Source organism: Aestuariivivens sediminicola (assembly GCF_022662015.1).
GTDB lineage: Bacteria > Bacteroidota > Bacteroidia > Flavobacteriales > Flavobacteriaceae > Aestuariivivens > Aestuariivivens sediminicola.
Genome location: NZ_JAKMCM010000002.1, coordinates 115344 through 173014, shown reverse-complemented (window position 1 = coordinate 173014; position 57671 = coordinate 115344). Strand labels below are relative to the sequence as shown.

Genomic DNA, 57671 nt, shown 5'->3' with positions numbered 1-57671 from the left:
GGTATTAGTTTCTGACGATTAAAATCGAGATAGTCATCTTCTTCATGCACAAAATCAATCCCTAAATTATCTTCCCTTCTTTTGAAGAGCTGTTCTGATTTGTTCATACCCCCTGAACAATCAACCATTGCCCCCTCATCCGGCTCTATGATAAGGGTCTGATTCACGTCTAAATTGGTATAGGTCTGGCAGGTTCTATCCGGCCAAATTATCTTTAAGGAATCAATTTTTTCCAGGTGACCATATCCAAAATGCATGAGGGGTTCAGAGGAGGCCTGAAATCCCCTAACTGTATACAGTTCCTTATATTGTAGCTTCCCGTTCGTGTATGAAATGGCCTTAGTACCAATTCCAAATACATTAGGTGCCTTAAACTTCAATTTTAATTTTAGATAATTCGATTTTGAATTGGTATTGTTCTCATAAATCACAGCATGATCGTTGATATTATTCACGACTAAATCCAAATCGCCATCATTGTCTAAATCCCCCATGGCAGTCGCTCCTGAGACCAAGGTGTCAAAGCTGATCCATTCATTGGATTTATCCTCAAAGCTCAAGTCGCCATTCCCTTTAAAAATGTAATTATGCGTGTTACCTGAAGGCATTAAACTCAAAGCTTCCTGATCGACCAATTTGGTGTTTACAATCTTACTTTTAATCTTATCACTGGATACAAACTTTATAAAATCCATATCATTTGGTCTTTTTGGAATGCCATTCGATATGAACAAATCTTCCTCTCCATCCTGATTGTAGTCGGCAAACAACGCACTCCAACTCCAATCTGTAGCCGCTACACCACTTAGTAATGCGGTCTCCAAAAACTGATCGTCCGATTGGTTAACATAGAGCATGTTTCTCGAAAACTGATAGTTATAACCAAATTGTTTTATTCTCATTTCCTGAACTTGTATGTCTTCATCGCCCTGCGACGATTTCAATACGGTCTCATCCTCAGGCAGCATATCCAGGGATATCATATCCGGCAAGGCATCATGATTGATGTCGGCGAAATCGTTACCCATTGAAAAACGGCTGGTATGACCAAAATAGGTTTTCGCCTTTTCAGAAAATGTGCCGTCTCCATTGTTTAGATAATAGTAGTCATCTTCGTGAAAATCATTACCAATGTACATGTCGGGATAGCCGTCCTGATTGAAATCTGCCACCGATATACCCAATCCGTAGCCATTGGCGCCTCCAAAGATCCCGGCACTTTCACTGACATCAACGAAGACATTATTGTCATTTCTTAACAATTTATCTCCCGTTTGATCATTGCGTTTATAGCGTTGATCGGATTTTCCAAAAGATTCCTGAGTGTGAATGGCATGGTTTAAAAGATACATATCCAAATCCCCATCCAAATCATAATCGAGGAAAGCTGCTGTAGAACTGTAGTTTTCAAAATCCAATCCGTATTCAGCGGCTTTTTCCGTAAATGTAGTATCCCCATTATTTATAAAAAGCTCATTGGCACCATAGAATCCGTTAATTCCTACGACAGCACATACGTAAATATCTAAAAATCCATCGCCGTTAACATCTCCCATTACCGCTCCAGTATCCCAGGTACTGGTTCCGGCCACGCCTGCCTTTTCTGTTATATCTTCGAAGGTCAAATTCCCCTTGTTTAGATAAAGTTTGTTCGTAACCTGATTTCCCGAGAGGTAAATATCCGGCAATCCATCATTATTAATGTCTCCAATGGCAACACCTCCACCATTGTAGAAATATAGGTAATCCAGAATACTCAGATCTTTTGTTTCCGTAAGTTCATTTACAAAATCGACACCTGTGTTTTCCGGCGTCGGATTATTAAAAAGGAGCTCTGCTTTTTTATGACAGCTCATAATCACGAATAGAGATAATATGCATAAACCTGTTTTATTCATTAATCACAAATAGCTTTGGCGTATCATCGTTTACCGCCGCGATAAGATATTTTTTACCGCTTTTATCTTTTAGCTTATTTAAATGTTTTACTTCATTTCCAATAACAAAACCACTCGTGTCATAATCCTGCCAACTGAATTCGAAATTGCCATCATTTAAAAGAACGCTACCGTAATTGGCATCTAACCTCGAGAACTGGGGTTTAAATTCGAAATTATTACCGGCCATGATTAAATCCAGGTTGCCATCGTTATTCACATCCTCACAAATCACATCGCACACACAGGAAAATTGTACCCGATTCGGAAGGGCCTTAATCCTATATTGGCCATTTCCATTATTTATGGCAATAACAGTCTCTGAAATGTTGCAGGTTTTCACAATAGAATTGTCCAGAATATCCTGCGGAAACAAATCATCCAGCGCCTTACTGGCATATTCTGAAGCCTTTAGATTTTGCTTCTTTAGTTTAACCATTTGGGAGGTTAATTCTTTCTTCATGTGAACAGGATAGTCCTTGCCATTATAAAATTGTGTTGTAATTTGCTCTATAGTGCCATTATCATCGAAATCGTTTATCCAAAGTTTCATAGGATGTGCTTTGCTAGCCTTATACAGCGTATTGGTGCCCTGATTGCCGAGAATAAAATCCATATCACCATCCTGATCTAAGTCCTCAGCTTTTATCACATTCCACATGCCGGAATAGTGATCTAAATCCGAACTTAATTTTTGAAGTCTTTTACCATCGTTGATATAAATCTTTGGTGTATCCCACTCTGAAACGGTAATCAGATCCTTATTGCCATCGCTATTGGTATCCACCCAAATCGCATCTGTTACCATCCCGGCATTTCTAAGGTCATAGGCGCGCTTTTGCGTTACATCTGTAAAGTTCCCCTGACCATCATTTTCAAGAAATAGCTGATTGGGATTTACACCATAGGTTCCCACCACACTTCGCGATCCCACAAACACATCCAAATCGCCGTCATTATCGAAATCTGTAGGTGCAATAACCGAAATATTTACCTGATTCGTTGGAATGCTTTGTTCGGATACTTTTAATATCCCTTTACCATTATTGATATAAAGTCTGGGCCTGTAATTCTTTTTTTCACCAACCTCGTTTCCGCCGGAACCCACCATCAAATCCATGTCATTATCGCCATCGACATCAAAAAAAGCTGCGGCAGTGTCTTCGAATTTAGCATCATTAGCGAAGGATTCCTGATTCGAAATCTTAATATTCCCATTACCATAGTTGAAATACAAAACCCCTGCTTTACCTTTAGCACCGCCTACATAAAAATCGTCATTCCCATCGCCATTAACATCCCCAACTGCCAGAGCAGGTCCTTCCTGAGATAGCATTTTTGATATTAATCCTTCATAGTCAAAGTCGGAATAACTGTTTTCCTTATGTGGTAACAATGTTGTGTTTTGTAGTTCGGTAAGAAGTGTTTGCCCTTTAAAAGCAGTATTCGGTCTGTGCACCTCCTTAGCCTCCTTTTGTTCTAAGGTCAAAATTTGATTGGCATTGACACTTCTTAACATCTGCGTTTGATCATTTGGCCAAATGACCATCAAGGAATCTATTGATTGAGCCTGACCAATGCCCAGTGTCATGGTGTAATCCATTGAGGACTGAAACCCTCTGGTGGGTTGTAATTCCTGAAAAATCTGATGGTCCCCTACATACAATTTCACCTTGCTTCCAATACCAAAATTGTTTGGTTCGTTACCCTTAAACCTGAGTTTCAGGTAATTGTTCTCCGTCTGTTTCTCACTGTTATTCCTGTAAACGAAAGACGGCATGTTGACATTGTTCACAACCAGATCCAAATCGCCGTCATTATCCAGATCCCCATAGGCTGCCCCATTGGACATAGATGGTGTTTCGAAGCCCCAACCTGCATTCAGGTTGTTAAACGTCAGATCGCCCAAGTTTTTAAAAGCATAATTTGCCTGCGGCTTTACCGGCATTTTGTCTATGATGGAATCTATTGCTGTTTTATGTCCTGTTAATGCTAAATTTTGAATAATATCATTGGCAAAGAAATCCATGAAATCCAGGTCTGTTAAATCATGATTTATACCATTCGTCACAAAAATGTCCTTTAGGCCATCATTATCCATATCGAACAATAAAGCCGCCCAACTCCAGTCGGTTGCCGCTACACCACTAAAATTTGCAATTTCAGAAAAGGTATTGTTGCCATTGTTTAATTGCAGGGAATTTTGAATGTACTGCTGATGAAAATCCTTCGTTTGTTTTAGTTTGAATACATTATAGCCTTCAAACTCCATAACCGCCTTTAAGCGGATATCGTTCTCAGGAAGCATGTCCGTCACATAGACATCGGTATTTCCATCGTTGTTGATATCGGCGATATCCAGACCCATGGCCGACAGATTCATATGGCCCGTCCACTTCTTTATATCCTCACTAAACGTCCCATCCCCATTGTTAATGTAAAGGTAATCCCGTTCGTAAAAATCATTGGTCACATAAATATCGGGGTATGAATCCTTATTTATATCACTGATGGCAACGCCTAATCCAAATCCTATAAGACTGCCATATATACCCGATGCATCACTGACATCAACGAAAGTTCCATTATCATTCCGCAGCAGCATATCGCCCATACCACGAAATATATAAGGGACATTCTCCCAATCTTCCGCCCGTTTTTCTCTTTGGGCCGCATAGCCTAATGTATTCACCGGAATGTTGCTGTTATTCAGAATATAGGCGTCCAGATCCCCATCCTTATCATAATCAAAAAATGCTGCCTGAACTGAAAAACCCGATTGATCGAGGTTGTATTCATGGGCCCGCTCCGTAAAGGTCAGGTCCCCATTATTAATGTAAAGTTCATTGTTCTGATCATCCCCGTTCACATTCCCGGCGTGGCACACGTAGATATCTAAATAGCCATCCTGGTTGATATCCACCATAACGACGCCCGTGGACCAGGGTTTATTTCCCTCTATACCTGCTGAGGCGGAAATGTCCTCAAATTTAAATCCGCCCTTGTTGAGATAGAGCTTATTCCTACCCATATTGGCCGTTAGAAACACGTCGGGAAGACTGTCATTATTGATGTCACCAATAGCAACGCCTCCACCGTTATAAAAGTTTCGGTACTTAAAAATATTATAGTCCTTTTGATTTTCAATATGATTTGTAAAATCGATCCCCGTCGAATCAGGAGCCATGAGTGTAAACAAGGTTGTGTTCTGCTCTTGAGAAACAGAAGTTTTCTTCTTGTCCGATTCACAAGACACTATAGGAAAGGCCAACAGTATTACGGCCAACATATTCAACAATTTCCAGTGCACCATCACGTCACTCAATATTGAAAACCTAAAATTAGTTGTTTTCCGATTTGACATCATCATGAATTCTCTAATGATCTAAAATAATCATTTCGTTATATCTTTTGGGATACATTACATCATCAATCAAATTAAAAATGAATTTGAAGATACGGCATGTCCTTTTATGTGTTGATCGTTAAAAAGATATCAATTTAAAATAAACAAAGAGGGACTGATAGAACCCTCTTTGTTACACTCAAAACTAAACTAAACTTATCTAATTAATACCCTGGGTTTTGTTCTAAATTCGGGTTAGACAATATGGCGTTCGTTGGGATCGGGAATAGCCTCTTCGTATCATCGGTGCTATCCTTAAATTCCCAGGTATCGGCAAACTTATTAAATCGAATAAGATCCATTCTCCTGACATGTTCATCATAGAGTTCTCGCCCTCGTTCTGCCAGCATGTCGCTTTCAGAAACACTGCTTAGAGGTTGTGCATCTCGGAGTGCTCTCAAATCATTCACCATTTGCGTTGCGTCACCACCACTGCGCATCATGGCCTCTGCCTTCATCAAATAGGCATCTGCATATCTGAAAAGAATTAACCCACTATAAAATGAACCACCCGATGCAGGTGAATATTTCAAGACACGAATTCCAGTAACATCACTATTACCCACAAGACCCGGTAATTCTCTTGTAAACACCAGTGGGGCATTTTTTCTTGCAACAAGAGGCGTCCCTGTAGCGCTATATTGTTGTCCTATAAGGAATCCAACTCCAAAACCTTCGTTAGTTGCATTGGCAGTAGTGGCATCAGGCACCCAACCTCTGCGCTCTTCCTGGTCATCATTCATGTAATTCGAATTCGGATTTCCTTCAAACGAATCATAGAATGCAGCTAAAGTTGTAAATCCGTTCCATCCCCCTCCGGCATTCCCAGAGTGCGCCTGGCTGTAATGCAAGCCTTTCCACATTTTACTCTCTACCCCGGCATTACAGTAAAAAATACGTTCACTGTTGGCTGTTCCGTCAAACATCTCAAAATAGCCGTCATGCAACTGGAATCCTTCTGCGCCAATGGCATCCACTGCAGCAATAACTCCCGCCATATCAGAAGACTCGGGAGCTGTTCCTCCCCTGTAAATACCTGCATTCAACATGACTCTGGCCTTAAGGAAATACGCTGCTGCCTTGCTTGCTTTGTTCGTGGCACCATTAGGGCCTACCGAAGGTAAATCCGGAATGGCTTCATCCAAATCGGTTAGAATGTGATTTAAAGCTTCGGTATTTGATAGCACTGTTGGATTAACAGAAGGGCCTTCATCGACACCCCTGAATGGCACTTTTCCAAAGTTATCCAATATGACCCACATGGCATAAGCCCTCAAAAACTTTGCTGCCGCCACCTGTTGGGCAGAGGCATTACTTCTGGAATCTATGATCTCATTGCAATTATAGGCCATCTGATTGAAATCATTCCAAGTATCCAATACAAACTTATGTCCCGGATCCCAGCTGTGTAAATGAAGTTGTCTCCAGATGCCGTTGTCACCCCAGTCTGTTCCTCTCGTGGGGACCAGATATTCATCAGAACTCACCTCAGCTAATGCATAAATGTTTTCCTGAGTTCCATAAATACTATTGAATCTATCATAAATGTTTCCTAAACTAGCATCCGGATTCTCAACACCCGAAAATCCACCTCCTCCAGTATCTTCGGATACAATGGAGTCCTCAACAATTAAATCCAGGTTCGTACACGACCATATCAATGCTAACACCATAACTACGGCGAGCAAACGATTACTTTTTAAAAATATATTTTTCATTTTTCTTTTTTTTAAAATTTAGCAAATAATCCAAATGTGAAGGTTCTTGGGTTGGGATAAGACACATAATCTATACCGGAGGTCGGTAATTCATTCAAAGGCTCTGCTCCCTGTGTACTCACCTCAGGATCCGGACCACTGTAAGGCGTTATTACAAATAAATTCTGACCCGTTAATGATACACGTAAGGTTTTGAGCTTCGAGGTCTCCTTCAAATCAAAATTATATCCAATAGACATATTCTGTAATCTCAAAAAATCGCCATTTTCCAAAAACCGGGTCGACACCGCCGCCTCAGCATTGCCTGCTTCACCGGAAGTCAACACGTCCTCCGTTACATTACGCTGACCTGCAATGGCCCCTGCAACAAAAAAGGCGTTTCTTGTATTATTATAGATGTAGGCACCGTACTGTCCCGCTAAATAGGCCGAGAAATCCCAGTTCTTATACCTGATATTGGTAGAAAAACCACCTACAAAATCCGGTAAGGCCGATTTCCCTACAAAGGTCTGAACATCACCAATCGGTTGGCCATTGGCATCGAACCCTTCAAATTCCCTAAGGAAATATGAGAACAATGGATGACCACCTGCCAAAATCTGTGCATATGCATTCGACAGACCTTGACCATATATGGTTCCAGCCTGAATCTGACCCGCAAAATTCTGCAATTCATTCTCATTGTAGGACATATTAAAGCTGGCATCCCAGGTAAAATCCTCCTGTTCCACAATGCCATAACTAATGGCAAATTCAATACCCTGATTCAATACCGTAGCATCTAAATTCTGGAAGAAGAAGGGCTGTGGGGAGGGTTGTGCCGCCGTAACCGATAAGAGTAAGTCATTGGTTTCCTTTCTGTACACATCGATACTACCGCTTAAGCGGTCATTGGCAAATCCGAAATCGATTCCTACTCCATAGGATACCGTTTCTTCCCATTTCAAATCCGGGTTCGCATAGGTCACGCTCTCTAATCCCGGCTGGTTAATATTACCACCACGCTCAATTTCTGGGGCTGCATAACGCTCTCTACGAATATAACTTCCATAATCCAAACCATCCTGGTTACCTGTAATCCCCGCTTGCAAGCGGAGCTTTAAGGTTGAAAAGGAATCACCCATAAAATCCTCTTCATTGATCTTCCAGGCAATGGCCCCGGAAGGAAAGTAACCATGTCTGTTATCTTCTGAGAAACGAGAGGAACCATCACGTCTTATTGTGGCTGTGAACAGGTATTTATCAGCAAGCGTATAATTCACTCTGGCGAATTGAGACTGTATTTCATCAGTCGTATTGAAGAAATCACCATAAATACTGCTCACGCCGAGACCTCTTGGCGTAGCAATGGTCTCACTTGAGGGGGTTGGGAATAAGCGGTTGACAAAATTGCCGTTCGGCGCAATACCATATTGTTGGTAGCTTCCTGATATACTGGCCTCCACTATTTCGGATGCCCGATTAACCGTTCTGTACATATCCGGAATTGCCGTGACATCAAAACCACGCGCTAAAACATTTTTCCCACTGTTTTTAAAATCCTGGAAGGAGTAGCCGACCAACACATCTAACTTGGAGTTCCCGAATTCTTTATTGTAATTTAAGGTCATCTCCAATAAATGATTTGTATTATTCACAACACCTAGATACGCCCTTCCTGCCCCAAAAATATCATCAGCTAAATTTCTCGCCAATGGACTTGCTGCAATATTCCTGTCTGAATTCGACTCATCATATCCGACATTCACTTTGGCTTTCAATTCGGGTGTGACATCGTATTCGGCATATCCGTTGAGCAGGACACGGTTAACATAGGTTCTGTTTTTCACATAGGTTGCAAAGGCTGCGGGAGAGGCCAATCCTCCCGGATCAAAATAATCCGGATCCGTTGGCCAGGTCGGGTTGGCCGAATAGGCCGAACCTATAAGATCACCACGATAGCCCGCACTCGAACTCAAACCAGGTCCTCTGTTGTTTTCATAGGAATAGGTGGTCTGAATTCCTAACTTTAACTTGTCCTCGAACAACCGGTGTTGGGCATTCAATCGAACCGTAAAACGTTCTAAACCAGAACCTTTTACTACCCCTTTTTGATCTCCATAACTTACAGTTGCCCGTATATTACCTGACTCATAATTGTTACTATAGGCAAAATTCTGATTGATTGTAATCGCATCTCTAAAAATATAATCCTGCCAATTCGTATTGAATCCGGCATCTGCCGCTTCAGCATCTCCACCGAATTGCGCTACCGCGGTTAAGAATCGATCTCTGTTCAATAAATTATAATCATCCCTGATAGAGGAAATACTCACATTTGAGTTATACTCTACAGATTCTCCAAATGCACCTTTTCCGGATTTGGTCGTAATGATGACCACACCATTAGCGCCTCGAGATCCGTATATTGCCGTAGAAGAGGCATCTTTTAGAACACTGATGCTTTCTATATCGTTCGGGTTGATAAAGTTAAGTGGGTTCCCAGCGCCCCTGTCGCCAAATCCTAAATCCTGCTGTCCGGCAGAGGTTGAATTACCACCTAAGGGCACACCATCAACCACAAATAAAGGATTGTTGTTAGAACGGATAGACGCCGTTCCACGGATACGTATGTTAATACCTGCTCCCGGTTCCCCACTGGTCTGTGCAATTTGAATACCCGCTGTTTTACCTTGAATTAATTGTTCTGGTGAAGCAATAACCCCCTGATTAAAATCTTCAGCTTTTACAGAAGCAACAGCACCGGTCGCATCCTTTACAGTTGTCTGACCATATCCAATGATCACGATTTCATCCAATTCGGCCGTGTCTTCCTGAAGGGTGACGTTAATGGTAGTCTGACTGCCCACGGTAATCTCCTGAGTACTATACCCAAGAAAGCTGTAGACAATAACCGAACCTGCCGGCACGTTTTCGAGGGTGTATATACCATCAAAATCAGTTTGGGCTCCAATGGTTGTTCCTTTTACAAAAACGTTCACTCCGGGTAAGGGCCCGGTCGCATCTGAAACAACACCTGTAACTGTTGTTTGAGCATACATAATGCTACCTCCTAAAAATAAGAGTAACACCATTACTTTTTTAAGTAATTTTTTTCTCATGTTTAAGTTATTTAGTTTAAGTTTAGTTAGTCTTTTGTAGAGTAATTACAAACCGACTGAAACAAAGATGTTAATTAAAAGCGCGAAGAAGAATAAAATTTCAATAAAACATCTCTAAAAATTATCGAAAACGTTTTCGATTTTTAGTATATCCTAAATCTTGACTTTATTATCTCACGATTCTGCAGTCAAATTACTAATTTTTTATCAACATAGCAAAAATTTTGTTTAGGCAACAAAAAATGATAAAATTATTTACAAGAAATGTTAAAAAAAACAACCCATTTAGAATAGGGTTTGAATATAAATTTTTAACTTACTTCATCAAAGGACTCCGGAATGAAACCTGTAACTCTAAAGGATATTGCCAGGCAACTGGGCATCTCGATCACGACAGCTTCAAAGGCGTTAAAAAATTATCCCGATGTCAGTGAAAAAACAAAAAGAAAAGTCAGGGAGCTTGCAGAGGAACTAAATTATGTCCCCAATGCATTCGCCGTTGGACTGCGTAAACAGGAATCCAAAATAATAGGTGTAATTATCCCTACCATGGTCCATTATTTCTTTTCCACAGTTCTGGATGCCATTATGAAAGAGGCTGAAAAGAGAGATTATATGGTCATTACCATGCAATCGAATGAAACCTACGAGCTGGAAAAAAGACAAGTAGATCTCCTTCTTAATAAAGGTGTTGACGGTATCCTCATCTCATTGTCAAACAAAACACGTGATTTTAAGCATTTGCAAAAGGTCATTGACTACAACATTCCGCTCGTTCTGTTCGATAAAATCTCGAAGTTAGTCAACTGCTCCAAGGTATTAATTGATGACAGGAAAGCGGCCTATGAGGCTGTTACTTACCTTATAAAAAAAGGTCGCAGGCGGATTGCCCATTTTAGAGGTGACTTAAATCCTCAAAATTCCATTGACCGGTTTCTGGGATATAAGAAGGCTTTAGAGGACCATGGCATTCCTTACGATCCTAAACTGGTTTATTTATGCAATAATAATTCAGATTTTACGGATGGTTATTCCAGCGCTAAACAATTAATTGACGACCATGGTGAAGAAGTGGATGCCATATTTACCGTGAATGACATGCTTGCCATTGGTGCCATTAATTATTTTAATGAAAAAGGCATTAAAATTCCTGACAGGATTGCCTTATTCGGATTTAGTAATTGGTTTATGGCTTCCGTCATTACACCATCTTTATCATCTGTTGATCAGAATGCTTTGAATATTGGCAAAACAGCTACAGAGATTTTATTTGAAGAGATTTCATGCAGGCAAAAGGGGGAACCCATTACCCATAAAAAAGTTATAATTGACACCGAACTCGTTATACGGGATTCGTGTTAAATCCTTTTTGAAGTCCGGGTTAATTTTGAAATTTTAATTCCTGTAATTTTACATACGCCATATTAAAAGAGGTATGGTCAGAAATTAATGAACACCGATCCAAAAGGGCATTCGGAAAAAATAATTCAGTGAACACAATAGCACCATCATTAACGAAGACCTCGACTGAAGTTTTATCCAGCACGATCTGAATCCTTATGTCATCCACTGATTTATTCAATTTATAAACAGATTTGGCCGGAGCAAATTTTTCCGAAAAATCCACTTTACCGGAGGCCGTCTTGTCTATATAAAACTGATTTTGAGTATTGTCCAGACCTATAGTAAGCGAATCTCCCTGTTGATTGTAAAAGGACAAGTCGTATGTATAGGCTTTTAAGTCCTTTAGAGCCAACTCCAAATGCGTTGAATTCAAATTCAGATTCTTATCAAATACGGCATTGAATTCATTCAATCCAATAGATCTCCATTCAACCTCTTTTTCTACAAAATCATAAAATTCTTTTACCGGCCTACTTCGAACACAGTATTTGCCCTCTTCTTTATGTAATCGAAGTTCTCTGGGAATGGTCATAGCACTGCGCCAGGTATATGTCGGGACATCTCTTGCATAATCCCAGTTGGACATCCATCCAATACCTATTTTTCGCCCGTCGGATTCAGGTATATTGGACCACGTTACCCCGGCGTAATTATCTCTGCCATAATCTAACCAAACCGCTTTTTCTTTTTCCAATTGAATTAAAAAATCTTCATCAGGAACAAAATCCTGCCCATCGAAATCTCCAATGAAATACTGGGTGGCACTACCTCCATTGGGGCCACCGGGATTAATACTTACCAGTAACACCCACTTAGGTTCACCACTATTATTTACCTGTAATGGGAATAAATCAGGACATTCCCATACACCTCCCTGGGCACCAACACCTTCGCCGAACTCCGATTCAAAATTCCAATCCATTAAATTTTTTGAACTGTAAAACATGATCTTATTACCTGCAGCCAAAGACATGATCCATTTGTCATTGTTTTCATCCCATATGACTTTCGGATCTCTATAGTCTTTAATCCCCGGGTTGGGAATCACCGGGTTCTCTTCATATTTGGTCCAGGTCATTCCTTCATCTAAGGAAAAGGCCATAGCCTGGGATTGATAATCCATCCTACCTTCCTTTTCGCCATTCATATCATGATAGGTAAAAAAAGCAACTACAGGGGCGATGCCGTCTTTTCCTAAGCCAGAACTATTGTTGTTATCAACTACCGCACTTCCGGAAAAAATAAATCCCAATTCATCCGGATATAAAGCAATAGGTTGTTCCGACCAATGAAAGAGATCTTTTGAAGTGGCATGACCCCAATGCATCGGGCCCCACACATTCCCATTTGGGTAATATTGAAAATACAAATGGTAGATCCCGTTTAAATAAAACATGCCGTTAGGGTCGTTCATCCAGTTGGCCCTGGGCGTGAAATGGAAATTAGGGCGATAACGTTCTTCCTCAAGGTTAACATCTTGAGCTTCAATCTTTATGGCATCAATCGTCTTTTCGCCTTTTTTACAATTACCAGATAATAAAAAGACAAGTATTAAAGCTAAAATGCACTGTGTATAGCCTTTAATTGTCATGGTGTGCTAATTTACTGCTCAGATGTTCCAATGAAACCCCCTTGGTTTCCGGCATTAAAAATATGACAAACAACAACTGGAATACCATCATGATGGCGAACACTAAAAATACAACCCCTGCACCAATGGTGGCGAATAGAACAGGTATGGTTGATGGAATTATTGCGGCCAAGATCCAATGTGTCGATGAACCAAAGGCTTGTCCATTTGCTCTTAAATGGTTCGGGAAAATTTCAGAAATAAAGACCCAAATGACAGCCCCCTGGCCCACAGCATGAGAGGCGATAAAAATAAACAGAAAAATGGGTACGGCCAGACCCTCCCAATTTAAAAAGAAAGCCATAGATACCAGCGATAAAGATATGATATACCCAATTGAACCCATATACATTAAAACCTTTCTGCCATATCGATCAATTAAAAACACCCCTAAAAGTGTAAAGACCAAATTAGTAACACCTATACCAATACTACTTAACAATGCCGTACTTTCACCCAGTCCCGCTTCCTCGAAAATCCGGGGCGCATAATATAAAAATGCATTTATTCCTGAAAATTGATTGAAGAAGGCCATTAAAAAGGCGAGCATGAGTGGAAAGCGATAGCGTTTCATAAAAATATGCTCTTTTACAGCGTGACTTGCATTGTCCAATTTCAGTCTTGTTATTATGTCATCTGAATCTTCATCCGGGGCAATACTATGAACTATGGTTTTAGCCTCTTCAATCCTTCCCTTCGACACCAGCCAGCGCGGACTTTTGGGCACCGTAAACAGCATTAAGGTGTAAATAAGCGCCGGGAAGGCTTCTACTCCAAGCATCCACCTCCAGGCATTCTCGCCAATATCATTCAGCAGATAATTCGATAGAAACGCAATCAAAATTCCTAAAACAATATTGAATTGATAGAGCGCGACAAGCCTACCTCTATCTTTGGCAGGTGCAATTTCCGAAACATATGCGGGCGCTGCTATCGTGGATGCCCCCACACCAAGACCCCCTAAAAAACGAAACACAGCAAAGGTGTAAGGATCATTTGCAAGTGCAGACCCCAGTGCTGATATCAAATAAAATAGTCCAATCCAAATTAAGGTTTGTTTCCTGCCTAATCGGTCCGTTGGAATGGCACCAAGAATGGCCCCCACAACAGTGCCCCATAATGCCATGGCCATAACCACCGAACCATGAAAGGCGTCCGAGGAGTTCCACAACAGTTGCAGTTTTTTATCCGCCCCCGAAATAACAACGGTATCGAAACCAAACAGAAATCCAGCGAGAGCGGCCGTAATGGACCAAAAGAATATTTTAGAGTTCATTGCTTAAAGTTAGTGGGTGAGTTTTAATTATTAAAGGTATTCATTTAAAACATAAATTTCGATTATCCCTTCGTGGTAATCAAAATTAAGTGTTAGAAAAAAAAAGGCACTTCATAAAGTGCCTTTTTTTATTTAATATGCCTTAGATTATCGCACTATATCAATCAACCGTGCCATATAGGTAAATTTCATATCACGTGTTTTAAGTCCGTCTTCAACTGCCTTTTGCTGCGCATCGGTTAAATCCCCGCCAGGGCCTTCCTGATTGAGCGCCTTTTGCAAATTTTCGAACATATTAACTGTGATATGTGACGCATAGGTATCACTTCCATAAGGAACCATAAACCGGAACAGGCCCCAATAACCCTTTGATCCGTCATTGACCATTTCTTGATGCCATGGTTTGAAGACCTCCGTTTCTGCTTTTTCATAAGCGGAATACCCTCCCATATCTACTTTCATAAAATCGATGTAGGCTATGGTCCCTACATCCATACTAACATCACCTTCCGTCTGGTCTATACGCTCCATAAAAATCCGTACGGCCAAATCCCTTGCTTTTGCCGTGGCATTGAATTTTTTGTAGACATCATCTTCGGACATGTCCGGATAGGCTGCCTTAACATGCTTCATAAAATCACCTCCGGCATCAAACATTTTTTCTGCACTATTATACAAATTCACGGTGGCATATTGATAACCCTGATCTTCACCGCCTGGTAAAAGTTGCCATAAATCCCAACCAATAATTTCGCCCGCCTTAAGCCTTTCCTGGTGGATTTTCTTCCAGAATTGTTCGGTCTCCCAGTAGTCCATTTCCTGTTCGTTATCGACCTTCATCAACTCCATAACGACATACAAATTCTCCTGCGCTATGAGTGGCATAGCCAACAATACCGCGAATGCAATAATGATTAATTTTTTCATAAAATTAAATTTTTAGTTAGTGTAATTTGATTACCTAACAACCGTAAAAAAGTATAGTAGATTATCGCCAACAAACATGTTTAGGAAGAACCATAGATTTGTGTAAGGCAGTGGACACGAATTTTAAAGATACAACTTTTTTTTTGTAGAATATCCAAATTAAGACATGAAGCAACGCATTCAGTCGTCCCTTTTATTCAAATAGGCAATATTGCGCTTTAATCCCGAGTATTTGGTGCGTTTTACCGCAGATTTTTTAAATACCTTACGAAAGGTTTCTTCTGTTACCTCTTCCCAATCCTCTTTACTCATGGAAAGCAATTCCGGGTGTGGACTGAACAAAGGTTCCGCATGAGGTGTTGAAAAGCGATTCCACGGACACACATCCTGGCAGACATCACAACCAAACATCCAATCGTCCATCTTGCCTTTAAATTCAGATGGTATGTTGTCCTTTAATTCAATGGTCAGATAGGAAATGCATTTACTGCCATCTACCACATAGGGCTGGATAATGGCCTCTGTCGGGCAGGCATCGATGCAGGCCGTACAGGCACCACAATGGTCGGTAACGGGTGTATCGTATTCCAGTTCTAAATCTATAATCAATTCGGCTATAAAATAAAAAGACCCCACTTGCCGGGTCAATAAATTACTGTGTTTCCCTATCCATCCCAGGCCACTTCTCGCCGCCCATGCCTTATCCATAACAGGCGCAGAATCCACAAAGGCACGGCCATCGACCTCACCTATTTCCTCTCGAATGTAATGCAATAAATGGTTGAGTTTCTCCTTAATAACGAAATGATAATCGGTACCGAAGGCATATTTTGATAGTTTATAACTCTGGGTATTTTGTGTTTCCGAAGGATAATAATTAAGTAGTAAGGACACCACCGACTTTGAACCCTCTACTAATTTTGTGGGGTCTAAACGCTTATCAAAATGGTTTTCCATGTAATGCATTTCCCCATGCATGCCTTTTTTGAGCCAGTGTTCCAATCGCGGTGCTTCCTGTTCGAGGAATTCCGCTTTACTGATACCGCATGATAAAAATCCCAGACGTTTGGCTTCAGACTTAATGAGTTGGGTGTAGCTGGATTTTGGATTCATAATCTATGATATTCCAGAACATTTTCCAGACGCCAGAAGGAGTCAAAACAAGCCGCCCTGAATGTTACCTTTAATTCTCCCCAAGTGTTTGTAGGCCAGTTCGGTTACCTCTCTTCCACGAGGGGTGCGCATGATAAAACCCTGCTGAATCAGAAAGGGTTCGTAAACCTCTTCAATGGTTTCTGAGCTCTCACTAACGGCGGTGGCAATGGTGGTTATACCTACAGGTCCACCTTTAAATTTATCAATAATGGTAGACAGAATCTTGTTATCCATTTCATCCAAGCCATGAGCATCGACATTTAGGGCCTGCAAGGCAAATTTAGATATCGCAATATCAATATTCCCATTACCCTTAATTTGCGCAAAATCACGTACCCGTCTTAGCAGGGCATTCGCAATACGCGGGGTGCCACGGCTTCGTCCGGCAATCTCAATGGCGGCTTCCATCGAAATCGGAACATCTAAAATGTTGGCGCTCCGTTGAATAATCGTAGTCAACAAATCCGTGTTATAATACTGCAATCGACTTTGAATACCGAAACGCGCCCGCATAGGAGAGGTAAGCAAACCGGATCGTGTTGTCGCTCCAACTAAAGTAAAAGGATTCAAATTTATTTGAACGGTCCTGGCATTCGGACCTGTTTCAATCATAATATCTATTTTATAGTCCTCCATAGCCGAGTACAGATATTCCTCTACAATAGGACTTAACCGGTGGATTTCATCAATGAATAATACATCACGTTCTTCCAGATTGGTTAACAGCCCTGCCAGATCGCCAGGTTTGTCTAATACCGGGCCAGAGGTGACTTTAATTCCCACATTCAATTCATTAGCCAAAATATGCGCTAAGGTGGTTTTCCCCAATCCAGGAGGTCCATGGAATAAGGTATGGTCCAGGGCTTCAGTACGTAAATTAGCGGCCTCTACGAATACTTGAAGATTTTCCAATACTTGATCCTGGCCCGTAAAATCATCGAAAGACAAGGGTCTTAACCTTCTCTCGACATCCATGTCTTCAGTAGAAAAATTTTTATTTGTCGGATTTAAATTTTCGTTCATATTATAGATTCTCAGAAGATTCCGAATACCATAAAACCAATTTATTGTTATGACGCACTTAAAGAACAAATATAAAGAAAAAGCCTTTCCATTTAGAAAGGCTTCATCTTTTATGTATGATAATGTCTATTTTCTATTTTTAAGACCTAAAAGCTTAGTGCTGCAATTCCTCTTCGCCCTCTTTAAGCGGAATATTTTGCGGTACAAAATCGGTATCATGACCGGGTTTACTATAATCATAGGACCAGCGATGTACATGTGGAATCTCACCTTCCCAATTACCATGGAAATGTTTTATTGGTGCAGTCCATTCCAAGGTCGTAGATTTCCATGGGTTCTGTACGGTCTTCTTTCCAAAGAAAATACTTCCAAAGAAATTATAGAGATACACTATTTGAACGATTCCTCCAATTAATGCAAAAATCGTAATAATCACATTTACATTTGCCAGGTCATCGAACAAGGGGAAATTACTATTGGTGTAGTAGCGACGTGGTAAGCCAGCCATACCAATAAAATGCATAGGGAAAAACACCCCGTAGGCACAAACAGCTGTTATCCAAAAGTGTATATACCCCAAATTTTTGTTCAGCATTCTACCCCACATTTTTGGAAACCAATGGTATATACCTGCAAACATACCATACAATGCCGATATACCCATTACCAAATGGAAGTGAGCCACGACAAAATAGGTGTCATGCACATTAATATCCAATGCACTATCCCCTAATATAATCCCGGTAAGTCCACCCGTTATAAACGTTGATACAAAACCTATAGAGAACAACATTGCAGGATTCATCTGCAAATTCCCCTTCCAGAGGGTCGTAATCCAGTTAAAGGCCTTTACGGCTGAAGGAATAGCAATCAACAGGGTTGTAAATGTAAACACCGATCCTAAAAACGGATTCATTCCGGAAACGAACATGTGGTGTCCCCATACAATTGTCGACAGGAATGCAATAGCCAATATCGAGGCAATCATGGCTCGATATCCAAAAATCGGTTTTCGTGAATTCGTGGCCATTATCTCTGAAACCAGACCCATTGCGGGTAAGATAACAATGTAAACCTCGGGATGCCCCAGGAACCAAAACAAGTGTTCGAATAAGACCGGAGACCCCCCTTGGTAGTGCAGAACTTCTCCCTGAATAAAGATATCGGACAGAAAAAATGAGGTTCCGAAACTTCTATCCATAATCAACAAAAGCGCAGCTGACAATAACACCGGGAAAGAGACCACACCAATGATGGCCGTAATGAAAAATGCCCAGATCGTTAATGGTAAACGTGTCATAGACATCCCCTTGGTACGCAGGTTGATTACCGTTACAATATAGTTAAGCGATCCCAATAGAGATGATGCAATAAATATGGCCATTGATACCAACCACAGCGTCATTCCCATTCCGGATCCAGATTGCGCCAATGGTAATGCACTGAGCGGAGGATAAATAGTCCATCCTGCTGCTGCCGGACCTGCCTCAACAAATAAAGAGAGTACCATAAAGACACTGGAAAGGAAAAACAACCAATACGACACCATATTAAGGAATCCGGATGCCATATCGCGTGCACCTATCTGCAATGGAATTAAAAGGTTACTAAAGGTACCACTTAAACCTGCTGTTAAAACAAAGAACACCATGATCGTTCCATGAATGGTAACCAAGGCCAGGTAGATGTCTGCATCCATTACACCCTCGGGTGCCCATTTCCCTAAAAGGGCTTCAAAAATGGCATTGGGTTGTTCCGGCCATGCAATCTGCATACGAAACAATAATGACATAATTACACCAATAACGCCCATAATGGTACCTGTAATCAGATACTGCTTGGCAATCATCTTATGGTCTTGACTAAATATATATTTAGTTACAAAAGTTTCCTTATGATGATGTCCATGATCGTCGTGAGCGTGAGTATCTTCGTGTGCTGACATAATCTTATATCGTTTTAATCTTTTTAATTAATTAGAGAGTTTTTAAATTCCTTTTGCTCTTTGATCCAAGCGTCGTATTCCTCCTGAGTTTCTACTATTATTTTCATCTGCATATTATAATGCGACTTTCCACAAATCTTATTACAAAGAAGCAAATAGTCAAACTCATAACGCTCTAAGGGTTCTTCCCCTTTGGCAATCAGATCTTTGCTGTTTTCTACTCTTATTCTATTAATATTAGCAACTTTATCTTTTATTTCCTGAGTTTGACGCATCTCTGCTGTGGTAACCGTTGGTGTGAACCCAAACTGGGTTATCATCCCTGGAACACAGTTCATCTGAGCCCTAAAATGAGGCATGTAGGCCGAGTGCAATACATCCTGTGAACGCATTTTAAATAATACGGGGCGTCCAACGGGTAAATGCAACTCAGTGGTAATGATATCGTCCTGAGCATGTGGGTCAGATTCATCTAATCCTAGTATGTTCGCGCGATCTATATCTATTAATCGCACATTAGATTTACCTAAGGTATTATCGGCTCCACCATATCTGGCCTTCCAGTTAAATTGTTGGGCATAAAGTTCAATGACCAATGGATCTTCACTTTCATCAATACCCATAATGTTAATCCATGTATTTAATCCGTAAATGATAAGTCCGGCTAATACAATTACAGGAATAATGGTCCAAATAGCTTCTAATTTATTGTTGTCTGCAAAAAACAAGGCTTTTTTCCCTTTCTCCCCTTTGTATTTAAAAGCAAAGTAATGTAACAGATACTGTGTCACTGTTTGAACGATAAAAATAATGACCAACGACACAATCATAAGGTTATCAATCGTAGGCCCATGCTCTGAGGCGGAGTTGGACAATAAAGGTAGATCCCCGTATTTAACAAGGCAGACAATCGTGATGATGTAGATGAATGCCAGGAAACCCATCATTAAATACCCGTTCATGGTATTGTCCTTGTCAGTGGCTACTCCGGGAGTGGATGTTTCTGTTTTAGCTTGTGCTAAATCAAAAATCTTTACCATTTGCCAAATGGCAATTAAAATAAAAACTAAAACTATTAGTGTTAATAAAGTAGTCATTGTTATCGCTCTTCTTTATTTAAATCTTTATTAATTAATAATGAAATTCTTCGCTTTCCTTTTTAAAAGGATATCTTTTAACCAACAATGGTGCTTTCGTTAGTGCAGTAAACACGACAAAAATGAACAACCCAGCGAAAAGTAAAATGGAACTTATTTCAGGAATTCCAATAAACCATCTATCACCAACAGTAGCAGGCATGATCATATTAAAGATGTCTATATAATGCCCGAGCAAAATCACTAATCCGGTTAATACAACAAACCATGGAATACGCTTGTAATCCGCATTCATTAACATCAATATCGGAAACACAAAGTTTAACACAACCATACCCAGGAATGGTAACTTGTAATCATTAAAACGAGACACAAAATATGTTACCTCTTCCGGAATATTTGAGTACCATATCAGCATAAATTGTGAGAACCACAAATAGGTCCAGAATATACTCATGGCAAACATAAACTTGGCCACATCGTGTAAATGGTTCTCATTAACAAACTCTAGATACCCCCTGGATTTCAAGTAGATCGACATTAAAGCAATAACCGTGATCCCACTTACAAACATACTTGCAAATACATACCATCCAAATAATGTTGAGAACCAGTGTGGATCGACGCTCATAATCCAATCCCAAGACATCATTGACTCGGTGTAAATAAAGAACACTAAAAATCCGGCTGACCATCGAAAGGCCTTTTTAAAGTTACTGTTATCTTCGGCCGTATCCTGAGCAATTGAGTATTTTCGAGAAATATATCTGTAGAAACTCCAGCCTCCAATAAAGATTAATGCTCGAATTACAAATCCTGTTAAATTTAACCATCCCGCTTTTCCCTGTATTAATTTATCGTGTGCTACGACATCAGGATCCATCCAAATGAATAAATTATAATGCCCAATTGTTCCTGAAGCAACAGCAATTATAACGACGATTAAAGCCCCAGGTAAAAGGTAAGCAGTGATAGCTTCCATTACGCGGAACAACACAGGAGACCATCCTGCCTGTGAGGCAATCTGTATGGCATAAAAGGCTAAAACTCCTAAAGCAATCATCATAAAGAAGAATGCAGCCACATAAATGGCAGCCCATGGTCTGTTCGCAATCTGATGCTGTACATGTTCTACATGTTCCTGGTGTGCATTTCCTTCGGCGTGAATCTCCTGGCCATGATCATCTTGAGCAGCATGGGCATCTTTCGAAGATTCAGAATGCGCAGCTTCTTCGGCATGACCTCCACCATGATGCGCCTCTTCGGTAGCTAACAAATGTTCTACTTCTTCAAAAGATTTATGAGATGTCATAAAACCATATCCAACACCTAACAACCCTAAAACCATTAGAATGATAGAAAATGTCTTTAATTTATTTGAAAATGTGTACATATCTAAATAATCTTATCTTCTTACTTTTCTAAATCTGCTTTCAACTTCATGACGTAGGATACAACTTGCCAACGCTCTTCTTCATTCAACTGATTGGCGTAACTCCCCATGGCATTCTTACCATAATAAATCACATGGTATGTACTTCCCTCATTAATAGCACGCCCGGCGTCGTCATAACTGGGAATCCCCAATATTTTTTCACGCTTGACCAGGTTCCCTTGCCCATCGCCTTTATTTCCATGACAAATACCACAATAGATATCATAAAGTTCTTTTCCCCGTGCCAAATCTACTTGAGTTGAATCCAAGGGGTTTGATAGAGTTGCCTTGGCCAGGTCATAACCCTCAGTTGAATTTTCAATTTCGAAAGGCATATGTCCTCGAGGCACCGATCCCTGAGCAGGCAGTTGCGCCTCAATACCATTTCGAAAAGCAGCTTCACCGTAAGTTTCATAACCTACCGGCTCATACATATTGGGCATGAACTGATAATTTGGTGCAGTATCTTTTTTACACGATACAGCCGTTAAAATGACTGTTATTGCTAATATGTTAATTAAGCTTCTCATCTGTCTTATTAATGCGCTTTATCAATTAAATTTATTTCTACAGCTCCTGTTTTCTTCAGCAGATCTGTAAGGTCTTTTTCATTTCCATGCACCGCAACCTCCATCAAGAAATGATCGTCAGTCGTTCTTGGATCAGGATTTTCAGCTTTTTTAAAGGGCCACATTTTACTGCGCAGATAAAAGGTGATAACCATTAAGTGGGCAGCAAAAAATACCGTTAATTCAAACATAATGGGTACAAAAGCCGGCATGTTCTCCAAATAACTAAAACTTGGTTTACCTCCAATGTTTTGTGGCCAGTCATCAATCATAATATAATTCATCATGACGATAGCTACAGTTAATCCCACAAGACCATACATAAATGATGTTATGGCAATTCGAGTTGGTGCCAAACCCATAGCTTTATCCAATCCATGAACTGGAAATGGTGTGTATATTTCTTCAATATGGTGTCGCTCTGCCTTAACCTTTTTCACGGCAGACATCAAGATATCGTCATCCGTATAAATAGCGTGTATTACTTTTGAAGCTTCCATATACTGCCTTAATTTTTTGTTTGGTTATTACTTCCAGAAGTTCTTTCATCTGCTCCGGCGCCCACAAGGCTCTTACCTGCTTCCCTCAATTTTTTATAGCGTTCGCCCGAGGATTTTAAAATGGTCTTTACCTCAGCCTGAGCAATTACAGGGAATGTTCTAGAATACAACAGGAACAATAAAAAGAAAAATCCTATAGTTCCAATAAAAATACCTATATCTACAAAAGTTGGTGAAAACATGGTCCAGGAAGAGGGTAAATAATCTCTGTGCAAGGACGTCACAATGATGACAAAACGCTCAAACCACATACCAATATTTACAACAATGGAAATTATAAATGAGAACATGATACTGGTTCTTAATTTCTTAAACCACATGAACTGCGGAGAGAACACGTTGCAGGTCATCATGGCCCAATACGCCCACCAATAAGGTCCTGTTGCCCTGTTTAGAAAAGCATATTGCTCATACTCCACACCCGAATACCAGGCAATGAATAATTCCGTAATATAGGCCACACCGACAATAGATCCTGTAATCATAATAACGATGTTCATCAATTCGATATGCTGAACGGTTATGTAATCTTCAAGATCGCAAACTTTACGCATAATGATCAACAAGGTGTTTACCATGGCAAACCCCGAGAATACCGCACCAGCAACAAAATAAGGAGGAAAGATCGTGGTGTGCCAACCAGGGATTACAGAGGTGGCAAAGTCAAAGGATACAATCGTATGAACCGAAAGTACCAAAGGTGTCGCTAATCCCGCAAGCACTAAGGATACCTCTTCAAATCGCTGCCAATCCTTCGCCCGTCCGGACCACCCAAAACTGAGGAGTGAATATATTTTCTTTTGAAAAGGTTTTACAGCTCTATCGCGAATCATTGCAAAATCTGGCAAAAGTCCGGTCCACCAAAATACAAGTGATACCGATAAATAAGTTGAGATGGCAAATACGTCCCAAAGGAGAGGTGAATTGAAATTTACCCAAAGCGATCCAAATTGGTTTGGAATAGGTAACACCCAATAGCCTAACCATGGACGACCCATGTGAATGATTGGGAACAAACCTGCTTGTATTACCGAGAAGATGGTCATTGCCTCTGCAGAGCGGTTAATCGCCATTCTCCATTTCTGACGGAATAACAAGAGTACGGCAGAAATAAGCGTACCTGCATGACCAATACCCACCCACCAGACAAAGTTTGTTATATCCCAAGCCCAGCCGACGGTTTTATTTAAACCCCAAGTTCCAATACCTGTAGATATCGTATAAATGATACATCCAATTCCCCAAAGAAAAGCTGCCAGTGAAATGCCAAAAACTATCCACCAATGTTTATTCGCTTTTCCTTCTACAGGTTTTGCCACATCCACAGTCACATCGTGGTATGATTTTTCTCCTGCAACTAAAGGTCTTCTAATAGGTGCTTCGTAATGAGACGCCATAATTATATAATTGATTCTTTAATTAGATTTATGCTTCTGTCGTATTTCTCACTTTCGTCTGATACATCACATTAGGCTTCGTTCCTACATGTTCTAACAAGTGATACATACGGTTATCCTCTTTTAGTTTTGCAACTTGACTCTCTTTATCGTTAATGTCTCCAAACACCATAGCTCCATTGCCACAGGCTGCCGAACAAGCTGTCTGAAATTCGCCATCTTTAATTTCCCGTCCATCGCGTTTTGCATCCAAAATGGTCTTTTGGGTTTTTTGAATACACATCGAACATTTTTCCATTACCCCACGGGAACGCACCACAACATCAGGATTTAAGACCATGCGTCCTAAATCATCATTCATATGATAATCAAATTCATCGTTATTGCTATATAGGAACCAGTTAAAACGGCGCACTTTATAAGGGCAGTTGTTTGCGCAATATCGCGTTCCGACACAGCGGTTATAGGCCATGTGATTCTGACCCTGACGTCCGTGTGAGGTTGCCGCTACCGGACACACTGTCTCGCATGGTGCATGGTTACAATGCTGACACATTACCGGCTGGAATGCTACCTGTGGGTTTTCAGAAGCACCTTCCATTTCATTGAACTCACTTAAGGAGCTTCCTAAACCGGAAATACCCTCTTTTTTGGCATTATCGCCTTCAAATGAATCCTCAGAGGAATAATATCTATCGATGCGCAACCAATGCATATCTCTACTGCGACGTACTTCAGTCTTTCCAACGACTGGTACATTATTCTCTGAATGACAAGCTATAACGCAGGCTCCACATCCTGTACAGGCATTCAAGTCAATTGATAAATTAAAGTGATGCCCGATGGAACGATCAAATTCATCCCATAGATCTACCTCCGGAGAGGTGACGGGTGTTTCTTTATGATTTAAGGATACCACCGGAACGGCATTCCAATGTTCCTTATCTTTTGTATTAAAAATTTCCAGAGTCGTTTCCTTAACAATATCACCACGTCCCATCAATGTATTGTGCAGCTGTACACATGCAAACTCATGCTCACCTGCCACAGGCTCAATTGAAACCGACTGCACATTATTAAAATCGCGATAAAGCATAAAAGCATTGACACCGGTCTGCATTTCAGCTTTTAAACCTTTAGTTTTACCATAACCAAATGCCAATCCAACAGATCCCTTGGCTTGACCAGGCTGAATAATAACCGGTGCTGTCAGACTCACATCATTGACGGTAATCTTAGCATAATTACTATTAAGTGCACCATTCGCAACATAGGTATTCACAAGACCTAAAGCATCAGCATCGGCTTTTGAAACGGTCAAATAGTTATCCCATGCTGTCCTTGTAATTGGGTCCGGGAATTCTTGTAACCATGGATTATTGGCCTGCTGGCCATCGCCCATTCCGATTTTGGTGTATAAGGTAAGTTCTAATCCGTTAGCAGAACTCACTGAAGCAGCCAATGCCTGAGCAGCATTTCCTGAACTGGTTTCTTCGGATGGCTCCTCTGATTCATTGGATTCTACTGACTCCTCTGATTCCAAATTCATCTGACCAACATAAACACCATCGTGAAGGGCTTTCTTAAATGAGTTCTCACCTAATATAGAATCCGTCCAGGCCCCTTTTATATAATCGTGATAACTGGTGTCATTTCCCATCCATTTTAGAAGGGCCTCCTGGAATTGTCTTGTATTAAACAAAGGACGAATCGTAGGTTGCATCAATGCATAGTGGCCTTTCTTCATTTCAACATCACCCCAGGACTCCAGATAATGTGGCGCTGCAGCTATATATTGTGCTTCAGAAGCCGTTTCATCCTCCTTCATTGAAAATGCAACTGACAAACTCACATTCTTCAGGCCTTCAATAAAATCAGCAGCATTCGGCAAACTATATGCCGGATTGACACCGCACATGATGAGGGCTCCAACCTTGCCGGATTTCATATCAGCCACCAACTGCGCAACATCTTTGTCGTTACCCTGTCTCGTCTTTATAGGGGTTTTGGGGTCAAAAGCCTTACTTGCCAGGGCCTCATTGATCTCAAATACCACTGTTTGGGCATTTGTATCCTGTATACCTGTCACCACAACGCCTTTGCTACCTGCTTTCTTCAGTTCGGATGCCGCACTTTCAACTGCTGATACTATGGCTTCCGGTAAGTCCACGGTCACATTACTCCCCGTAATTAAGCTATGTAATTTAGCAAGGGCTAACTTTTGCTGCGATGGTGTTACTGGAATGCGCTTATCAGCATTGGCTCCTGTTAGTGATAAATTAGATTCAATCTGGATATGTCTTGACATTTTTCCATGGTCCGGTACTCTGTTTTTCGCATATCCGGCATCAAAACCACCCCCTTGCCAATCCCCGAGGAAATCGGCACCAACCGATACAATCGTCATGGCCTCAGAGAAATCGTAATTTGCCAAAGCACGCTCACCGTAGGTGTTCTGATATGCATTTAATGCAGCAGACTCGGATACGGCATCGTAAACAACATGCCTGACAGTACCATATTTTTCCTTGAATTCCGAAATTAATTTTGCCGTTGAAGGACTGGCAAATGTTTGTGTCAATAATACAATCCCTTTCCCATCTTCACTGAGTTTTGTCAAGGCATTAATGACCTCATCATCCAACTGACTCCAGGAAATAGACGCACCATTCTTTTTTGGACTTTGAACTCTTAAGCTATCATATAAACCTAAAACTGAAGCATTCACTCTGGCATTCGCGTGACCATTGACAACGGCCATTGTATTGTTTTCAATTTTAATGGGTCGTCCTTCTCGTGTTTTAACCAAAACACTGGCAAAATCAAATCCATCAGCAATAGTGGTTGCGTAATAGTTAGCAACACCCGGAATAATTTCGGTAGGTTGCACCACATAGGGAATCGACTTTTTTACGGGACCTTCACATGCCGCTAACGAAGCAGCAGCAGTACTAAACCCTACATATTTTAAGAAATCGCGTCTGGTTGTAGAAGCAGACTCCAAGGTTGATTTATCGCCTAAAAATTCATCGGTCGGAATTTCTTCTACAAACTCATTCTGTTTTAGCGCCTCAACAATAGAACTATTTTCGTTTAGCTCCTCAACACTTTTCCAGTATTTCTTGTTTGATGACATATTATATAATTGAATTACTTCTTATTTTTTAATCTTGAACCTTTACTTCGCTCTAAAAAAAGACAAAGCGACACCATTTAATAGTGGCATTTACCACATTCCAATCCACCCATTTGAGCGGCCGTTAAATTTTCCACACCATATTTTTTCGAAAGTTCCTCATGAATCTTTTCATAATAGGCATTATCCGCAACATTCACATTGGTCTCTCGGTGACAATTAATACACCATCCCATAGTAAGTGATGCATCCTGATATAGAATTTCCATTTCCTCAACCGGACCATGACAGGTTTGACATTCAACACCCGCCACCGAAACGTGCTGGGAGTGATTAAAGTAAACAAAGTCAGGTAAATTATGAATACGCACCCATTTTACAGGTTGGGATTCCCCCGTATATTTTTGGTCGGCATCACTCCAACCCGCTGCGGCATATAATTTTTGAATCTCACCATCATAGAATTCTTTAGAATATTCCGGAGAGGTCTCTCCTTTATATTCATAAATAGATTTATGACAATTCATACATATATTTAAGGAAGGTATTCCTGAGCTCTTACTCACCCGTGCTGAGGAATGACAATATTTACAATCTATACCATTATCTCCGGCATGAATTTTATGTGAAAAGTGAATGGGTTGTACTGGTTGGTAGCCTTGATCTATCCCAATCTGCATGAGATAACCATAAACGTAATAGGCACTGGCCAACAAGAAGAAAATAGAAACCACCAACATTAAGAATTGGTTTTGAACAAATGCTTTCCAAAGTGGCGTTCTTTGCGCTTCTTCCGGTAAGGTAATATTCTGGGCCTCAGCAAAACGACGAAGTGTTTTGTTAACTAGATACAATCCTAGTGCCAGCAACATGAAGAGAATTGCGATAGCGCCTAGAATGATTTCGTTTGAAATACCTCCTGAAGCTGCAGTAGTCTGAGCAGCCACCTCCGCACCTGCAGGGGCAGTCGGCGCCGCCTTTTCCTGAGCCGTATAGGCTAAAATATTATTAAGGTCTTCATCCGTAAGCTGTGGAAAGGCAGTCATTGCAGCACCTCCATATTCGTTATACACTTTGTTGGCATAAGCATCTCCGGATTTTATAACTGCAGCACTATTCCTTATCCAAGCATAAAGCCACTCCCGATCCAATCCTTGCTCATCCATCAAACGCTGCTCTACATTTCGCAAAGCAGGACCGGTCATCTTCTTATCTAACTGGTGACAGGCCGCACAATTGGCATTAAACAAAGATTTTCCCTTGGCTGGATCCCCTTCTTGGGCTGAAAGTGATGTTGTAAAGGCTAATAAAACAATGAATCCAAAACGAAGTAAGCAATGGCTTATTTTACGGTAATTTACCTGTATCATATTTTTAGTTAAATTAACTTCTAAACTTTGGTACGATTTTTTCAATAATCAGCTCTAAAAACCCAATTGAAAAAATCTCTCGCAAAAGTAACATATATAGTCGATTTTAGAAATGTTAGCGAACTGTTAATTGCTAATTTAGAAAGCTTCTAAATAATAAAAAGTCTGCATTTCGATTATTATCGTATACCTTTGTAAAAATTATCTTATCCTATGAAATTGTTTCCTATTAAAACTTCGTTCTGTCTGACTCTTTTATGTTTTTTCGCTCTGAACAACACCAATGCCCAGGAAGGCCAGGTGATTTTAAATCAAGATAGAGCTATTGCCGAATTGTTGGATTTGAAAAAAGAAATGAACAAGGATAGCAACGAATATTACAAAATTCAAATTTATTCGGGTGACAGAACAGGTGCGCAAGAGGCACAAAAGGAATTTCATTTGGCTTTTGAAAATTGGAAATCACGTCTGGAATATGAATCTCCTAATTTTAAAATTTGGGTCGGCAATTATAGAATTAAAATAGAAGCTGATCGGGCTTTAAGACAAATAAAACAGAAATTTCCCGGTTCTTTTATTTTCAAGCCAAAGAAAAAATCCTGAGAACTTGTTTCTTCATTGTCGCATATAATTTTATCCCTAATTCAAATCCCCTTTTCTAGGTGAAATCTATGCCTTGAAATCATCTGAAGGGATGCTTCAGAATCATGAAACATCAGGTGGCTATAAACTTAAAAAGGTCCTGATTGTCATAATTTAACTTTCAGGACCTTCTAATTTATGTCTAGGTTGCGTTTATTTCAATTTCTTTTTCACTTCAACCTGACGGAATGCCTCTATGATATCGCCTTCCTTTATATCGTTGTAATTTTTTATCTGCATACCGCAGTCATAACCTTTACTCACTTCCTTGACGTCATCTTTAAAACGTTTCAATGAAGTCAATTCACCTGTAAATACGACGACACCATCCCTAATTAATCGAATACCCGAATTTCTAAATATCTTTCCATTGGTTACCATACATCCGGCAATGGTTCCAATTTTTGAAATTTTGAAGGTTTCTCTTATTTCGGCAGTTCCCGTAATCTCTTCTTTGAGTTCAGGAGATAACATACCTTCCATGGCATCCTTGAGATCGTTGATGGCATCATAAATAATAGAGTAGGTTCTAATGTCAATTTCTTCCTTGTCTGCCAGAGATCTCGCATTACCGACCGGTCGTACATTAAATCCAACGATGATGGCGTCAGAGGCAGAAGCCAACAACACATCGCTTTCGGTTATTGCACCTACTCCTTTGTGTAAAATATTCACCTGAATTTCTTCCGTTGAAAGTTTCTGGAAGGAATCTGTCAATGCTTCAACCGAGCCATCAACATCACCTTTCAGGATGATATTCAACTCCTGGAAATCACCTAAGGCAATACGGCGTCCTATCTCATCTAAGGTAATATGACGTTGTGTTCTTACCGATTGTTCACGTTGTAATTGGGCACGTTTTGCCGCAATTTGTTTGGCTTCACGCTCATCTTCAAAAACGTTAAACTTATCCCCCGCCTGTGGCGCTCCGTCCAGACCCAGAATAGAAACTGGAGTCGATGGTCCGGCCTCTATAACATCCTTTCCTCGTTCGTCGTACATGGCCTTAACTTTACCACTATGCTGCCCGGCCAATACGTAATCGCCAACACGTAAGGTTCCAGCCTGAACCAAAATTGTAGAAACATAACCACGTCCTTTATCTAAATAGGCTTCAACTACCGTTCCTAAAGCCGGTTTATTGGGGTTGGCCTTTAATTCTAACAATTCGGCCTCCAACAACACCTTCTCTAAAAGTTCCTTTACTCCTGTTCCCACCTTGGCAGAAATATCGTGCGATTGGATTTTTCCTCCCCAATCCTCAACCAACAGATTCATATTGGCTAATCCTTCCTTGATTTTGTCAGGATTTGCATCCGGTTTATCTATTTTATTGATTGCAAACACAATAGGAACACCGGCAGCCTGGGCATGCGATATAGCCTCTTTCGTCTGAGGCATAATATCGTCGTCTGCAGCAACTACAATAATAGCCAAATCCGTTACTTGGGCACCACGCGCTCGCATGGCGGTAAAGGCCTCATGACCAGGTGTATCTAAAAAGGCAATTTTCTGACCATCTTCCAACTGCACCCCGTAAGCTCCAATGTGTTGGGTAATTCCACCAGACTCACCGGCTATAACATTTTCCTGTCGAATATAATCAAGTAATGAGGTCTTACCATGGTCAACATGCCCCATTACGGTAACAATGGGCGCTCTTGGTTTGAGATCCTCAGGTTTATCCTCCACTTCTTCAATCGCCTCCTCAATATCTGCAGTTACAAACTCCACTTTATACCCAAATTCTTCTGCCACAATCGACAAGGTCTCTGCATCCAATCGTTGATTCATGGTCACCATCATTCCTAAGGACATACAGGCTGATATGATTTGCGTCACCGGAACATCCATCATTGTGGCTACCTCGCTGGCAGTCACAAATTCAGTAACCTTAAGAATTTTGCTTTCAGCTGCTTCTAACTCCTGATCCAGCTGAGATTGCTCCCTGTGCTGCTCTCTTTTATCTCTTCGATATTTTGCGCCTTTCCCTTTGCTAGACTTCCCCTGAAGTTTTTCGAGGGTCTCACGCACTTGCTTTTTTACGTCCTCTTCACTGGGTTCTTCTTTAACCACATTTCGACGCCCACCTTGTTTTCCTTTAAACTTACCAGATCTGTCACCGCGCTGACCGTCTCCTTTGCTTTCAAAAGGACTGGCCGCCTTACTAATGCGTCGACGCTTCTTTTTACCCCTGGCATCCTGTTTATCTGAGTCTTTTTTATCTTCCTTCTTTTTCTTGGGTTTTTTAAACTGCGTTAAGTCTATTTTATCACCCGCTATTTTTGGTCCGGATAACTTCTGATATTTGGTTTCTACTTTTTCCTCAACAGGTGGCACTTCTTCTTTGGCCTTCTCCTCTGTCTTTTCTTTACCAGAGACCTCTTTTGAAGGTTCTTTTTCTAACTTTTTGGACTCGGCCTTCTTATCCTCCGCTTCGGCAGCTGTTTTACTTGTTTTTTCTGCAGATTGATCCTTCTTCGGCGTTTCCTTCTTTTTTGGACTCAAATCTATTTTCCCAACCTGCTTAGGCCCTGAAAGCGTCTTCGAAGCTCTAACAACCTCATCCTTTTTGGCTAACTCTTTATGTTTTTCTTCCAGTTCACGCTCACGTTCCTCTCGCAATAGATCTTTTTCCTTCTGCTTTGCCTCACTCACTTCCTGAGATGCCATTTTTTTATTGGCATCGGTCTCAAATTCATTCGAAAGAATTTTGTAGACCTCTTCAGTAATCTTTGTGGTTGGGCGCTTCTCTATTTCCACACCCTGGGAATCCAAAAATTCCACGGCACGGTCTAAAGAAATATTTAGTTCGCGTAATACTTTATTTAATCTAATTGTCTCAGCCATAAATTGCCTTTAAAATACTTAAATATTTGGTTGACTACCTCAATGCACTGTATTGAGCAGCCATTTAGTCTTCAAATTCCTCTTTTAAAATTCTAATAACTTCCCTAATGGTCTCTTCCTCTAAATCTGTTCTTTTCACGAGATCATCCAGATCCTGCTCTAAAACACTCTTAGCCGTATCTAAACCGGCTTTACTGAATTCTTCAATAATCCAGCCATCAATTTCATCGGAGAACTCACTCAGTTCGACATCTTCTTCGGCACCTTCTCTAAAGACATCTATTTCGTAGCCAGTCAATTGACCTGCCAGTCTTATATTATGTCCTCCACGACCAATGGCCTTACTCACTTCCTCAGGCTTCAAAATGACCTCAGCCCGTTTATTCTCCTCATCTATTTTCAAAGAAGTTACCCGAGCCGGGCTTAAAGACCTGGTGATGTAAAGCTGAAGATTATTAGTATAATTGATAACATCGATATTTTCGTTCCCTAATTCTCTCACAATGCCATGAATCCTCGAACCTTTCATTCCAACACATGCACCAACCGGATCGATCCTGTCGTCATATGAATCCACGGCAACTTTTGCCTTCTCTCCCGGTATTCTTACCACATTTTTAATGGTGATAAGCCCATCAAACACTTCCGGGATCTCCTGCTCAAACAATTTCTCAAGGAAGGTTGGAGAGGTTCTGGACATGATAATTGCAGGCTTAGCTCCTTTCAGCTCAACACTTTCAATAATACCGCGTACGTTGTCTCCCTTTCTGAAGAAATCCGATGGAATTTGTTTATCTTTTGGTAAAACGATTTCATTGCCTTCATCATCCAGCAAAATAACAGCGCGGTGTCTTATGTGATGTACTTCCGCAGTGTAAATTTCACCCACTAGGTCTTTGAACTGTTTATAGATTATGGTATTGTCGTGTTCGTGAATCTTAGAAATCAGATTCTGACGCAAAGCCAAAATGGCACGTCTTCCTAAATCGATTAGTTTAACCTCTTCAGATACGTCTTCACCAACTTCAAAATCAGGCTCAATTTTACGAGCTTCTGAAAGCGAAATCTCCTGATTCGGATCTTCTACTTCACCATCGGCAACAACCACCCTGTTTCTCCAAATTTCTAAATCCCCCTTATCCGGATTAACGATAATGTCAAAATTATCATCATCTCCATACTTCTTTTTTAAGGCACTTCTAAAAACATCTTCTAAAATGGCCATTAAGGTTACACGATCTATTAATTTATCATCTTTAAACTCCGAAAAAGATTCAATTAACGCAACATTTTCCATAACGCTTTACTCAATTAAAATTTAATCATAACTTTTGCTTCCACAATATCGTCATAAGCAATATTTGCTTGCTTTTTTACGGTGACTTTACCTTTGCCTATAGGTTTGGGCTCTCTTACTTTCCATTCTAAAGTAATTGTTTCATCCGTGGCCCGGGTTAAAACACCTTCTATTTTTTCATCATTGGTCTTTAGCCCCAATGTTCTGTTGATATGCTTTTTATACTGTCTCTTGTTCACTAATGGTGCCGTAGCTCCGGCAGACATCACCTGCAACGAAAAATCATGCTGCTCACGGTCCAGATTATGTTCAATGCTTCGACTTATAAACATACAATCCTCAACTGACACGCCTTGGTCACCATCGATTACGATCTTAATCCCGTTGTCATTTGAAATACTGAAATCGATGAGGAATAAATCAGGTCTCTGATGTAACGCTTCCTTCAGCAAATTTTCTACCGTCTGTACAAACATTTTTAGTATAAAAAGAGGGGACTCTCCGTCCCCTCTGAATTCTAATTTTTCCTTTCAACGCTGCAAATATATAATATTTTAATTAATTACAGCATAGATTGCAAATGAAATTAAAGCTTAACTCTTAAACCTATAGGTAAATTCGAATCATCACCACAAAATCGAAGTTCGACACTACGGCATGACCTTTTTTAGGTGTTGAGACAAACGCGCTCAGAACTCGCTTCTCGCCCTTTCGACATTTGGTGTAAACTAAAAATCCCGGCTCGTATCATGAACCGGGATGCTTTTATGTTGGCCTACTAGGGCTCCCCTCGACGCTCTCCCTTTTTCAAAGTCAGACGCTCGGGACAGGCTTCTCGCCCTTTCCACATTTGTCATAAACTAAAAATCCCGGCTCATATCATGAACCGGGATGCTTTTATGTTGGCCTACTAGGGCTCGAACCTAGACTCTTCTGAACCAAAATCAGACGTGTTGCCAGTTACACCATAGGCCAGTTTCTTTCAGGGAATTAGCTCCCGCAAAGGCAGGTGCAAATTTAGTACAAAGTTTTTTTTGCGCAAGGGTTTTTAGAAAAAATAATCGTAAATACTTAACGTTAATATAAAAATATTAGTAATAGCATATTTATTGCTAAATTCGCCATGGCTAAAAAACATGGATATTTTATGACACATTTCAACTTTAAAAAATGGAACACCCTGTTAGGATGGTTTTCTTTTTTAATAGCGCTAATAACCTACAGTCTTACTGTTGAACCAACGGTAAGCTTTTGGGATGCCGGAGAATATATACTGACATCCTCAAAACTTCAGGTCGGTCACCCACCAGGAGCACCTTTATTTCAAATGCTGGGTGCTTTTTTCTCCTTGTTTACTTTTGGAAACAACGCCCTCATTGGCTGGATGATGAACATGATGAGCGCCGTTGCCAGCGCCTTTACCATATTATTTATGTTTTGGACCATTACCCTGCTACTAAAAAAATTGGTTTCTCAGGGTGATACTCAGGATCCACAGAAAGATATTGCCATTTTGGGAAGCGGTCTTGTTGGAAGTTTAGCTTTTACCTTCACCGATTCGTTTTGGTTTAATGCCGTCGAAACCGAAGTTTATGCTATGGCCACCCTAATTATGAGCGTTTTATTTTGGATGGCGCTGCGTTGGGAACGGGATATGAATAACCCAAGGGGAAACAAATGGCTTATTTTAATCGCTTTTATAATCGGTCTGTCGTTTGGAGTCCATTTCATGGGACTGTTAACCATCCCTGCCATTGGTCTGATCTATTATTTTAAGAACTACAAAACCATAACGGTAAAGAATTTTATAATTGCCAATGCCGTGGCTATAGCCGTTTTATTGTTCATTTTTAAACTGCTGGCCCCCAATATCCTCAAGTTTTTTAGTGCCTCTGAATTGTTTTTCGTCAACTCAATTGGTCTTCCATTTAATTCCGGGTCCATTATTGCAGGTATTGCCCTTGTCGCATTAATTCATTATGCCCTAAAATACACCCGCAAAAAAAAGTATGTTCACCTAAATACGGGTATTCTGTGTTTGACTTTTGTAATCATTGGTTTTTCGACCTGGCTTATGCTCCCCATTCGAGCCAACGCCAATGTCGTTATCAATGAAAATAATCCATCGAGTGCCCGAGAGCTATTGGCCTATTATAATCTCGAACAATATCCTGAGACCCACTTGTTTTACGGACCATTGTTCACAGATCAATATGCATACCTTGATGAACAGAATCCGTATGCGGACGACAAACCTAAATACGAAAAAGATGAGGAAAAAGGGGTCTATACCATAGTAAACGACTACAGGAACGCGAAGCAAAATTACAACTCAAAACACGCCGCCATTTTACCCCGTATGTGGAGCCCTGAACATGCTGAAAACTATATGATGTTCTCAGGTTTTTTAGATTTTAATCTGAAACCGGAGTATCAGATGGAAAATGAATTGCGGTCGGCAATAGCAAATTTTAAAAATGATGTCCTCCAGGGGAATGTAGATTATGAGGATTATAATAATTTTCTAAAACGGTTTAAAAGTTATATCGATATTGAAAAACCTTCTTTGGGAAGCAATATTGCCTATATGTTGGAATATCAGTTGGGCTATATGTACTGGCGTTATTTCATGTGGAATTTTGTTGGGAGACAAGACGATGTTCAAGGGCGTTACGATAACCACGGAAACTGGATCAGTGGCATAAAACCTATTGATGAATGGCATTTGGGATTATCTCAGGATAATCTGCCTAGTGACGTAAAGGACAATAAAGCCAGAAACACCTATTATTTCTTGCCCTTGATTTTGGGCCTAATCGGGTTTTTCTTTCTGTTCAATACCGATAAAAAATTGTTTTGGGTTATGCTGGTCTTTTTCCTGTTTACAGGATTAGCCATACAATTTTATACGAATGTAAGACCCTTTGAGCCTCGGGAGCGTGATTATTCGGTAGTGGGCTCCTTCTATGTGTTTGCACTCTGGATAGGTTTCGGGGTATATGCCTTGTTTGAGATTCTTAAGCATTATATTCCGAAACAATTAGCAGCACCGGTTATCTCCGTTGTTTGTTTGATTTTGGTACCGACAATCTTGGCCGCTGAAAATTGGGATGATCACGATCGATCGCATAAGTATACGGCAAAATCTATGGCCAAGAAGTATCTGGATTCCTGCGCCGAAAATGCCATCCTGTTTACCATTGGAGATAATGATACTTTTGCCTTATGGTATGCTCAGGAAATTGAAGGATACAGAACCGATGTCCGTGTTGTTAATACGAGTTTATTTCAGACGGACTGGTACATAGACCAAATGAAACGTAAAGCTTATGAAAGTGATCCTATACCGTCTCAGTTGTCGCATGAGAATTACAAATTCGGAACTAACGAATATGTGGCTGTTGAAACAGTTATAAGGGATACTTTAGAAATTAAAGAAGCCTTAAATTTTATTGCAAGCGACAATCCGAGAACAAAGTACCGATACATTCTCCAGCAACAGGACATTGATATATCTCAGATAAGAAGTCAGGATTTAAATGCTAATTATTTACCTACACCGCATTTAAAACAATCTGTTAACAAAGCGAACGCTCTAAAATATGGTATTGTAAAACCCAAGGATGCTGATAAAATGGTAGATACCATTTACATCAAGATAGGCGGCGGTGCCATTCTTAAGAATAGGCTATTAATGTTGGATATTGTTGCCAACAACAACTGGGAACGGCCTATTTATTTTACGGGAGGGGCTTTCGGTGATGACGACTATATTTGGATGAAAGATTACCTCCAACTGGATGGTATGTGTTACAAATTGGTTCCTATAAAAACCCCTGTGGATCGTGCCAATCCCTTTGACATGGGACGTGTTGACAGCGACCTCATGTATGAAAAAGTAAAACACTGGGATTGGGGGAATAGCGGTAGTCCGAATATCTATCATGATCCGGAAACTCGAAAAAATTCCATTACCTATCGCGGTAATTTGGCCAGATTGATAGAACAACTCATTAATGAGAATAAGTTAGATAAAGCCGAAGAAATAGCCGATATAGCAATGGAACATATGCCGGTTGACTATTATGGTTACTACACACTTCTGGAACCCTACATCAGTGCCTACTACGAAGTTGGGAACCAGGAAAAGGCGCGACAACTGTTTGTAAAGGTGGCGGCTAAATATCAGGAAAATTTAGTCTATTACAGTGGCTTGAAAATTGCAAATCAGGAACGTCTCTTTGAAGATATTTACACGGATATTCAACGCTATAAAGGTTTGTTGGATGTACTGGTAAGACATGACGAAACCTTTGCAAAAACGGAGGGTGATATTTTCAACAACCATTTGGAAATGTTCAAGCACTTCTACGGGGTTGATGAACCCGAAGAAAGCTCAGAAGAACCTATTATTGACAAGGACTTTCCAGGATCCGACAGTTTGCCTATTATAGACACAACCGAGTAATTTTTTATGGGTATTACTCCAGTTAAAACACCAGTTGTCATAAAGAAAATGTTTCCAAATTACATTTGGGACATGCCGGTTAAAAGCAAATCATTGTACCTGACCTTTGATGATGGGCCAACACCTGATATTACCGATTGGATTTTACAAACATTGGATAAATTCAATGCCAAAGCGACTTTTTTCTGTATCGGTAACAACGTCAGTAATCACCCTGAATTATTTAAACATATGGTGACTTCGAATCACAGTTTCGGAAACCACACCCATAACCATATGAAAGGTTGGAAAACCAAAACCAAAGATTATATAGACAACATTCACCTCTGTGAAACTACTTTTAAATCGTGTTTACCGAAACCCGAGTCCCCCGACGTTCAGAACGTATCACTTCAAAAGCAGCGAACTGAAACCACCAGCCTATTCCGTCCGCCATATGGAAAAATGAAATCGAAGCAAAGTAAGCATATTCTTAATATGGGATATAAAATTGTCATGTGGGATGTGCTGTCGTTTGACTGGGACCAGCAGACCCCAAAAGAAGTGTGTTTGAACCACGTCATTACAAAATCTACAGAAGGGAGTATCATTGTTTTTCACGATAGCATAAAGGCCTCAAAAAACATGACTTATGCCTTGCCCCGGGTATTAGAACATTTTAGTGAAAAAGGCTTTAGGTTCGAAGCTATTTAGTCTCATTAACAACCGGATAGCCTTATTAATTGGTAGGAAAAACGATCTGTTTGATATTTTTATTAAAACTTACAGGGAACAAACGTTTAAATGTATTGCTGTATGATCCCGATAAGTGTATTGGCATCTTGTTCCCCACTTTGGCGCCACTTCATTTCACCTCCTTTGTAAATGATAAGGGTGGGTAGTCCTTTAACCCGAAGTGCTTCAGCAAGCTCCTCATTTTTATCAACATCAATTTTAATGACCTTTGCCTTATCGCCTAAAGCGGCAGCTACATCACGAAGCACAGCGTGCATAGTAGTGGACTGTTCGTTCCATTCGGTGTAAAAGTCCAATAAAACAGGAACTTCCACATCTATTAGTTCACCAAATTTTGACATCAGTATGTGTTTTATAGTCAAATGTCCTTATACAAACCTAAGTGTTTTTTTAAACAATAAAACTCGCGTTTGTTTAAGTTCGCAAAACCTAATAATTTAATAAATTTAAGAATTTTCCCAACATCTGCAATACTTACCTCTCCTATTATACTTCAACAACACCTTTTTTAAGCTCGATCACTGTAATTTCAGGCCAAATACCGACCCGTCCCGGGAATGCCAAATAGCCAAAACCTCGATTCACATTAATATACTGTCCTGCTTCTTCATATATTCCGGCCCAATACTTATAACGCCATTTCACCGGGCTCCACTTAAACCAACCGGGTATCTCTATTCCAAACTGCATCCCGTGGGTATGCCCGCTAAGGGTCAAATGGTAATGCTTAGGGTCCTTGATCACCTGCTTTTGCCAATGTGTCGGATCATGACTCATTAAGATCTTGAAGTCGTTTACATCTATGTGTTGCGCTGCCTTGTTCAAATCGCCCGCTTTTTTAAATCCTCCTGCACCCCAATTTTCAACACCTATCAAGGCAATACGCTGCCCGTCTCTTTCTATGTAGCGACTTTCATTCAACAATAAATCAAATCCAATCTCTCTTTGAAGCTTTTTTAAATAGTCTAAATTCTTTGTTTTGGCCTCTTCTGAGTCCCAGGTTACATAGTCTCCATAATCGTGGTTCCCCAATACGGAAAACAGACCGTCCTTGGCTTGAAGTTTATTAAAGATAGTTGTATAGGGTTGAAGCTCATCCGCTTTGTTATTCACGATATCGCCCGTAAATAGAATCACATCACTGTTCTGACGGTTAATTAAATCAACCCCATATTTCACCTTATCGTCATTGTCAAAACTTCCGGAATGAATATCACTAATCTGGGTGATTTTGTATCCATCGAAGGCCTCCGGCAAATCTTCAAAATGCAAGGTGTACTTTAAAACTTTATAATTGTATTTACCCTTATATATTCCATAAAGAATAGAGGCCAATGGAAGCGCTGCAATACCCAGGGCTATCTGACTAATAAACTGTCGCCGTGAAGCAAAATAATTGCCTTTAGCACTATCTCCCTCCGTAAAAAATCTATAAATTGCCAAAGGTATCCTGAAAATATCTTCGCTTAACATAACCAGAAGTAAAACCATCTTAGGGATTAAAATAGCCACAAAAAAACCAAACGCGTAGGCATGAGCATGTGAAAAACCATCCCTTCTGTTAAAGCCGTAATAGTGCATTACGAAATTCCCTATTACCAGAATGGTGACAACCCAATACAGTACATTAAGCCATTGATTTTTACTGACTGTTTTGAAAGCCTGGTAGGCATACAGATCAATAATCCCGAAAATGATTATAAAAATAATCCAGCGTAGCATTTTTCTTTTTATGTCAAAGATAATTTATTTAAACTCAGTAATTTAATTCTACCCGTATATTTAACGATACCTTAAGATTTTGCGCAGATTGCAATATTAAGACATCCGATTTAATAAGGCTCCCCTTATTTGAAAGCGCTTACAATAGCTGCGATATTATTTTTATCGGAATAAACGGCAAGGGTCTCATCAAAGAATTTTTTACTATTCATGGGTATCCTGGGTGGCTCATTAACTACTTCGGTGGTCGATGCAGATACATGGATTTCGGTAAACCCGGCCTGCTTAAACCGATGTACATTGTTAGGGTTTATACCTCCACCGGGTAGTATGCCAATCCTGCCCTCTGCGTAGGCCTTCAATTCAGAAATCAGTGCAATGCCCTCCTCCGAAGAACGTTCCTGACCAGAAGTAAGTACGCGATCTACCCCTAGTTCTATTAACTGTTGTAATGCCTTTCTTGGGTCAGTTACCCAATCAAAAGCTCTGTGGAAGGTGAATGGTAAGGGTCGTGCCAGATCGACCAGTGTTTTTGTACGTTCAAAATCTATGGAATTATCTTGGTTTAATAGCCCGGATACAATGCCGGCACATCCCATTTCTTTGCATTTAGCAATATCATATTTCATGATTTCAAATTCATCATCTGAATAGGTAAAATTTCCACTGCGCGGTCGTATTAAGGCAAATACGGGAATGGAAACAGACTGGATGACCCGCTTTATTAAACCATATGACGGTGTAATGCCACCAATAACCAGTTCCGAACACAATTCGATACGATGGGCCCCGGCCCTCTGCGCATTTAATGCCGATAAATATGAATTTGCACAAACTTCAACAACCATAAATTATGTCAGTTTTAATTACTAATTGAGCCCATGAAATTGCAAATTATTACCCACAAATCAAAAATACTTTTCGTAGTTTTGGTTTTCTTGTCTGTTTAAGCAGCGTTAAAAAGTGCTCTGAAATGATTTCAGCGACTTTATGTTATGGTTCAATGACCGTATTATGCTCATAGCGACAACAAAACAATACATAATCCTTCAAATACAATGTCCGATAAAAAACGCCTCTTTTTAGTTGATGCTTACGCTTTAATCTTTCGAGGTTATTATGCATTTATAAAGAATCCAAGAATCAATTCTAAAGGAATTGATACGTCTGCGATTATGGGATTTATGAACTCGCTTTTAGATGTGATCAAGCGGGAACGCCCGGATCATCTGGCTGTTTGTTTTGATAAGGGGGGAAGTACAGATCGTATTGAGCTCTATGAGGATTATAAAGCAAACCGAGATGAAACTCCTGAGGCTATAAAAATCGCCGTTCCCTATATACAAGAGATATTGAAAGCCATGCATATTCCAATTATGGTAAAAGAGGGTTACGAGGCAGACGATGTTATAGGTACCTTATCCAGGCAAGCCGAACAAGAGGGATATCAAACCTACATGGTTACTCCGGACAAAGATTTTGCCCAGCTGGTTACCGATAATATATTCATGTACCGCCCTAAATCATTTGGTGGGGGTTATGAGGTTTGGGGTATTCCTGAAGTACAGGAAAAATTCGAGGTGGAGCGTCCGGAACAGGTCATTGACTTTTTAGGAATGATGGGAGATAGTTCGGACAATATTCCAGGGTTTCCCGGAGTTGGTGAAAAAACGGCAAAAAAGTTTATCCAGGCTTACGGGAGCATGGAAAACCTTTTGGCCAATACCCATGAACTTAAAGGTAAAATGAAAGAAAAGGTAGAGGCCAACAGTGAATTGGGATTGCTTTCAAAAAAACTGGCCCGGATCATGTTGGATGTCCCCGTAACATTCGATGCCAAGGATTTTGAGCTGAATCATCCTGATATTGAGGCGGTAAAACAAATTTTTCAAGAATTGGAATTCCGGCGTTTAACAGAAAACTTTTTAAAGACCTTTGCCAACGAAAGCGATACAGATACGGCAGCTTCAGACCCACCGTCAGGCACAGCGTCCGAAATAGCAGCTTCGCAGAGTACACAAACCCCTATACCGAAAAAGACTACTGCTGCGGGAGCCGGGCAGTTTTCCCTCTTTGGAGATAGCAGTACTGAAAACCAGGACTCCGATCAGCCTGTTTCAGGTTATACCAGACGCACTGCAGATACCACTTCGCATTTTTACCAAAGCATTACATCGGCCAAAGCCTTAACGCTTTTTTTAAGCAAACTCATGTCTCAAAGCAGTGTGTGCTTTGACACCGAAACGACTGGATTAGATCCCATTACAGCCGAATTGGTGGGCATTGCCTTTTCCTGGGAAACCGGTAAAGGGTATTATCTTCCCTTTCCGGAAAATAGGGATGAAACGCGGAATCTCTTAGAACAATTACGCCCCTTCTTTGAAAATGAGACTAACGAAAAGATCGGTCAGAATCTAAAATACGACATTAAAGTGCTTGCCAAGTATGATATTACCGTAAAAGGGAAACTATTCGACACCATGCTGGCTCATTATTTGATAAACCCCGATATGCGCCATAATATGGATGTGTTGTCCGAAACCTATCTCAACTACTCCCCTATCTCCATAGAAACGCTGATTGGTAAGAAAGGAAAGAACCAATTATCCATGCGTGAGGTGGCCCTGGATAAACAAACTGAATATGCCGTTGAAGATGCCGATATTACGCTGCAATTAAAGGCCCATTTTCAAAATGAATTGGGACAGGCCAATACCCAAAAATTGTTCGATGACATCGAAATCCCTTTATTACGCGTCCTGGCCGCGATGGAATTGGAAGGCATCAATTTGGATAAGGGATTTTTGAATACGTTATCGGAACAATTAAATAAGGACATCAAGGACCTGGAGGTTGAAATTTACCGAGAAGCGGGTGAAGAATTTAATATTGCCTCTCCAAAGCAACTGGGTGAAATATTATTCGACAAGTTAAAATTGGTCGACAAACCCAAAAAGACAAAAACAGGACAGTACTCTACGGCTGAGGATGTGCTGAGTTATTTGGCAAAGGACCATACTATTATTCAAAAGATATTGGATTACAGGGGACTGGCAAAATTAAAAAGCACCTATGTCGATGCCTTGCCCGATCAGGTGCAACCATCAACCGGACGGGTGCATACGGACTACATGCAGACGGTTGCGGCTACCGGGCGATTGAGCAGTAACAATCCCAACCTTCAGAACATTCCCATTCGTACTGAGCGGGGCAGACAGGTACGAAAGGCCTTTATCCCTAGGAACGAAAATTACACCCTTTTAGCTGCCGACTACAGTCAGATTGAATTGCGTATAATTGCCGCATTGAGTCACGAGGATACCATGATCGAGGCTTTTAAACAGGGACAAGACATTCATGCCTCAACGGCTTCCAAAGTATTTAACGTACCCATTGAGGAGGTCACACGCGAGCAACGCAGTAATGCTAAAACAGTTAACTTTGGAATCATATATGGCGTTTCGGCCTTTGGTTTAAGTAACCAGACCGATTTATCAAGAAGCGAAGCCAAGGACTTGATTGATACTTATTACGCCACATACCCGAAATTAAAACGCTTTATAGGTGAGCAAATTAATTTTGCCCGAGACCATGGCTATGTTCAGACCGTTTTAGGGCGGCGTCGCTATCTTAAAGATATCAATTCCCGTAATGCGGTAGTTCGAGGGGCGGCCGAACGCAATGCTGTAAACGCTCCCATACAAGGCAGCGCTGCAGATATCATAAAGATTGCCATGATCAATATCTATAACCAATTGGAAGCACAGGCCTACAAAACCAAAATGTTACTTCAGGTACACGATGAATTGGTATTTGATGTCTATCGACCGGAATTGGAAGCTATTAAATCCATGGTAAAAACCGAAATGGAAAATGCCTACAGCCTGGAGGTACCATTGGTTGTCGATTTGGGCCTTGGCGATAATTGGCTGGAAGCCCACTAATTTTTTACATCGCATTTTACCGTTGGGGGAAGCCACATATTTAATGCTTAAAATAAGCACATAGAAACATAAACAGTGTGTATGACTGAAAAGTCCGGATATAGAAATCCCTAAATATCCTATAAGAGTCATTTTTAGGTACTGCAAAACATATGAAAAAATTTAGAATAGCAATTATTGTCCTGCTTGTAATAACTCAAATTGAAGTGCTTCAAGGTCAGCAAACGACCCATGCGTCTTCAGACAATTCCGGAACCATAGAATTGGATGGAAGCCGATTGACGTATCGTATTGAAGGCCATGGAACGCCATGTCTTGTAATTGGCTCATCTGTTTACTATCCCCGAACCTTTTCCGACAACTTAAGACGGTATTTAAAACTGTATTTCGTAGACATGAAATGGTTTGCGAAAGATTACAAAGCAGAAGCCTTACATAAAGTCACCATTAAATCCATTGTAAACGATGTAGAGCAGATACGCAAAGCTCTACAACTGGAAAAGCCCTTGATTATGGGACACAGTATTCATGGCACTATTGCAACCGAATATGTGAAAACATTTGGAGATCAGGTTTCAGGACTCATTGTAATTGGATCCCCTTCAGAATGGGGCAATGCAACATATGATAAAAAGGCTGCAGAACTCTGGGCATCCGCTTCAACCGAACGAAAAAGACTTCAGGAGGAAAATTGGGGAAACCTAAAGGAACTCGATCGATTGACCGGTCAGGAAGAAGCATCTGCAAGATATAACACCATGTCTCCGCAGTACTGGTTTAATCCTGAATATGATGCAGGCTGGCTATGGAAAGATATGACGGTACATTCAGAACTAACACAGCATTTATTTTCAAAGGTGTTTCACGATTACACTATGTTCGACCCTGGGACAACGATAACTGTGCCTCTATTTGTGGGCCTGGGCAAGTATGATTATGTGATCCCCTATACATTATGGAACACGGCTCATAACTATTTTCCAGATTTAAAATTGGTGCTGTTCGAAAAAAGCGGTCATACACCACAATTGGAAGAACCTCAGCACTTTGATGAAGCGCTTGTTGAATGGATCAAAATTAAATGCAATTAGTTCATCCATGGATCACAGGACTTTCATTAAAACAACGATTGCGAGTGCTGCTGTATGCAACCTGTTTTAAGCAACACCCAAGGACTGCTAAGGAGAGAATTAAAAATGAACAAGTATATTAGACACTTCTAAGACATCAATTATGAAAATCGTGACAGACCACATCAGAAAACTTCCCTTTGCAATTTTACTAATACTTGTAGTTGTTGGGTGTAATAAGAAAAATAAGGACCCCCATCCCCATTTAATGGAAGATAAAGTGTCTTCAAGACATGGTCTTGCACCCGTTATTGATTCGATAGATCAGGATATAAAAAATGGGGACTACGGACTCGTTGACCGGTTCATGGTGATACAACATGAAGAACTGCTTGCAGATTTTAAATACTCCCAAGACTACGAAACCATAGCCCAAAAATATGACACGACCAATCATCAATACAATTACGATCATCCCAATTGGCATCCCTACTACAGGAATACCGATCTGCACACATTGCAATCGGTGACCAAGAGTGTGAATTCTATTCTTCTGGGTATTGCGTTTGACATGTATCCCGACTTTAATGTCAACACAAAGGTGATGCCCCTGTTTTCAGATTATGCTCCTGAGATTCAAGACAACAGAAAGAATGACATCACCATTGAAGATTTGCTAACCATGCGTGCCGGTCTTCAGTGGAAAGAAGGAGAATATACAGACCTCTCAGACGATTGCATTGCCATGGAAGCCAGTACAGATTGGATTACATATGTGATGAACAAACCCACTGACACCATTCCGGGAACTCACTTTAAGTACAACAGTGGAGCCAGTGTTATATTGGGTAAAATTGTAAACATAATAACCGGGGAAAAAGCAGACCAATGGGCGGAAGAAAAACTGTTTGGTCCCCTGGGGATTACGGACTATTATTGGAAAAAAACACCGGCCGGAGAAATAGATACCGAAGGCGGTCTGTATCTCAGAGCTGAAGACCTCGCAAAAATCGGGGCTTTGTATCTAAATCGAGGGAAGTGGAAAAATGAACAAATTGTTTCAGAACCTTGGGTTGAAGCCTCCATACAACCTGTAGTGAATGAGATCGCTCCGGAAAAATTGACCAATATAGGATATGGCTATCAATGGTGGGTTCCTTACCACATCAACGGTAAAACGAAGATTTTCCTGGGAAATGGATACGGAGGACAGTTATTAATGGTAGCTCCGGAATACGATCTCATTGTTCTGTTTAACGGATGGAACATCCATGAACCTCCAAAAAAACACACCTGGAATGTTCTAAAAGACAGACTATTTCCCGTACTTGAAAGACACAACTAGTACGAGGTAACCACATACAAAACCAAAACATTATGAATCGCGTTATATTATTTGTCATCATTAGTTTATCCATTTGTGCATGTCATAAAATCGAAAAAAAAGACAGAGAAGATTCCTTTGAACAGGAACAAAGTTCATCTGAAAAAACAGGGATTTACGGCAATTATGTCGATACCGGATATGAGCAACGAGCTGAGGGATTCGACTGGGTAGCGGTAACGGTTAGACAAGGCGACAATGAAACTATTGATATCTCCGTGCGATCGCGTGCCGATAAAAAAAGACCAACCTGCACCTTTGATGCTCTGGCCTACAAAAGAGATAAAAATACCTATGAGGCCGTTTATAATGGAAAGCGCATTGTATTTGAATTTAACGATACACGTATTACAATTTCAACGGAGGACCCAAATGATATAAACGTTCTGAACTTCTTTTGTAACGGAGGGGCTAGTCTGGGTGGTACTTATAAAAAAATAGACGGGGCATTAGATCGGAATCAAATCGATCTGACGACATTTAGTAAAGTGCTCAACTTACAGGGCATTGGCTTTAACGTCTCTTCAATAGAAAAAAATGACACCAACACACTCACTATTTTCACCTTTGGGCTGGAAAGACGTGATTATAACGAAACCTTTAATATTGAAGGTGAAGCGGTGGTCAATGCAGAGGTTGAAGATCTCAATTCGGATGGCTCTCCGGAACTTTTCGTGTATACAAAAACCCTTGACAGCAGTGCTTATGGACGTGTTTACGCGTTCTCAGTGAACAATAAAAAATCGATGAGTCAGGTCTATTTCAAACCGACATCAGAAAACGACAACATAAATGAAGGCTATAATGGACAGGATTCATTTTCCGTTGTTGAAAACAGTTTCATGCAACGCTTCCCCATCTACAAGAAAGAAGGCAATAAGACCATCCCCACCGGTAAAATAAGACAGGTGTCATACAAGCTGGTTGAAGGCGAAGCCATGAGACAATTAAAGGTGGATGGCATGACGGAATATGAAACTAATTACAATTAAGGACCATAACAATACAAATATCAAACACAACACTATGAAAACAACATTTCAATCTGGAAGAAGAGGGTTTCTCAAACGCTCGGCTTTAACCACAGCAGGACTTTTTACAATTCCAATGGCCAATTTTGCCCATACAAAACCTATGATTGCTTCGGATAATCCATATCTAATAGGACCTCTAGAAGGTTATGCACCTCGTATTGGCACATTGCTTTCAACAATGAATATGATGCGTAATTGGGTCATCAATACCGTTAAGGACTTAACAACGGAAGAACTGGATTTTCAGATTGACGACAAATCAAACTCTATTGGGGCTATGCTGCTGCATTTGGCCGCCTGTGAAAGGTACTATCAGTTAAATACCTTTGATGAAATGGAATGGGGGTCCTGGGATGATGCCATCAAAAAAGAATGGGATGTGCCTATGAAACTCGGGGAAGAAGGCAGAAGGCAGATAAAGGGGCATGCGATTGACTATTATCTCTCCAAACTTGAGGAGGTACGGAACATAACGAAAGAAGAATTTGCAAAAAGAGAGGATAATTGGTTAATGATATCTAAACCCTTTTTTGAAGGTAAGCTCACGAATAACCATTGCAAATGGTTTCACGTTTGTGAGCATGAATCCAACCATAATGGACAAATAAAATTTATAAAAGGTAGACTTCCATAAAGATCAACAAATTACAAATGGAAACCACATTAGATAAACTGGAACACTTACTAACATCTGGGGTTACCTATTTGTCGAATGCCTCGGAACAGGAATTAACACAAAAGGTGAATCCAAAAAAATGGTCTAAAAAGGAAATTCTCGGCCATTTAATAGATTCCGGGATACATAACCTGCAGCGATTTACTGAAATCCAATTCGAACTTAAACCATACCACATAAGACCTTATAATCAGGACGCCCTGGTTAAGGCTAATAATTACCAGAATGCGCAGACAGTAGATTTAATTAATTTCTGGCAGGTCATTAACCATCGTATCATGGATATCATCGGACAACAAACACAGGAATCCTTAACCTATAAAATTAAATTACCGAATGGAAGTATCTCAGACCTTGTATTTCTTATGACAGACTATGTAGATCACCTGGAACATCATCAGAAACAAATTCTTAATCACTGAAAATTGTAACAGCCCTGTTAACAGAGCTCCTACATGGTTTTTTAATAATACATTAGGAACTCTCAAGACCATAGAATTTGTTAATCAAAACCTAGATTTCTATAAGGTGAATTACAGGGTTAATTTTATTGAAAATAATACATCTCCCTATTTGGTAATCAAATATATAATCGTAAATTTGCAAACTCTTTTTGGAAGAGGAATGTTTAATAAGAAAAAATTATAAGTGTGGACACATTAAGCTACAAAACGATTTCGGCAAATAAAGCAACTGTAAACAAGCAGTGGGTTTTAGTTGATGCTGAAGGTCAGGCGCTTGGTCGTTTAGCTTCAAAGGTTGCAAAACTTTTAAGAGGTAAGCACAAGCCAAACTTCACACCACACGTTGATTGCGGCGACAACGTTATTGTTGTCAATGCTGAAAAGATCAGCTTATCCGGTAACAAGTGGAATGACAAAACCTATATCCGTCACACTGGCTATCCGGGTGGTCAAAGAAGTTTAACTGCTACAGAACTGTTTGGAAAAGATCCTTCAAGAGTAGTAGAAAAAGCAGTAAAAGGAATGCTGCCTAAAAATAAATTAGGGGCAGATTTATTCCGAAACTTAACCGTTGTTGTTGGTTCAGAGCACCCTCATGCAGCTCAAAAACCAAAAGCAATAAACTTAAACGAATTTAATTAATGGAAGTAATTCACAAAATCGGCCGTAGGAAAACGGCTGTTGCTCGTGCTTATGTTGCCCCGGGAAAAGGGAACATAACGATTAACAAAAAAGACTTAGCTAGTTACTTTACAACAGCTACATTGCAGTACAAGGTAAAGCAACCACTAGTTATGACTAACAATGATGGCAACTTTGATATTACAGTTAATGTATATGGAGGTGGTATTACTGGACAGGCAGAAGCCGTTCGATTAGCAATTTCTCGTGCTATGTGCGATGTCGATGCCGAAAACAGGACCATACTGAAGCCAGAAGGTTTATTAACGAGAGACCCTAGAATGGTAGAGCGCAAGAAATTCGGACAGAAAAAAGCGCGTAAGAAATTCCAGTTCTCTAAACGTTAATACCAGAATTTGGATTGATATGCTGATCGCCCGCCTGCAAATCGGGCAGGCCGTTGAAGCATTTGCAGTCCATTTAAACAATTATTTTTTAACCCAGTTATTGTTGTCTATCACGCCAAGTCGTGAAGATTTAGTTTAGCATCTAAATGCTTAAGGCCACCTGATAAAACAGAGACCACTTAAGCATTGCTAATTCAACAGAACGTAAACTATTACAATCATGGCAGTAGAAGTAAAAGAACTACTAGAAGCAGGTGTACATTTCGGACACCTCACCCGTAAGTGGGACCCCAATATGGCCCCTTACGTCTATATGGAGCGCAACGGCATCCATATTATCAACCTTTACAAAACAGCAGCGAAAATGGAAGAAGCCGGAAATGCATTGGCAAAAATTGCGGCCTCCGGAAGAAGGATTCTTTTTGTTGCAACAAAGAAACAGGCTAAGGATATTGTAGCAGAAAAGGCATCATCTATCAACATGCCTTACATTACCGAAAGATGGCCCGGAGGGATGTTAACTAACTTTGTTACCATCAGAAAGGCTGTTAAAAAAATGACTTCAATCGATAGAATGAAGAAAGACGGTACCTTTGATACCTTATCTAAAAAAGAACGTTTACAGGTAGATCGTCTGAGGGCCAAGTTAGAAAAGAACTTAGGTTCGATTAGTGATATGACCCGTTTGCCCGGTGCTGTATTTGTGGTCGATATTAAGCGTGAGCACATCGCGATTAAAGAAGCTCAGAAATTAAACATTCCTATTTTTGCGATGGTCGATACGAACTCAGATCCACGTCAGGTGGACTTTGTTATCCCGTCTAACGATGACGCCTCAAAATCTATAGATAAAATTTTGAGCTACGTAACCACTGCAATCGCAGAAGGATTGGCAGAGCGTAAGGCTGAAAAAGAGGCTTCGGCCGATAAGGATGCTCCTAAAGCCAAAAAGGCAGCTAAAAAAGTAGCTGTAGCATCGGAAGAGGAAGAATAAAGAATAACATTAACACAACATAAACAAGTCGTTTAGTTCTTTTCTTTGTCCTGAACTTTGTCCGAGGGTTATCGAAAAAAAATAAACGACTTTTTACTTTTTAAATTATAATGAATTATGAGTACTACTGTAAAAGTAACAGCAGCCGAAGTAAATAAATTAAGACAAGCTACCGGAGCAGGTATGATGGACTGTAAAAAAGCGCTTGTTGAAGCTGAAGGCGATTTTGATAAAGCGATTGAGATTCTACGTAAAAAAGGACAAAAAGTTGCCGAAAAAAGAGCCGACAGAGACTCTTCTGAAGGCGCGGCCATCGCTAAAATCAATGCAGATGAAACTGTTGGCGTTGCCATTGTTCTTGGATGTGAAACCGACTTCGTAGGGAAAAACGAAAACTTCGTAGCATTGGCCAATCAGTTGGCTGAAGTGGCCTTGGATTATGATTCTAAAGAAGCGTTTTTAGCAGCCGATTTCGGTGGCATGACTGTAGCCGAAAAATTAACCGAGCAAACCGGTGTAATTGGTGAAAAACTGGATATCACAGCTTTTGAAAAGTTGGAAGCGCCGTATGTAGGTGCTTATGTACACATCAATAAGATTGCCGCTATTGTAGGATTATCGGCAAAAGTTGAGAAGGCCGAAACCCTGGTTAAGGATGTGGCGATGCAAGTTGCTTCAATGGGTGCCACAACATTGTCTTATAAGGATTTTGATCCTGCTTTCATTGCATCCGAAACGGAAGCAAGGATTGCGGTAATAGAAAAAGAAAATGAAGAGTTGGCTCGGTTAGGGAAAACGCTAAAGAATGTACCGAAATACATATCCATGGCACAACTAACTCCTGAAGTTTTGGCCCAGGCTGAAGCTGATGCCAAGGCAGAATTAAAGGCCGAAGGTAAGCCGGAACATATTTGGGATCGCATTTTACCAGGAAAAATGGAGCGATTTATTTCTGATAATACCACCCTGGATCAGGAAAAGTGTTTGCTCGATCAGAACTTTATTAAGGATGAGAAACAAACCGTGGCAAAATATGTGGCATCTTATGGCGATGTTGCGATTACTGATTTTAAACGTGTTACTGTAGGATAAACCATAACACAACCTGATATGGAACCATCAGGCTTATAGCTTGATGGTTTTTTTATGCATGCCATTCATATTCTATTCTTTTCACAGAGCCTAAGAAAAAATGGTGAACGCCATATCTTAATCCTGCTCGAAAACATAGGCTTAGCGTAGTTTAAATAAGGATATCCCTATCGCTTTCTGCGGCCATGCTCGGACCATTCAAAAACTGTAAGCATGTTGTCTCCAAATTAACAGGACAATTTTGAAGATCGTTGCCTACAAAAGCACAGGATTGTAACTACAAATAAAATTTATGTCCCTCAGAAATTAAATCCTTCCGCCTATAATCCTAAAATGTAGACTAAAGAGACACACGCATAAGTACTATTGAATGCTGACCATGTAAATTTATTTAGGTGGTAAAAAATAGATACAAAATCCATGTCGCAGCACTTATTTTGATAAATCGAGTATCGGTAAACAGCAAAAAAATGTTTAGTTTTGCACAACTTCGGCAATCAACTGCAAAAAATAAAACGTGTGAAATATAAAAGAATACTCCTCAAATTATCAGGTGAAGCGCTCATGGGAGATCGCCAATACGGGATAGACCCTCAGCGCCTGGCTGAATATGCTTTAGACATAAAGGAAATAACGGAAAAAGGTGTTGAAGTGGCTATAGTCATTGGAGGAGGTAATATTTTCAGAGGTGTTGCCGGAGCCAGTAACGGCATGGATCGTGTTCAGGGAGATCATATGGGCATGTTAGCCACTGTTATTAATGGTTTGGCTTTGCAAAGTGCTTTAGAAGACGCCGGACTGCAAACAAGATTACAAACGGCCATTAAGATTAATGAGGTGGCTGAGCCTTTTATTAGAAGAAAGGCATTAAGCCACTTAAGTAAAGGACGTGTGGTTATTTTTGGAGGTGGCACCGGAAATCCATATTTTACTACCGATTCTGCTGCCGTATTAAGAGCTATTGAAATTGAGGCAGACGTCATTTTAAAGGGCACACGTGTAGACGGTATTTATAATGCCGACCCCGAAAAAGATATCTCTGCGAAGAAATTTAATTTTATCACCTTTGATGATGTATTGAGAAAAGGGCTGAAGGTGATGGATTCGACTGCTTTTACACTTAGTCAAGAAAATAAATTGCCTATTATAGTTTTTGATATGAATAAAAAAGGTAATTTGCTTAAAGTGGTCTCGGGAGATAACGTTGGAACCGAGGTTAATTTGTAAAATTGTCGTAATTTTTAACCTGTATTGATCTAAATTTTAAAATCATGAATGAAGACATACAATTTATACTGGACACTGCAAAGGAAGCCATGGACAATGCGATCAAGCATTTGGAAAAGCAATTCGTCAACATTAGAGCCGGAAAAGCAAGTCCGGCTATGTTAGGCAGCGTAATGGTTGAGTATTATGGCGCCCAGACACCGTTAAATCAGGTATCTAATGTGAATACTCCCGATGGAAGAACTATTAGTGTACAGCCCTGGGAAAAAAGTATGCTTCAGGAAATAGAACGCGCTATTCTTTATGCTAATCTTGGATTTAATCCAATGAACAATGGAGAAATGATTATCATTAACGTACCGCCATTAACAGAAGAACGTCGAAGGAACCTGGCAAAGCAGGCAAAAGCTGAGGCCGAAGATGCGAAGGTCAGCATCAGATCGGCGCGCAAAGAGGCCAATCATGAGATTAAAAAGTTAGATCACGTATCGGAAGATCAGCAAAGTAATGCCGAAATTGATATACAGGAAATGACCGATACCTATGTTCACAAGGTGGATGAGATTTTTGCTGTCAAGGAAAAAGAGATTATGACCGTCTAGATCTCTACCCGACGTCCATTCCATATTGTGCATTTTTTGTTTTAATTCCGCTTTTTGCTCATGTTAAAATTAGTTGCGTTCACCGTTTGTATTTTTCTTGGAGCAATAGCGAACTCTCAATCCCTGTTTTCTGAAATTGATATCGAGCCTAAACAAGACTCCATTAAAAAGAAAAATCTTTTAATGAGTTTAGGCAATGGCTACTTCCCTTCGAAATATTTCAATGTTGACCTCAGATATCTCATTAAATACAATCAATACGAAGGTGTGAGAACCGGGCTTGGTGGTATTACGAACGACCATTTTTCAAAACAATTCAGATTAAATTCATATGTCGTTTATGGTTTCCGCGATCATCGCTTTAAATATAGCATCGGAGGGGGTATTCGGCTTTCAGAGAAGGGCAATACCTGGTTAAACCTGTCCTATACGGACGACCTTCAGGAATCGGGAAGCACAAGCTTCCTTACTGACGGTCGTTTTTTTCAGTTCTTCGAACCACGCCTGCTAAACATTAGTTTATTTCATAAGCATATCACCAAAACCCTTTCCATTGAACACCAATTTCACCCAAAATTAATTAGCGAGACAGAATTTGCAGTGAGCAATGTCAGTCCGACCTATACCTATGGGTATCAACTTAACAACGACATCATTAATGATTTTCAGTTGAGCACGTTAAAGCTTGCATTGCAATGGAGCCCTTTTAATACCATTGTGGAGTCCCCGGAAGGTCGCCTGACCATGATACCCGGCTATCCTCATTTTACCCTGCAATACACAAAAAATTTCAATCATCTTTTTAAAAGTAATTTAAGTTTTTCCAAGGTTGATTTTAAAACCGTGTTTAAGATAGGTGATGAAAAAGCGGCCTTTTCAGAAATTACATTGGTATCGGGAATTGCTCGTGGCGATATCCCATTAACACATTTGTACCACGCCTATCCGAATAACATTAATAAGGCAACCATCTTACAGCGCTTTTCCGTTGCCGGGTTAACGAGTTTCGAAACGATGTACTTCAATGAGTTTTTTTCCGATCGCTTTGCCACATTCCAGTTAAAACACTATCTGAAACCCTTCCCTATTTCGACACGTTACAGGCCACAAATGGTATTGATTACGCGCTATGCCATTGGCGATGTGAAGCACCCTGAAAAACATGAAAACATAAGTTTTGGGGCACTTAATAAAGGGTACACCGAATCCGGTTTTGAAATAAACAAACTCCTTTTTGGCTTTGGTTTAAGTTTAACTTACCGTTACGGCGCATATCACCTGCCAGACTTCGACGATAATATTGCCTTTAAATTTACTTTTAACGTAACATTATAAGACAATTAGAACGGGTAATACGTTGTTTTTTCTACCTTTGCCCAGCTTTATAAGTTCGCATGTTAAAACTGTTTACAAAAGATTTTTGGGATGTTACTGCCCGATTGATTTTACGCAATAAAATTGCCATTCTTATTGTAATTGCCCTCGCCACCTTTTTCCTGAGTCAGAAATGGGAAAACATGCGTTTTACCTATACGGAAGCGAATCTTCTCCCGGATGATCATGAGGTAAATATGATCTATAACGAATTCTTAAACACATTCGGGGAAGAAGGGAATTTAATTGTGTTGGGGGTAAAGGATACCACCGTATTGACCGTTGAAAAATTCAACGCCTGGAATCGATTGTCGGATAGTTTTAAAGTATATCCCGAAGTTGAAACAGTGATTTCAATCAAGGATCTGCAAAAACTTATTAAAGATTCCGATAACGAAAAATTTATTCTTCAACCCTTCATAAAAGATTCTATAAGTTCTCAGGAGGAGCTCAAAGCACTTGAGAACGACTTGTTTAATAAGTATCCTTTTTACGATAATTTTTTGTTCAAAGCGGATTCAAAAACCATTAGAACAGCCATTTATTTAAAGAAAGATATTGTAAACACTTCCGTACGCAAGGACTTTATAGTAAAATCGTTGATCCCCTCTATCGAGGACTTTCAAACAAAACACAATTTGGATGTTCGGATCTCCGGAATGCCCTATATCAGAACACTGAATTCACAGATCATTGTGGATGAAATTGGATGGTTTGTGGCCGCTGCCCTATTGGTAACCTCCCTTATTTTCTTTTTCTTTTTCAGATCTTTCAGAGCCACATTCATTTCGTTGATCGTCGTTTGTATTGGGGTCATGTGGACCCTTGGGATTATTGGGATGTTAAATTATGAAATAACGGTATTAACAGCGCTTATACCCCCGCTTATTATCGTCATAGGAATTCCAAACTGCATCTTTTTAATCAATAAATACCAGCACGAAGTGAAGTTGCATGGTAATAAGGTGAAGTCTCTGCAACGGGTCATTACCAAAATTGGTAATGCAACCTTAATGACCAACGTAACCACGGCCTCTGGATTTGCTACATTTATATTAACCGAAAGCAAGCTGCTCAAAGAATTTGGCATCGTGGCCTCCCTGAGTATTCTGGCCATTTTTATTTTGTGTTTGCTCATTATTCCCATTATTTACACCTTCTTGCCCTTTCCAAAAGATCGTCATTTAGAACATCTTAACAGACGATGGATTGGCGGTTTCGTCAATTGGATGGAGCATATGGTAAAGTTTAAACGCATCACTATTTACACCACTGCTGTCGCCCTGTTAATTGTAAGCATGATAGGCATCAATCAGATAAAAATATCAGGAAGTTTGATTGAAGATATGCCAACCAATACTGAGTTTTTTAGGGATATACGCTTTTTTGAAAAGGAGTTCAACGGTATTATGCCATTGGAAATCATGATTGACACCAAACGTAAAAAAGGCGTCATGAAACTCTCTACCTTGAAGCGCATGAGTGAACTTGAAGATGTTATTCTGGATATACCGGAATTATCTAAGCCCATCTCCGTAGTAGGATTGGTTAAGTATTCCAAACAAGCGTACTATAACGGCAACACAAAATTTTATCAGCTGCCTACCGCTCAGGAAAACAACTTTATACTGGCCTATGCAAAAAATTCATCATCTCGGGTTGATCTTCTCAATAACCTGGTTGACAGTACCGAGCAGTATGCCCGTATCACCACCTTTATGAAGGACGTGGGCACAGATAAAATGGAACGCATTCAAGAGGATCTTCAAAATAAAATAAATAAAGTTTTCCCGAAGGAACGCTATAATGTAACCATGACAGGTAAGGCCCTTGTGTTTCAAAAAGGAACGAAATACCTGGTTAAAAATCTAACCATCTCCTTATCCTTGGCCATTTTTCTAATTTCCCTGTTCATGGCGTATATGTTCCGATCAGGAAGAATGATTATTATATCACTTATTCCCAACTTGTTGCCCCTTTTA

General features: G+C 40.3%; 41 protein-coding genes and 1 tRNA gene (2 of these 42 cut by a window edge). 18 read left to right on the top strand and 24 right to left on the bottom strand.

What is annotated here, in order from left to right:
* From MR041_RS05685 to MR041_RS05670, 4 genes are all read right to left on the bottom strand, one after another.
* Window positions 1–1856, bottom strand: the 5' portion of a protein-coding gene (locus MR041_RS05685; RefSeq protein ID WP_242092635.1) for a VCBS repeat-containing protein. The gene continues 1351 nt to the left of window position 1, outside the view; only the first 1856 of its 3207 coding nucleotides appear in the window; it begins with the start codon at window positions 1854–1856; the stop codon falls past the left edge of the window.
* A gap of 34 nt (window positions 1857–1890) precedes the next feature.
* Complete coding sequence (locus MR041_RS05680; protein ID WP_242092987.1) at window positions 1891–5250, bottom strand: VCBS repeat-containing protein; 3360 nt, start codon at window positions 5248–5250, stop codon at window positions 1891–1893.
* Between the two features lie 257 nt (window positions 5251–5507).
* Window positions 5508–7061: a RagB/SusD family nutrient uptake outer membrane protein gene (locus MR041_RS05675; RefSeq protein ID WP_242092634.1), complete on the bottom strand. Its 1554-nt coding sequence runs from the start codon at window positions 7059–7061 to the stop codon at window positions 5508–5510.
* Between the two features lie 11 nt (window positions 7062–7072).
* The gene (locus tag MR041_RS05670) at window positions 7073–10162 is read right to left on the bottom strand and encodes a SusC/RagA family TonB-linked outer membrane protein (protein WP_242092633.1); all 3090 of its coding nucleotides are present in this window, start codon (window positions 10160–10162) and stop codon (window positions 7073–7075) included.
* 339 nt (window positions 10163–10501) lie between these two features.
* On the opposite strand from MR041_RS05670, the gene MR041_RS05665 reads away from it, so the two are divergent.
* Window positions 10502–11524, top strand: coding sequence for a LacI family DNA-binding transcriptional regulator (locus MR041_RS05665; RefSeq protein WP_242092632.1), 1023 nt, complete (start codon window positions 10502–10504; stop codon window positions 11522–11524).
* Window positions 11525–11543: 19 nt separating this feature from the next.
* On the opposite strand, the gene MR041_RS05660 is transcribed toward MR041_RS05665, so the two are convergent.
* The 13 genes from MR041_RS05660 to MR041_RS05600 form a co-directional block, all read right to left on the bottom strand.
* Entirely contained in the window at window positions 11544–13157 is a 1614-nt protein-coding gene (locus MR041_RS05660; RefSeq protein WP_242092631.1) for a glycoside hydrolase family 32 protein, read from the bottom strand.
* Entirely contained in the window at window positions 13147–14472 is a 1326-nt protein-coding gene (locus tag MR041_RS05655) for a sugar porter family MFS transporter (RefSeq protein WP_242092630.1), read from the bottom strand. Before MR041_RS05655 ends, MR041_RS05660 begins: the two co-directional genes overlap by 11 nt.
* A 147-nt stretch (window positions 14473–14619) precedes the next feature.
* On the bottom strand, window positions 14620–15399 hold the full coding sequence (locus tag MR041_RS05650; protein ID WP_242092629.1) for a hypothetical protein: 780 nt from the start codon (window positions 15397–15399) through the stop codon (window positions 14620–14622).
* A gap of 180 nt (window positions 15400–15579) precedes the next feature.
* Window positions 15580–16512, bottom strand: a complete 933-nt coding sequence (queG, locus tag MR041_RS05645; protein WP_242092628.1) for a tRNA epoxyqueuosine(34) reductase QueG — start codon at window positions 16510–16512, stop codon at window positions 15580–15582.
* A gap of 42 nt (window positions 16513–16554) precedes the next feature.
* Window positions 16555–17577: a Holliday junction branch migration DNA helicase RuvB gene (gene ruvB / locus MR041_RS05640; protein ID WP_242092627.1), complete on the bottom strand. Its 1023-nt coding sequence runs from the start codon at window positions 17575–17577 to the stop codon at window positions 16555–16557.
* A 154-nt stretch (window positions 17578–17731) separates the two neighbouring features.
* A complete protein-coding gene (locus tag MR041_RS05635; RefSeq protein WP_242092626.1) occupies window positions 17732–19522 on the bottom strand; it encodes a cytochrome c oxidase subunit I in 1791 nt (596 codons plus the stop codon).
* A gap of 23 nt (window positions 19523–19545) precedes the next feature.
* Window positions 19546–20619, bottom strand: a complete 1074-nt coding sequence (locus tag MR041_RS05630; protein ID WP_242092625.1) for a cytochrome c oxidase subunit II — start codon at window positions 20617–20619, stop codon at window positions 19546–19548.
* A gap of 34 nt (window positions 20620–20653) precedes the next feature.
* Window positions 20654–22012, bottom strand: coding sequence for a quinol:cytochrome C oxidoreductase (locus MR041_RS05625; RefSeq protein WP_242092624.1), 1359 nt, complete (start codon window positions 22010–22012; stop codon window positions 20654–20656).
* Between the two features lie 20 nt (window positions 22013–22032).
* On the bottom strand, window positions 22033–22584 hold the full coding sequence (locus tag MR041_RS05620) for a c-type cytochrome (protein WP_242092623.1): 552 nt from the start codon (window positions 22582–22584) through the stop codon (window positions 22033–22035).
* A gap of 8 nt (window positions 22585–22592) precedes the next feature.
* The gene (locus MR041_RS05615; RefSeq protein WP_242092622.1) at window positions 22593–23123 is read right to left on the bottom strand and encodes a DUF3341 domain-containing protein; all 531 of its coding nucleotides are present in this window, start codon (window positions 23121–23123) and stop codon (window positions 22593–22595) included.
* An 8-nt stretch (window positions 23124–23131) separates the two neighbouring features.
* Window positions 23132–24580 carry an NrfD/PsrC family molybdoenzyme membrane anchor subunit gene (gene nrfD / locus MR041_RS05610; protein WP_242092621.1) on the bottom strand — a complete coding sequence of 483 codons (1449 nt, stop codon included), beginning with the start codon at window positions 24578–24580 and terminating at the stop codon, window positions 23132–23134.
* 28 nt (window positions 24581–24608) lie between these two features.
* A complete protein-coding gene (locus MR041_RS05605; protein WP_242092620.1) occupies window positions 24609–27716 on the bottom strand; it encodes a TAT-variant-translocated molybdopterin oxidoreductase in 3108 nt (1035 codons plus the stop codon).
* Window positions 27717–27793: 77 nt separating this feature from the next.
* A complete protein-coding gene (locus MR041_RS05600; protein ID WP_242092619.1) occupies window positions 27794–29086 on the bottom strand; it encodes a cytochrome c3 family protein in 1293 nt (430 codons plus the stop codon).
* 213 nt (window positions 29087–29299) lie between these two features.
* Here MR041_RS05600 and MR041_RS05595 point away from each other — a divergent pair, with 213 nt between their 5' ends.
* Window positions 29300–29689, top strand: a complete 390-nt coding sequence (locus MR041_RS05595) for an SPOR domain-containing protein (RefSeq protein ID WP_242092618.1) — start codon at window positions 29300–29302, stop codon at window positions 29687–29689.
* 192 nt (window positions 29690–29881) lie between these two features.
* Here MR041_RS05595 and infB read toward each other — a convergent pair whose 3' ends face one another.
* From infB to MR041_RS05575, 4 genes are all read right to left on the bottom strand, one after another.
* The gene (gene infB / locus MR041_RS05590; protein ID WP_242092617.1) at window positions 29882–32578 is read right to left on the bottom strand and encodes a translation initiation factor IF-2; all 2697 of its coding nucleotides are present in this window, start codon (window positions 32576–32578) and stop codon (window positions 29882–29884) included.
* Between the two features lie 64 nt (window positions 32579–32642).
* Window positions 32643–33875, bottom strand: coding sequence for a transcription termination factor NusA (gene nusA / locus MR041_RS05585; RefSeq protein ID WP_242092616.1), 1233 nt, complete (start codon window positions 33873–33875; stop codon window positions 32643–32645).
* 14 nt (window positions 33876–33889) lie between these two features.
* Complete coding sequence (rimP, locus tag MR041_RS05580) at window positions 33890–34351, bottom strand: ribosome assembly cofactor RimP (RefSeq protein ID WP_242092615.1); 462 nt, start codon at window positions 34349–34351, stop codon at window positions 33890–33892.
* 426 nt (window positions 34352–34777) lie between these two features.
* Window positions 34778–34850, bottom strand: a tRNA-Gln gene (locus tag MR041_RS05575).
* Between the two features lie 172 nt (window positions 34851–35022).
* Here MR041_RS05575 and MR041_RS05570 point away from each other — a divergent pair.
* Both MR041_RS05570 and MR041_RS05565 read left to right on the top strand, forming a co-directional pair.
* The gene (locus MR041_RS05570; protein WP_242092614.1) at window positions 35023–38343 is read left to right on the top strand and encodes a glycosyltransferase family 117 protein; all 3321 of its coding nucleotides are present in this window, start codon (window positions 35023–35025) and stop codon (window positions 38341–38343) included.
* Window positions 38344–38349: 6 nt separating this feature from the next.
* On the top strand, window positions 38350–39036 hold the full coding sequence (locus tag MR041_RS05565) for a polysaccharide deacetylase family protein (RefSeq protein ID WP_242092613.1): 687 nt from the start codon (window positions 38350–38352) through the stop codon (window positions 39034–39036).
* 86 nt (window positions 39037–39122) lie between these two features.
* Here MR041_RS05565 and MR041_RS05560 read toward each other — a convergent pair whose 3' ends face one another.
* From MR041_RS05560 to MR041_RS05550, 3 genes are all read right to left on the bottom strand, one after another.
* Entirely contained in the window at window positions 39123–39419 is a 297-nt protein-coding gene (locus MR041_RS05560) for a thioredoxin family protein (protein WP_242092612.1), read from the bottom strand.
* Window positions 39420–39564: 145 nt separating this feature from the next.
* On the bottom strand, window positions 39565–40800 hold the full coding sequence (locus MR041_RS05555; protein ID WP_242092611.1) for a metallophosphoesterase: 1236 nt from the start codon (window positions 40798–40800) through the stop codon (window positions 39565–39567).
* A 125-nt stretch (window positions 40801–40925) separates the two neighbouring features.
* Window positions 40926–41648 carry a copper homeostasis protein CutC gene (locus tag MR041_RS05550; RefSeq protein ID WP_242092610.1) on the bottom strand — a complete coding sequence of 241 codons (723 nt, stop codon included), beginning with the start codon at window positions 41646–41648 and terminating at the stop codon, window positions 40926–40928.
* Between the two features lie 210 nt (window positions 41649–41858).
* On the opposite strand from MR041_RS05550, the gene polA reads away from it, so the two are divergent.
* The 14 genes from polA to MR041_RS05480 all read left to right on the top strand — a co-directional run.
* Window positions 41859–44744: a DNA polymerase I gene (gene polA, locus MR041_RS05545; RefSeq protein WP_242092609.1), complete on the top strand. Its 2886-nt coding sequence runs from the start codon at window positions 41859–41861 to the stop codon at window positions 44742–44744.
* Window positions 44745–44896: 152 nt separating this feature from the next.
* Window positions 44897–45835 (top strand): alpha/beta fold hydrolase, encoded by a 939-nt coding sequence (locus MR041_RS05540; RefSeq protein ID WP_242092608.1) that lies wholly within the window; start codon window positions 44897–44899, stop codon window positions 45833–45835.
* A gap of 142 nt (window positions 45836–45977) precedes the next feature.
* Window positions 45978–47159 carry a serine hydrolase domain-containing protein gene (locus MR041_RS05535; protein WP_242092607.1) on the top strand — a complete coding sequence of 394 codons (1182 nt, stop codon included), beginning with the start codon at window positions 45978–45980 and terminating at the stop codon, window positions 47157–47159.
* Window positions 47160–47191: 32 nt separating this feature from the next.
* Window positions 47192–48190 carry a PliI family lysozyme inhibitor of I-type lysozyme gene (locus MR041_RS05530; RefSeq protein ID WP_242092606.1) on the top strand — a complete coding sequence of 333 codons (999 nt, stop codon included), beginning with the start codon at window positions 47192–47194 and terminating at the stop codon, window positions 48188–48190.
* A gap of 34 nt (window positions 48191–48224) precedes the next feature.
* Window positions 48225–48866, top strand: a complete 642-nt coding sequence (locus MR041_RS05525; RefSeq protein ID WP_242092605.1) for a DinB family protein — start codon at window positions 48225–48227, stop codon at window positions 48864–48866.
* A gap of 17 nt (window positions 48867–48883) precedes the next feature.
* A complete protein-coding gene (locus MR041_RS05520) occupies window positions 48884–49330 on the top strand; it encodes a DinB family protein (RefSeq protein WP_242092604.1) in 447 nt (148 codons plus the stop codon).
* Between the two features lie 228 nt (window positions 49331–49558).
* A complete protein-coding gene (gene rplM / locus MR041_RS05515; protein WP_242092603.1) occupies window positions 49559–50014 on the top strand; it encodes a 50S ribosomal protein L13 in 456 nt (151 codons plus the stop codon).
* Window positions 50014–50400, top strand: coding sequence for a 30S ribosomal protein S9 (rpsI, locus tag MR041_RS05510; protein ID WP_242092602.1), 387 nt, complete (start codon window positions 50014–50016; stop codon window positions 50398–50400). The genes rplM and rpsI overlap by 1 nt, the downstream gene beginning before the upstream one ends.
* Window positions 50401–50620: 220 nt before the next feature.
* Window positions 50621–51394 carry a 30S ribosomal protein S2 gene (rpsB, locus tag MR041_RS05505; protein ID WP_242092601.1) on the top strand — a complete coding sequence of 258 codons (774 nt, stop codon included), beginning with the start codon at window positions 50621–50623 and terminating at the stop codon, window positions 51392–51394.
* Between the two features lie 117 nt (window positions 51395–51511).
* The gene (gene tsf / locus MR041_RS05500; RefSeq protein WP_242092600.1) at window positions 51512–52486 is read left to right on the top strand and encodes a translation elongation factor Ts; all 975 of its coding nucleotides are present in this window, start codon (window positions 51512–51514) and stop codon (window positions 52484–52486) included.
* Between the two features lie 519 nt (window positions 52487–53005).
* Window positions 53006–53713, top strand: coding sequence for a UMP kinase (gene pyrH, locus MR041_RS05495; protein ID WP_242092599.1), 708 nt, complete (start codon window positions 53006–53008; stop codon window positions 53711–53713).
* 44 nt (window positions 53714–53757) lie between these two features.
* Window positions 53758–54315 (top strand): ribosome recycling factor, encoded by a 558-nt coding sequence (gene frr, locus MR041_RS05490; protein WP_242092598.1) that lies wholly within the window; start codon window positions 53758–53760, stop codon window positions 54313–54315.
* A 60-nt stretch (window positions 54316–54375) separates the two neighbouring features.
* A complete protein-coding gene (locus MR041_RS05485; RefSeq protein WP_242092597.1) occupies window positions 54376–55650 on the top strand; it encodes a DUF5686 family protein in 1275 nt (424 codons plus the stop codon).
* A 59-nt stretch (window positions 55651–55709) separates the two neighbouring features.
* On the top strand, window positions 55710–57671 hold the 5' portion of the coding sequence (locus MR041_RS05480; RefSeq protein WP_242092596.1) for an efflux RND transporter permease subunit. Its footprint extends 438 nt past the window's final position; the window shows 1962 of its 2400 coding nt (coding positions 1–1962); its start codon is at window positions 55710–55712; its stop codon lies off the right edge, out of view.

Coding starts and splice junctions, on each gene's coding strand:
- MR041_RS05680 (WP_242092987.1), bottom strand. CDS start 5,250: ATGGTGCACTGGAAATTGTTGAATATGTTGGCCGTAATACTGTTGGCC.
- MR041_RS05675 (WP_242092634.1), bottom strand. CDS start 7,061: ATGAAAAATATATTTTTAAAAAGTAATCGTTTGCTCGCCGTAGTTATG.
- MR041_RS05670 (WP_242092633.1), bottom strand. CDS start 10,162: ATGAGAAAAAAATTACTTAAAAAAGTAATGGTGTTACTCTTATTTTTA.
- MR041_RS05665 (WP_242092632.1), top strand. CDS start 10,502: ATGAAACCTGTAACTCTAAAGGATATTGCCAGGCAACTGGGCATCTCG.
- MR041_RS05660 (WP_242092631.1), bottom strand. CDS start 13,157: ATGACAATTAAAGGCTATACACAGTGCATTTTAGCTTTAATACTTGTC.
- MR041_RS05655 (WP_242092630.1), bottom strand. CDS start 14,472: ATGAACTCTAAAATATTCTTTTGGTCCATTACGGCCGCTCTCGCTGGA.
- MR041_RS05650 (WP_242092629.1), bottom strand. CDS start 15,399: ATGAAAAAATTAATCATTATTGCATTCGCGGTATTGTTGGCTATGCCA.
- queG (WP_242092628.1), bottom strand. CDS start 16,512: ATGAATCCAAAATCCAGCTACACCCAACTCATTAAGTCTGAAGCCAAA.
- ruvB (WP_242092627.1), bottom strand. CDS start 17,577: ATGAACGAAAATTTAAATCCGACAAATAAAAATTTTTCTACTGAAGAC.
- MR041_RS05635 (WP_242092626.1), bottom strand. CDS start 19,522: ATGTCAGCACACGAAGATACTCACGCTCACGACGATCATGGACATCAT.
- MR041_RS05630 (WP_242092625.1), bottom strand. CDS start 20,619: ATGACTACTTTATTAACACTAATAGTTTTAGTTTTTATTTTAATTGCC.
- MR041_RS05625 (WP_242092624.1), bottom strand. CDS start 22,012: ATGTACACATTTTCAAATAAATTAAAGACATTTTCTATCATTCTAATG.
- MR041_RS05620 (WP_242092623.1), bottom strand. CDS start 22,584: ATGAGAAGCTTAATTAACATATTAGCAATAACAGTCATTTTAACGGCT.
- MR041_RS05615 (WP_242092622.1), bottom strand. CDS start 23,123: ATGGAAGCTTCAAAAGTAATACACGCTATTTATACGGATGACGATATC.
- nrfD (WP_242092621.1), bottom strand. CDS start 24,580: ATGGCGTCTCATTACGAAGCACCTATTAGAAGACCTTTAGTTGCAGGA.
- MR041_RS05605 (WP_242092620.1), bottom strand. CDS start 27,716: ATGTCATCAAACAAGAAATACTGGAAAAGTGTTGAGGAGCTAAACGAA.
- MR041_RS05600 (WP_242092619.1), bottom strand. CDS start 29,086: ATGATACAGGTAAATTACCGTAAAATAAGCCATTGCTTACTTCGTTTT.
- MR041_RS05595 (WP_242092618.1), top strand. CDS start 29,300: ATGAAATTGTTTCCTATTAAAACTTCGTTCTGTCTGACTCTTTTATGT.
- infB (WP_242092617.1), bottom strand. CDS start 32,578: ATGGCTGAGACAATTAGATTAAATAAAGTATTACGCGAACTAAATATT.
- nusA (WP_242092616.1), bottom strand. CDS start 33,875: ATGGAAAATGTTGCGTTAATTGAATCTTTTTCGGAGTTTAAAGATGAT.
- rimP (WP_242092615.1), bottom strand. CDS start 34,351: ATGTTTGTACAGACGGTAGAAAATTTGCTGAAGGAAGCGTTACATCAG.
- MR041_RS05570 (WP_242092614.1), top strand. CDS start 35,023: ATGACACATTTCAACTTTAAAAAATGGAACACCCTGTTAGGATGGTTT.
- MR041_RS05565 (WP_242092613.1), top strand. CDS start 38,350: ATGGGTATTACTCCAGTTAAAACACCAGTTGTCATAAAGAAAATGTTT.
- MR041_RS05560 (WP_242092612.1), bottom strand. CDS start 39,419: ATGTCAAAATTTGGTGAACTAATAGATGTGGAAGTTCCTGTTTTATTG.
- MR041_RS05555 (WP_242092611.1), bottom strand. CDS start 40,800: ATGCTACGCTGGATTATTTTTATAATCATTTTCGGGATTATTGATCTG.
- MR041_RS05550 (WP_242092610.1), bottom strand. CDS start 41,648: ATGGTTGTTGAAGTTTGTGCAAATTCATATTTATCGGCATTAAATGCG.
- polA (WP_242092609.1), top strand. CDS start 41,859: ATGTCCGATAAAAAACGCCTCTTTTTAGTTGATGCTTACGCTTTAATC.
- MR041_RS05540 (WP_242092608.1), top strand. CDS start 44,897: ATGAAAAAATTTAGAATAGCAATTATTGTCCTGCTTGTAATAACTCAA.
- MR041_RS05535 (WP_242092607.1), top strand. CDS start 45,978: ATGAAAATCGTGACAGACCACATCAGAAAACTTCCCTTTGCAATTTTA.
- MR041_RS05530 (WP_242092606.1), top strand. CDS start 47,192: ATGAATCGCGTTATATTATTTGTCATCATTAGTTTATCCATTTGTGCA.
- MR041_RS05525 (WP_242092605.1), top strand. CDS start 48,225: ATGAAAACAACATTTCAATCTGGAAGAAGAGGGTTTCTCAAACGCTCG.
- MR041_RS05520 (WP_242092604.1), top strand. CDS start 48,884: ATGGAAACCACATTAGATAAACTGGAACACTTACTAACATCTGGGGTT.
- rpsI (WP_242092602.1), top strand. CDS start 50,014: ATGGAAGTAATTCACAAAATCGGCCGTAGGAAAACGGCTGTTGCTCGT.
- rpsB (WP_242092601.1), top strand. CDS start 50,621: ATGGCAGTAGAAGTAAAAGAACTACTAGAAGCAGGTGTACATTTCGGA.
- tsf (WP_242092600.1), top strand. CDS start 51,512: ATGAGTACTACTGTAAAAGTAACAGCAGCCGAAGTAAATAAATTAAGA.
- frr (WP_242092598.1), top strand. CDS start 53,758: ATGAATGAAGACATACAATTTATACTGGACACTGCAAAGGAAGCCATG.
- MR041_RS05485 (WP_242092597.1), top strand. CDS start 54,376: ATGTTAAAATTAGTTGCGTTCACCGTTTGTATTTTTCTTGGAGCAATA.